The 57671-nt window shown below is 52.9% G+C and carries 41 protein-coding genes and 15 pseudogenes (2 of these 56 only partly in view); 23 read left to right on the forward strand and 33 right to left on the reverse strand.

Going from position 1 to position 57671, the window contains the following annotated elements; genetic code table 11:
• Both MW898_RS26315 and MW898_RS21645 read left to right on the forward strand, forming a co-directional pair.
• A protein-coding gene (locus MW898_RS26315; RefSeq protein WP_368409218.1) for a DUF2264 C-terminal domain-containing protein crosses the window boundary here: on the forward strand, positions 1 to 51 show its 3' end. Its footprint begins 156 nt before the window's first position; the window shows 51 of its 207 coding nt (coding positions 157-207); the start codon falls outside the window, past its left edge; its stop codon occupies positions 49 to 51.
• Between the two features lie 32 nt (positions 52 to 83).
• Positions 84 to 518: pseudogene (locus tag MW898_RS21645) on the forward strand (DUF2264 C-terminal domain-containing protein); the annotation flags it as partial.
• A gap of 228 nt (positions 519 to 746) precedes the next feature.
• Here the strand turns inward: MW898_RS21645 and MW898_RS21650 are convergent.
• The 6 genes and pseudogenes from MW898_RS21650 to MW898_RS21675 form a co-directional block, all read right to left on the reverse strand.
• A complete protein-coding gene (locus MW898_RS21650) occupies positions 747 to 2069 on the reverse strand; it encodes an ABC transporter substrate-binding protein (RefSeq protein ID WP_248910368.1) in 1323 nt (440 codons plus the stop codon).
• Positions 2070 to 2135: 66 nt separating this feature from the next.
• Positions 2136 to 3284 carry an ABC transporter ATP-binding protein gene (locus MW898_RS21655; protein ID WP_248910369.1) on the reverse strand — a complete coding sequence of 383 codons (1149 nt, stop codon included), beginning with the start codon at positions 3282 to 3284 and terminating at the stop codon, positions 2136 to 2138.
• 706 nt (positions 3285 to 3990) lie between these two features.
• Positions 3991 to 5094, reverse strand: a complete 1104-nt coding sequence (locus MW898_RS21660) for an enolase C-terminal domain-like protein (protein WP_248910370.1) — start codon at positions 5092 to 5094, stop codon at positions 3991 to 3993.
• Positions 5095 to 5205: 111 nt separating this feature from the next.
• Positions 5206 to 6108, reverse strand: a complete 903-nt coding sequence (locus tag MW898_RS21665; protein WP_248910371.1) for a dihydrodipicolinate synthase family protein — start codon at positions 6106 to 6108, stop codon at positions 5206 to 5208.
• 1558 nt (positions 6109 to 7666) lie between these two features.
• Positions 7667 to 8142 (reverse strand): annotated as a pseudogene (locus MW898_RS26320) (Gfo/Idh/MocA family protein); the annotation flags it as partial.
• Between the two features lie 1031 nt (positions 8143 to 9173).
• A pseudogene (locus MW898_RS21675) lies at positions 9174 to 9549 on the reverse strand (SDR family NAD(P)-dependent oxidoreductase); the annotation flags it as partial.
• Between the two features lie 343 nt (positions 9550 to 9892).
• On the opposite strand from MW898_RS21675, the gene MW898_RS21680 reads away from it, so the two are divergent.
• The 3 genes from MW898_RS21680 (at position 9893) to MW898_RS21690 (ending at position 11620) form a co-directional block, all read left to right on the forward strand.
• Positions 9893 to 10162, forward strand: a complete 270-nt coding sequence (locus tag MW898_RS21680) for a hypothetical protein (RefSeq protein WP_248910373.1) — start codon at positions 9893 to 9895, stop codon at positions 10160 to 10162.
• 179 nt (positions 10163 to 10341) lie between these two features.
• On the forward strand, positions 10342 to 10494 hold the full coding sequence (locus MW898_RS21685) for a sulfatase-like hydrolase/transferase (protein WP_248910581.1): 153 nt from the start codon (positions 10342 to 10344) through the stop codon (positions 10492 to 10494).
• 223 nt (positions 10495 to 10717) lie between these two features.
• Positions 10718 to 11620: a sulfatase-like hydrolase/transferase gene (locus MW898_RS21690; protein WP_248910374.1), complete on the forward strand. Its 903-nt coding sequence runs from the start codon at positions 10718 to 10720 to the stop codon at positions 11618 to 11620.
• A gap of 387 nt (positions 11621 to 12007) precedes the next feature.
• Here MW898_RS21690 and MW898_RS21695 read toward each other — a convergent pair whose 3' ends face one another.
• Positions 12008 to 14728 carry an alpha-L-rhamnosidase gene (locus MW898_RS21695; protein WP_248910375.1) on the reverse strand — a complete coding sequence of 907 codons (2721 nt, stop codon included), beginning with the start codon at positions 14726 to 14728 and terminating at the stop codon, positions 12008 to 12010.
• A 515-nt stretch (positions 14729 to 15243) separates the two neighbouring features.
• Between MW898_RS21695 and MW898_RS21700 the strand changes: the two are divergent.
• A pseudogene (locus MW898_RS21700) lies at positions 15244 to 16390 on the forward strand (ABC transporter ATP-binding protein).
• Positions 16391 to 16463: 73 nt separating this feature from the next.
• Here MW898_RS21700 and MW898_RS21705 read toward each other — a convergent pair.
• Positions 16464 to 17348: pseudogene (locus MW898_RS21705) on the reverse strand (IS1595 family transposase).
• Between the two features lie 161 nt (positions 17349 to 17509).
• Positions 17510 to 17881 (reverse strand): annotated as a pseudogene (locus MW898_RS21710) (ISH3 family transposase); the annotation flags it as partial.
• A 480-nt stretch (positions 17882 to 18361) separates the two neighbouring features.
• On the opposite strand from MW898_RS21710, the gene MW898_RS21715 reads away from it, so the two are divergent.
• Complete coding sequence (locus tag MW898_RS21715; RefSeq protein ID WP_248910376.1) at positions 18362 to 19519, forward strand: BNR-4 repeat-containing protein; 1158 nt, start codon at positions 18362 to 18364, stop codon at positions 19517 to 19519.
• A 49-nt stretch (positions 19520 to 19568) separates the two neighbouring features.
• Here MW898_RS21715 and MW898_RS21720 read toward each other — a convergent pair.
• From MW898_RS21720 to MW898_RS21730, 3 genes and pseudogenes are all read right to left on the reverse strand, one after another.
• A pseudogene (locus MW898_RS21720) lies at positions 19569 to 19661 on the reverse strand (IS5/IS1182 family transposase); the annotation flags it as partial.
• A gap of 8 nt (positions 19662 to 19669) precedes the next feature.
• Positions 19670 to 20188, reverse strand: coding sequence for a transposase (locus MW898_RS21725; RefSeq protein WP_248910377.1), 519 nt, complete (start codon positions 20186 to 20188; stop codon positions 19670 to 19672).
• Positions 20189 to 20408: 220 nt separating this feature from the next.
• A complete protein-coding gene (locus tag MW898_RS21730; RefSeq protein ID WP_248910378.1) occupies positions 20409 to 20690 on the reverse strand; it encodes a hypothetical protein in 282 nt (93 codons plus the stop codon).
• Positions 20691 to 20943: 253 nt separating this feature from the next.
• On the opposite strand from MW898_RS21730, the gene MW898_RS21735 reads away from it, so the two are divergent.
• Together MW898_RS21735 and MW898_RS21740 are read left to right on the forward strand one after the other, a co-directional pair.
• Positions 20944 to 21630 carry a hypothetical protein gene (locus MW898_RS21735; RefSeq protein WP_248910379.1) on the forward strand — a complete coding sequence of 229 codons (687 nt, stop codon included), beginning with the start codon at positions 20944 to 20946 and terminating at the stop codon, positions 21628 to 21630.
• A complete protein-coding gene (locus MW898_RS21740) occupies positions 21627 to 22070 on the forward strand; it encodes a hypothetical protein (protein WP_248910380.1) in 444 nt (147 codons plus the stop codon). Before MW898_RS21735 ends, MW898_RS21740 begins: the two co-directional genes overlap by 4 nt.
• 444 nt (positions 22071 to 22514) lie before the next feature.
• On the opposite strand, the gene MW898_RS21745 is transcribed toward MW898_RS21740, so the two are convergent.
• The 3 genes from MW898_RS21745 to MW898_RS21755 all read right to left on the reverse strand — a co-directional run bounded on the left by MW898_RS21745 (position 22515) and on the right by MW898_RS21755 (position 23307).
• A complete protein-coding gene (locus tag MW898_RS21745; protein ID WP_248910381.1) occupies positions 22515 to 22733 on the reverse strand; it encodes a hypothetical protein in 219 nt (72 codons plus the stop codon).
• Positions 22734 to 22736: 3 nt separating this feature from the next.
• On the reverse strand, positions 22737 to 22916 hold the full coding sequence (locus tag MW898_RS21750; RefSeq protein WP_248910382.1) for a hypothetical protein: 180 nt from the start codon (positions 22914 to 22916) through the stop codon (positions 22737 to 22739).
• A gap of 175 nt (positions 22917 to 23091) precedes the next feature.
• Complete coding sequence (locus MW898_RS21755; RefSeq protein ID WP_248910383.1) at positions 23092 to 23307, reverse strand: hypothetical protein; 216 nt, start codon at positions 23305 to 23307, stop codon at positions 23092 to 23094.
• A gap of 689 nt (positions 23308 to 23996) precedes the next feature.
• Between MW898_RS21755 and MW898_RS21760 the strand changes: the two genes are divergently transcribed.
• A complete protein-coding gene (locus MW898_RS21760; protein WP_248910384.1) occupies positions 23997 to 24779 on the forward strand; it encodes an SDR family NAD(P)-dependent oxidoreductase in 783 nt (260 codons plus the stop codon).
• A gap of 48 nt (positions 24780 to 24827) precedes the next feature.
• On the opposite strand, the gene MW898_RS21765 is transcribed toward MW898_RS21760, so the two are convergent.
• From MW898_RS21765 to MW898_RS21790, 6 genes and pseudogenes are all read right to left on the reverse strand, one after another.
• A complete protein-coding gene (locus tag MW898_RS21765; RefSeq protein ID WP_248910385.1) occupies positions 24828 to 25058 on the reverse strand; it encodes a hypothetical protein in 231 nt (76 codons plus the stop codon).
• A 75-nt stretch (positions 25059 to 25133) separates the two neighbouring features.
• Positions 25134 to 25652 (reverse strand): annotated as a pseudogene (locus MW898_RS26325) (alcohol dehydrogenase catalytic domain-containing protein); the annotation flags it as partial.
• A pseudogene (locus MW898_RS26330) lies at positions 25556 to 26150 on the reverse strand (NAD(P)-dependent oxidoreductase). The pseudogenes MW898_RS26325 and MW898_RS26330, both read right to left, overlap by 97 nt.
• Before the next feature lie 180 nt (positions 26151 to 26330).
• Entirely contained in the window at positions 26331 to 26468 is a 138-nt protein-coding gene (locus MW898_RS21780; protein ID WP_248910387.1) for a hypothetical protein, read from the reverse strand.
• Between the two features lie 80 nt (positions 26469 to 26548).
• On the reverse strand, positions 26549 to 27331 hold the full coding sequence (locus MW898_RS21785; RefSeq protein ID WP_248910388.1) for a sugar phosphate isomerase/epimerase family protein: 783 nt from the start codon (positions 27329 to 27331) through the stop codon (positions 26549 to 26551).
• 1360 nt (positions 27332 to 28691) lie between these two features.
• Positions 28692 to 29488 (reverse strand): annotated as a pseudogene (locus MW898_RS21790) (IS5 family transposase).
• Positions 29489 to 29912: 424 nt separating this feature from the next.
• On the opposite strand from MW898_RS21790, the gene MW898_RS21795 reads away from it, so the two are divergent.
• Positions 29913 to 31874: an ABC transporter substrate-binding protein gene (locus MW898_RS21795; protein ID WP_248910389.1), complete on the forward strand. Its 1962-nt coding sequence runs from the start codon at positions 29913 to 29915 to the stop codon at positions 31872 to 31874.
• A complete protein-coding gene (locus MW898_RS21800) occupies positions 31874 to 32431 on the forward strand; it encodes a sulfatase-like hydrolase/transferase (protein WP_248910390.1) in 558 nt (185 codons plus the stop codon). Before MW898_RS21795 ends, MW898_RS21800 begins: the two co-directional genes overlap by 1 nt.
• Here MW898_RS21800 and MW898_RS26335 read toward each other — a convergent pair.
• From MW898_RS26335 to MW898_RS21810, 3 genes and pseudogenes are all read right to left on the reverse strand, one after another.
• Positions 32391 to 32888 (reverse strand): BNR-4 repeat-containing protein, encoded by a 498-nt coding sequence (locus tag MW898_RS26335; protein WP_368409219.1) that lies wholly within the window; start codon positions 32886 to 32888, stop codon positions 32391 to 32393. The genes MW898_RS21800 and MW898_RS26335 overlap by 41 nt on opposite strands.
• Positions 32889 to 33071: 183 nt before the next feature.
• Positions 33072 to 33704: pseudogene (locus tag MW898_RS21805) on the reverse strand (transposase); the annotation flags it as partial.
• 403 nt (positions 33705 to 34107) lie between these two features.
• Entirely contained in the window at positions 34108 to 34410 is a 303-nt protein-coding gene (locus tag MW898_RS21810) for an L-rhamnose mutarotase (protein WP_248910391.1), read from the reverse strand.
• 148 nt (positions 34411 to 34558) lie between these two features.
• Here MW898_RS21810 and MW898_RS21815 point away from each other — a divergent pair, with 148 nt between their 5' ends.
• Positions 34559 to 35086, forward strand: a complete 528-nt coding sequence (locus MW898_RS21815; RefSeq protein WP_248910392.1) for a hypothetical protein — start codon at positions 34559 to 34561, stop codon at positions 35084 to 35086.
• Here MW898_RS21815 and MW898_RS21820 read toward each other — a convergent pair.
• From MW898_RS21820 to MW898_RS21840, 5 genes and pseudogenes are all read right to left on the reverse strand, one after another.
• Positions 35083 to 35268, reverse strand: a complete 186-nt coding sequence (locus tag MW898_RS21820) for a hypothetical protein (protein ID WP_248910393.1) — start codon at positions 35266 to 35268, stop codon at positions 35083 to 35085. The two genes, MW898_RS21815 and MW898_RS21820, sit on opposite strands and share 4 nt — an antisense overlap.
• Entirely contained in the window at positions 35255 to 38428 is a 3174-nt protein-coding gene (locus tag MW898_RS21825) for a glycosyl hydrolase (protein WP_248910394.1), read from the reverse strand. Before MW898_RS21825 ends, MW898_RS21820 begins: the two co-directional genes overlap by 14 nt.
• A 145-nt stretch (positions 38429 to 38573) precedes the next feature.
• Positions 38574 to 38831: a hypothetical protein gene (locus tag MW898_RS21830; RefSeq protein ID WP_248910395.1), complete on the reverse strand. Its 258-nt coding sequence runs from the start codon at positions 38829 to 38831 to the stop codon at positions 38574 to 38576.
• Positions 38832 to 38936: pseudogene (locus MW898_RS26095) on the reverse strand (hypothetical protein); the annotation flags it as partial.
• 42 nt (positions 38937 to 38978) lie between these two features.
• Positions 38979 to 39761: a transposase gene (locus tag MW898_RS21840; RefSeq protein WP_248910396.1), complete on the reverse strand. Its 783-nt coding sequence runs from the start codon at positions 39759 to 39761 to the stop codon at positions 38979 to 38981.
• 417 nt (positions 39762 to 40178) lie between these two features.
• Here MW898_RS21840 and MW898_RS21845 point away from each other — a divergent pair, with 417 nt between their 5' ends.
• Entirely contained in the window at positions 40179 to 41423 is a 1245-nt protein-coding gene (locus MW898_RS21845; protein ID WP_248910397.1) for a BNR-4 repeat-containing protein, read from the forward strand.
• 112 nt (positions 41424 to 41535) lie between these two features.
• Here the strand turns inward: MW898_RS21845 and MW898_RS21850 are convergent.
• Positions 41536 to 41637, reverse strand: a pseudogene (locus MW898_RS21850) (IS6 family transposase); the annotation flags it as partial.
• A 570-nt stretch (positions 41638 to 42207) separates the two neighbouring features.
• Between MW898_RS21850 and MW898_RS21855 the strand changes: the two are divergent.
• Both MW898_RS21855 and MW898_RS21860 read left to right on the forward strand, forming a co-directional pair.
• A complete protein-coding gene (locus MW898_RS21855) occupies positions 42208 to 43086 on the forward strand; it encodes an amidohydrolase family protein (protein WP_248910583.1) in 879 nt (292 codons plus the stop codon).
• Between the two features lie 478 nt (positions 43087 to 43564).
• Positions 43565 to 44404 carry a fumarylacetoacetate hydrolase family protein gene (locus MW898_RS21860; protein WP_248910398.1) on the forward strand — a complete coding sequence of 280 codons (840 nt, stop codon included), beginning with the start codon at positions 43565 to 43567 and terminating at the stop codon, positions 44402 to 44404.
• Positions 44405 to 45070: 666 nt separating this feature from the next.
• Here MW898_RS21860 and MW898_RS21865 read toward each other — a convergent pair.
• A complete protein-coding gene (locus tag MW898_RS21865) occupies positions 45071 to 47023 on the reverse strand; it encodes an ABC transporter substrate-binding protein (RefSeq protein WP_248910399.1) in 1953 nt (650 codons plus the stop codon).
• Between the two features lie 383 nt (positions 47024 to 47406).
• Here MW898_RS21865 and MW898_RS21870 point away from each other — a divergent pair, with 383 nt between their 5' ends.
• Positions 47407 to 48684, forward strand: a complete 1278-nt coding sequence (locus MW898_RS21870) for a sulfatase-like hydrolase/transferase (RefSeq protein ID WP_248910400.1) — start codon at positions 47407 to 47409, stop codon at positions 48682 to 48684.
• Positions 48685 to 48779: 95 nt separating this feature from the next.
• Here the strand turns inward: MW898_RS21870 and MW898_RS21875 are convergent, their stop codons facing one another.
• Positions 48780 to 50189, reverse strand: coding sequence for a sulfatase family protein (locus tag MW898_RS21875; protein WP_248910401.1), 1410 nt, complete (start codon positions 50187 to 50189; stop codon positions 48780 to 48782).
• A 398-nt stretch (positions 50190 to 50587) separates the two neighbouring features.
• Between MW898_RS21875 and MW898_RS21880 the strand changes: the two genes are divergently transcribed.
• Together MW898_RS21880 and MW898_RS21885 are read left to right on the forward strand one after the other, a co-directional pair.
• Positions 50588 to 51787, forward strand: coding sequence for a glycoside hydrolase family 88 protein (locus tag MW898_RS21880; protein ID WP_248910402.1), 1200 nt, complete (start codon positions 50588 to 50590; stop codon positions 51785 to 51787).
• Positions 51788 to 51998: 211 nt separating this feature from the next.
• A pseudogene (locus MW898_RS21885) lies at positions 51999 to 52394 on the forward strand (zinc ribbon domain-containing protein); the annotation flags it as partial.
• Between the two features lie 56 nt (positions 52395 to 52450).
• Here the strand turns inward: MW898_RS21885 and MW898_RS21890 are convergent.
• Entirely contained in the window at positions 52451 to 53290 is an 840-nt protein-coding gene (locus MW898_RS21890; protein WP_264556874.1) for an NAD-dependent epimerase/dehydratase family protein, read from the reverse strand.
• 289 nt (positions 53291 to 53579) lie between these two features.
• Here MW898_RS21890 and MW898_RS21895 point away from each other — a divergent pair, with 289 nt between their 5' ends.
• The 4 genes and pseudogenes from MW898_RS21895 to MW898_RS21910 all read left to right on the forward strand — a co-directional run.
• Positions 53580 to 54518 carry a dihydrodipicolinate synthase family protein gene (locus tag MW898_RS21895; protein WP_248910404.1) on the forward strand — a complete coding sequence of 313 codons (939 nt, stop codon included), beginning with the start codon at positions 53580 to 53582 and terminating at the stop codon, positions 54516 to 54518.
• A 981-nt stretch (positions 54519 to 55499) separates the two neighbouring features.
• A pseudogene (locus tag MW898_RS26340) lies at positions 55500 to 56947 on the forward strand (aldehyde dehydrogenase family protein).
• A 368-nt stretch (positions 56948 to 57315) separates the two neighbouring features.
• Positions 57316 to 57591 carry a hypothetical protein gene (locus tag MW898_RS21905; RefSeq protein WP_248910405.1) on the forward strand — a complete coding sequence of 92 codons (276 nt, stop codon included), beginning with the start codon at positions 57316 to 57318 and terminating at the stop codon, positions 57589 to 57591.
• A protein-coding gene (locus MW898_RS21910; RefSeq protein WP_248910406.1) for a TolB-like translocation protein crosses the window boundary here: on the forward strand, positions 57563 to 57671 show its 5' portion. The gene runs 245 nt beyond the window's last position; 109 of the gene's 354 nt are visible here — the first part of the coding sequence; the start codon lies at positions 57563 to 57565; its stop codon lies off the right edge, out of view. Before MW898_RS21905 ends, MW898_RS21910 begins: the two co-directional genes overlap by 29 nt.

Below are 57671 nucleotides of genomic sequence, written 5' to 3' on the forward strand. Positions count from 1 at the left end.
TACATACGGTCGCGTGAAAATGTCGTCGAATCGAGTGTGGAGAACCAATAGCTTACTCCCATTGATGTCTCTGGGACGACGTCGAGGTCGAGAGCTGGCTCGTTCCGATGACCCCGTGGCATGTTCGGGTGCATAGACTCGACACGAACCGCTCTCTATCCAGTTCAGAAGGCGGATACGGAATCTCCCTCAACGACGACCTACTCTCCCAAACAGAGGACGATGGGAAAGCGCTTGTGTGTCATTCGGCCGGTATCAGCGGTCTCGTCGACGTTGCGGCGAACCGTACCGGTGATAGCGTCGAACCCACCCCGAATACGGATCTCCGTAATCAGCGGACGATTGTGCCTCTCTTATCTGGTCAGCACGACCCGGGCGAACACTGGATCGCTACTGCCGTATTCGGATCGACGAACCCAACGGACGAACGCTGGTCTGATCCACCTCGATATCGACGCGGCGATGGTATCACCATCACCGCTGCCGATGGAGAAAAGCAGATCGAGATTGATCGCTAATCGGTCCGCTCAGTCACCGGTGTGTCCGCTCCCGTAGAGGACGGTTCCTGCGAGGTATAGTCCCCTGACCTCCTTTATCAAACTGGAACGGATGCTCTGGTAGAATATAGTACGATTTGGTTGGTTACAGATCGGCCGATGAGCTATCGGGGCTGAACGCGATACGGCAGAAAGGAGGTCCAATGGATGTTTGTTGTACGCCGTGCTTCGTGAGGGATGTGAGCGATCTTAGCCGAGGACCTCGTTGTTAATTACTTTCTGTGCATCTTCGAGGGCTTGTCTCGGGGCCTTATTTTTCAATTGGGCAGCCTGCAGCTGAGGGACAATTTTATTAATTATGTTTGTGGTTTTTGGCCCGTAGTACAGCAATCTTGCATGCTTCAACTGCTCTGCGTGGTCTTTCATGACAGGTTTCTCGTCGTAAACAGGATGGTCCTCGTCTTCAGCGAGATACGAGAGACCCGTGCCGGCGTTGACGAAGTGATCGACACCCTTGCCGTGTGCGAGGTACTTTTCGAGTTCCCATGCGGTTTGCTCATCGGACGGCTGGTTTGACATGCTGAACACCTTAGAAGTGTAGACACCGCCAGACGGACCACCCTTCGTTCTCGACGGAATGAGCGTCGTTCCAGCAATGTCCTCGTTGTCGTTGCGTTCCGAGTCGGCGTAAACCCACGGCCCACCCATCGTTGTCGCAGTGTTGCCAGCACCGAACGTCCTAGAGTAATTCTGCAACTCAACTTCTGTGCTGTATTTGAGGAGGCCCTCGTTGTGGAGGTTGATTGTGTATTCGAGGGCCTCTACATTGGCATCGTTGGCGACCACACACTCTGTGTAGTCGTCATTCATGATTCCGGGACCCTTCTGGTTGGCGAAGTTCCAGAACATCCGTGCGGCCGACTTACCGAACGGGAGGAAGTAAGGGACATCTACACCATTCTTTTTTAGGTCTGTGAGAGCATTCCGAAGTTCGTCCCACGTCGATGGAGGTTCATCCCAGCCAGCATCAGCATACATCTGGGTGTTGTAGTACATGACTAAAGTACCAACACCAGTCGGCAGACCGTAAACTGTGTCCTCGTCGGGTTGGAAGACGGTATCCGAGAAGTCACCGATGTAGTCGGCCAATTTCATCTCGTCGTCTTGATTGACGAGCGGCTTCAGGTTCTTCAGTTGCTTCTCTCTGGCGAGCTCGGCGTAGGTGCGCGTGGTGAGCATCATTACGTCGGACTCTTCGCCTGCGGCGATCTGGGCTTTTACTTTTTGATTGTATTGGTCGACGCTGCCCGGGATCCCGTTGTATTTTACCGAGGTGTTCGGATGATCCGCCTCGAACTCAGCGTTCATATCCTCGATGAAGGGGTAGTTTGCGACCTGGTTCCACCAGGACCAACTGACATTACCTTGAGTTGAATCATCCCCACCGTTGCGCTTCTCGCCACCAATACAGCCTGCAAGGCCTGCTAATGCAACCCCACCTGCACCCGTCATCATTTGCCGCCGTGTAAAACCACTACGTTTCTGGCCGTTACCTGTGTCTTGGTCTGCCATACGTCATCGATTAGCAACACGAGGGATCACATAAATCTATCCCTTCGTCCAACAGAGAGCGGGTCACTACGACGGACTGCCGACTAATGGCTTGCCCTCTGACGGTGGTTCAGAGTTGTGGATCGACTTACCAGTATCACTCTCGAAGACGTGGAGATTTTCTCCAGGGAATACGATGTTGAGTGTGTCACCCGGATTAACAAGGATGTCGGTTGTAAGGCTTGCTATGCAGGTTTCATCGTCGATGTCGAAGTAGACGAGCGTGCGTTCCCCGAGCGGTTCGACCACAGAAACTTCAACTTGGAATGCATTCTTGTCTGTACTGTCCGTCATCTCGATGCTCTCGGGCCGAATCCCAAGAATCAGAGGTTGGTTTACGTCACTGAGTTTTTCTGCAAGCTCATTGGAGAGAGAATATTGGAACCCGTCGTGCTTCAGCGTCGGTTGCCCATCCGAGTTCGAGTAGGTAACGTCGAAGAAGTTCATACTTGGTGACCCGATAAAGCCCGCCACAAATTGATTCTGGGGCTGGTAGTAACACTCGAGCGGTGTACCCAGTTGCTGTAGTTTCCCGTGGTTCAGTATCGCGATTTTGTTCCCCATCGTCATTGCTTCGGTCTGGTCGTGGGTAACGTAAATCGTGCTGATACCGAGTTTCTGCTGTAGGTCCTGTAGTTCCGTTCGCATCTGGGTCCGCAATTTCGCATCCAAGTTCGACAGTGGTTCGTCCATGAGGAACGCTTCTGGTTCCCGGACGATCGCTCGTCCGAGTGCGACACGCTGTTGTTGGCCGCCTGAAAGGGACCCAGGCTTCTTCCCCAGGAGCTCCTCAATGCCGAGCATCGCGGCAGCATCTTGAACCCGACGGCTGATCTCGTCACCAGAAAGGTCTGTCGTCATCTTAAGGCCGAACGACATGTTTTCCTGGGCCGTCATATGCGGATACAGAGCATAATTCTGGAATACCATCGCAATACTGCGGCTTTTTGGTTTCGCATCGGTAATATCCTGATCCCCGATTGTGATGGTCCCGTCTATCACGGTTTCCAGTCCCGCGATGCATCTAAGCGTGGTCGATTTTCCACAGCCGGACGGACCGACGAGCACGAGGAAATCCCCGTCGGGAATCGTCAGGTCAAGGTCTCTGACTGCGACTATTTGCTCTCCACTTTTACCAAAGACTTTAGTGAGATTATTGATCTCAATCTTCGCCATGTATAGTGAACATTGATTCGGGTAGATAAAACCATCTGCTTTGAGTGGTCACGGTCTGCAATTCCCGAGGAACCCTCTCGTCCAAATGAAGGTAGAGTCCGGCTCTCAACGTTTCCCGCCATCGATGATCTGAACAATCAGAATCGTCCTCAATACAAGCGACCACGACGACACAATCGGGGACGCAAGCCAACTACGCGAAAAACCAGCACCGAGGAGTGAATTCACGTTCCGTTCTTTTTTCTGTATCCGATAGTGGTACCAGCGGGCCGTCCCCCTACCAGATGGTGAGTACAGTTGACGTTGCCGCAACGCTCTGTTTGTCTGCCGGCGTTGACGGATTACCGAACGCACGGGATGTTGCGAATGTCTTCCGGTAATAACGGAGAATGTGGTTAACGATTGTAAAATCATCCAGCGAGTCTGTGTGTGCAATGTTGGTTCCTCCAGCTACAACGAGACTACAAGTGATGACTTTTTCGCGTAGGAATCCAAGTTGATAATTGCCTCTCTGATTGCTATCCCTAGTGTACGCCTGTTAGTTATCATCCAATTTACCGAATTATGTTTCATATTAAGCGCAGCTCTCTCGTATAAGAGACACCTTAGACCACCTGGCAGGTATCGAGGTGCGCTTGTTCTCCCAGCCCTAATGACGGTACTCATCTAACATCCCTTTACGAAGGTTTGCGAACTCCATGCTCGGTTACTCCGAGTCCACGAACCGGTTGAGGATTGACTTATTTAATTCAATCCCAAATCCCGGCTTTGTGGGAACAGTAATCGTTCCGTTACTGGGCACCAGCTCGCCGTCAGCCGCCGGTCGTACCGGTTGGACTTCGGTCCCTCGGCCTAACATATACTCAACATATGGCGTGTCGTGGCGGGCAAGTGCGTAGTGACAGCTGTAGATGTTCGACCTGTGGGGGATTACAGGAATTCCCATCGGTTTCGCGATGTGGCCGACCCGATTCATTTCGGTCATTCCCCCAATCCACTGGATATCGGGTTGAACCAGGTCTGCTGCCCCTTGGTTTACGAGCTGGTGAAAACTCCGATGACCGAATTCGACGTTGCCGACGGCGATTTGAATCGGCTTCACCTCATTGCGAATGTCTCGATATTGCTGGATTGTATGGCCCGCTGGCAGTGGATCTTCAACCCACTTCAGATCGTACTTCTGAAGCCGGTCAGCGGCTCGAACTGTGTACTCTTTGTTCCATTCCATGAAGCAGTCGATCATGATTTTCGCCGTCTCCCCGAAGTACTCCCGGGCTCTGGCGACCTTCCTTTCAAGTTCGTCAAGGCCTCGACGTCCATCTTTGGGGAGCGCTGTAGTCGGGATTTTCACCCCAATAAATCCCTCGTCTGACAAGGACTCCATGGTATTTGGGAACACTGTGACGTAACACGGCAATTCCTCCCGGACTGCCCCACCGAGGAGGTCGTAGACCGGACGGCCAGTCGCGCGTCCTTTTAAATCCCAGAGGGACAGATCAATCCCACTCAAAGCCATATACGAAAGCCCGCCGCGAGCCGTCGGTAGCGCGTCGTACATTTCCTGCCAGAGGTGCTCGATCCGCGCTGGATCGCTTCCTTCGAGAATAGGCCTGAAGTAGTCATCAATGAGTTTACAGGCGCTTTCCCCACCACCGCGGTTCACGGCCACCCCGCGGTCGCCGGTATCCGTTCGGATCTCGACACAGAACGTTTCGTTCTGTGGCCGAGACTCTCCTGTGGGATTGCCGCCGGCCTGTTTCGTGATCGAGTCGTAGTCTAGCGTCCAGAGATCGACATCGGTAATCACCATACGGGTAGATGCGAAGCCTACAATAAATAGGTACCTTACACCGCTGTTAGAACTCCTCCTGTGGCGACTACGGTGGCAGCGCAATCCGGAATGACGCGACGGACACCTGCATTAGTTGAGGTGATCTTCGAGCATCGCATAATACTCGTCAACGAGATCATCGAAATACGCGTCAGGCGCTACTGTCGGCTCGCGGCACAGGTCGGTCCCGAGCATTCCGCGCCGCTTCATCATCTGCTTCTCGTAGTGGATGAACATTTGTCCGGATTGTGTGATATGGTTCAACATCGGGAGAATCTCGTTATGGAGTTCCATCGCTCGCTCTCGGTCTCCATCCTGATAACTTTGATAGATGTCAAGGTAGTAGTTGGACATCCCACCGCCGGGCATGACGCCGACCGCGCCGCGATCCATCGCTTCGATGAGCTGTTGGCCCGCGTTTCCGACAAGAAGATCGACTTCACCGTCTGTTTGCTCAAGTAACTCCGTCATGTATGGTCCGGGTGGATTACACTCGATCTTGTACGACGTGACGTTGTCCACTCGATTGTACAACTCGACGAATGTGTCGGGGCTGATCGTTGTCTCGACTTCGTCAGGGGCGTACTGGATCAAGATCGGTACATCGACCCCGTCGGCTACCGCTTCCATATGTCTTAGAAGCGACTCCCTGTCAGTCTCACCAGTGTATGGTGGTAATAGCATCAACCCGTCGACGCCGACGTCTTCGAAGTACTGCGCCCACTCTACAGCGACAGGTGTTGACTGTTCCGTCACGGACGCCCAAATCGGGCAGTCAACCTCGCGGCCGACCTCGACGGCTGTTTCGATCAACTCCTTTCGCTCATCATCCGATAGTTTATAGAACTCACTCGCGAATCCAAAGAGAATCTGGGCGTGACAACCGCCCTCGGCAAGGGTACGGATTTGCCTGCGGAAGCTATCGAAGTCGATTGCGCCCTGGTCGGTGAATGGAACGACGAGTATTGGACAGACTCCCTCTATCTCACTCATATTAAACACTCACCCGTCATAGAACCAGACTGTGAGGTCCACTCGGATCTCGTAACATCGGACCTTTTCCGGTACTTGTTCGGTTCGCCGCGAACAGCGGGGAACTGGTGGCCCCCGTCGTTGCATTCGGAGATTTTTCTAAGCCGCTCAATCTGCAAGTCCTGCATAAGAGGTCAATTGTGGTTACGGTATTTATTCCTTCCCCACCGTCCAACGACGGGGTTTTGGGATTCGACTTTACCCATTTGACGAGTAGCACGTCAACATCCTCCATGAGCAGGTCGATGGGTCTGTATTTCTGCTGAGTGCCCACAACAGATGGTTTTGTAGGGCTTAACGGAAGGAACGATTGAGGGCGTTCCGACACGAGCTTTTTCGTGAACTTACCGTTCATAGAGCGTTGTCTGCAATCCTGGCCTCAGGAGGCTGCGGGCCAGTATCAGCAGGTGACAATGCGTATATCGCAAGCTAAGTTCTGCGAGTCAGCCAATCGAGAGCGTTCTCTCCGGACCCTGTGGCATTGTGCTAATGGACTCGCAGTTGCAATACGTCTCTTATTTACCACATCGCGATCTGTGAGGTCTCAATCACATTGTGCGAACCGCGGTTGGTCAATCGCTCACGCTGGAACAATATCCGTCATAACCGGATAACTATCTGACGCAGATCCTAGAACTGATTTGGCCGGAGATGGCCGAGTGAAGGGTATTTTGTTTAATATCGCGTTTTTTGTGAGCCGTTCCCACTGCGGTCTTCTAGTCCGTCCGATCGATTCTTGTCTCTTAGATATGACGATTGAAACAACCCCAAATTATAGTGATATGGTTGTAATGAGAAGCGGTACACAATTTACTTGGATGTAAGTCGCGTATATCCGGACGTCATATTATCCGGTTCGTGGTTGCCGTTCACCGGTCAATTCGCACCCTATTAAGCTCCCGACAATGGCGGATAAGGGTCCGGAATAACCGGGATGGGCACTTATTCCGAAATACCGCCAACTGTACGCTGCTACTTCGCAGTAAATGCAAGTTTAATGTAATTCGACTAGCAGTATTTTCAGTAAAATCGTTGTGGATAGCGGGCTCACCATGACGGCCAGACAACTATTATTTTGAGCGTCATATCATCCGCTAGGCTTTGACCATCCAACGATCATCGATTACGACGGTGATACCGTTCATGACCTCAGTCTCGTCGGTTTGTGGCTCGCTGTTGTCCATTACTTCTTGGATAGCTTCTTAGCCTCCGATCTCCATGAAACTGAAGACGTGGTCATCCAACTCAAAGACGCTGTAGTTCTGCGTCGGAACTCTCGTCGGCTACCGTTTCAGTTCCGTCATGAAGACTTCCGAAAACTGCATGGAGAAGCGCTCAAAATCATTCTCAAGACTGCACTGTGGCTCATCAACAATCTACGCTACAAAAGCGACAATTTTTTAGCTGGTTTCTAACTGAAGTCCGGTACAACGCTGTAAGTCTCGTAGCAGAAAATTGGACCGGATTGAACTACCAAAGAACAATAACGACTCTGTTTCCGTCGATGTCGGAAGATTGGGTCGATGAGGGTCCAATATTTCTCTGTAAATCGAAACGAGTGATTCACAACTAATTCGGTATCTGTTCACTCACAGAAGAAGATCATCTCCTCGCTATCTGAGACGCTCGAAGCGATCGGTTTCTCACACTAGATGATATCTGAATCTGCAGTAGATTGTGCAGCAGCCAAGACGTGTTCGTGGTGGAGATATAATAGGGTACAGACGGAGACGATGTCTAACTCCTCTTCCCGCAGCATCTCTTCATGGTCGGTGTACGTGTGTTCTGCAGGGATATCCCACGCCTCAGCAAAGGTTTAAAGTTTATCTTCGTCCACATTCACAATCGCACATAGTTCAGTTTTCTCTGCGGCTTCATATCCTCCCGTGTGGCTAGCTTCGAACTTCTTTTCACCAATGTCTTTCCGTCATCCATCCCAAGAATACCTAATCCTGCGATGCCACTTGCTCCGATTATTCCTGCTTTAAACGTCATTGATTGGTCCCTCGCTGAAGGTGTCGCTAGTGTCGAACTCTTGCGGACGTCTCCGTGTGCCATACTAACGGACACACGTTCAACGTCATAAAGTCTTCCTCCACTACGAATATCGGTTTGGTAGGGGTGGCAAATACAGGTCCTCAACTCTGGAATTACAGTTGCGGTGTGAGTAGAATGCGTGTTTAATTGATTTGAGATTCGATTTTGTGCATTGAATAGTCCGGTAATATCGGATTGACTCTCACACGGTGACGGGTACTATCTGTCCCATCACGGATTGTGGTCTACTCCCTCAGAATTACAACCATAGGTCTGTAATTTTCAATAGTGAAAAATGTGAATATAGTGTAGACCGGATTCGAACAGACTGTTGTATTGCAAGTAAAAATGGACATTGTTTCACTCAATTCCTCAATAACAAATTTTGTGGCTGGTCGTTTCAAAGCCTGATGCTGGTGTCTCGTTAGCACGATAGCTGTGTCAATGAGTGCGCACAATCGAACAATGAATTCCGACGATGCCGAGAAACTTATCCGATTCGTGGGACGAATTTGGTCCACTCTCATTTGAAACGGTCCATCAAATGCACTGCCCAGAACAACTTGAAGGTATTCGACATTGGAAGGGAGCGAAACTAAAAAGACTGGACTAGTACACTAATGAGTATATCTTGGAAAACTCACTTCGTATTCAATCCCATCAAGCAGTATGACGGCTGTCCAAATTCATGGACCTGACTCCGTACTCGCCACATTAATCGAGGTGCTTAAGGAAAATTCCAACTGCCACCACAATTATCAACATACCAGAATTGACTCCTTATTATGAATGGATTTTCGTCTCAATTAAACGACAGTGAAGAGTTCGAAAATTTTGTACTAAGACGGATCTGTAATCGGATTATTTGATGAGGGCTTGTATTTATATGTTTACGAGCTCCGATTCAACCAACCACAAACATCCGGTAGTATCGGAATACATGGAGCGGCGGACTACAAATTATATTTTTCCTGTTCGTCCCTCTCTACTCATCTCTTGAGGTAGCCGCCATCTATTGCGATAGACTCTCCAGTTCCCTTCCGAAGAAAGTAAGAGTACCGTACCGTGACCAATTTCCTCCGGTTGACCGATGCGGTCGAGAATATGAACATCAAGTGTCTCAGTTAGAATATCATTGGGCGACTTTTCCGCTTGTTCAGCATGTTCCTCGAGCCACGTATCAACCATTGGTGTTTCGACTGTTCCTGGTTTGAGTGTATTTACTGTAATCCCGTATTCACTCAACTCTTTTGCCAATACGGTCGTGAATGCGAGGATAGCCGCTTTCGAAGCGCCATAGGCATCCTGACCGGGAAACGGAAGTTCGGCCCCAACAGACGAGAAGTTAACGATACTACCTCGAACACCATGGTCAATCATCTGTCATAACGTCAACTGTCACTTTCGACCGTTTATTGTCGGATTAGAAAATAAAACATTTTTGAACCCAAAAATCACACAGGAATCAATTGGTGTAACCCACCCTCACCAGACACAATTCAATACAGATTGATCCCTCGATCCATGACAATCATCGTAGTAGTAATTACCTTGGAGCGTACACCAGCCGTATGAAATATGCAGACGCTGTCGCGCAGGGGACGCGACTGACTGTCAGAAATCCATTGCGGTCGTACTCGTGAGTCTTGGGTGTACCGTCTCACTTATCCCGTTCATCTCTGGGTTAATATTCGCTGGGTTCTTCGGTATGATTGTCAGCCTTTGGACGATTTCGTTTATGTTCGCGTTCGTCGCCGTAGGTGGTTCTCGGTTGTGTTCTGTTGTTCTTGAGCGTCAAGAATCGCTCGGTATCAGTTACTTTTGGGAAGGTATCCAAGCGGGCAAACGTCATGTGCTCGCGATTGAAACCGAAACGTTCACCATCGGATTTGTCTCACTCCTGTCAGTCTCTATTCCGGGGACGAACCTAATCACGTTAAGCTTTGCTTTGGTTGGCGTCTACATCCTGATTGGCTAGTTTCTCTTAGTGAGCTTTACGCTCTCTCTGTGGGCACCAACCGCCGACTCCGTCAACCTCCGTGCATCGGTTGGACATGGCGCCACTCTCATTCTTGAAAAACCAATTGCCGCAGGCTGAGTTGTCACGACCTCGGCCGCCACCTCGGCTGTTATGATAGAGCTGTACGAACGCCCAACATCGACAGTCTTGCTGAGGACGGCATCCTTCTTGAGAACCACTTCTGTACGGCGCCACAGTGCTGTCCGAGTCGGGGGAGTCTCCATACCGGCCGGCACCAGCACGTCAACGGGCTGATGGGACCTCAACGAAGACGAGGCGACAATAGCTGACCACCTTTCGACAGCCGGATACTCGACGCATCACTTCGGCGTTCAGCACTTCTGCCAGAATGCGTCTCACAGGTATGACCGAGTACGTGACCAGATGCTTGCTGATGAACTCGCTGGAATGGTTGAGACTGATCTGCCAAAGATGCCGATAACGGCCCATTCTTTGCATCTATCGGCTTCGAGGAGCCCCACCTCAGGCCGGGCGTGGACGTCCCGTCCACGTTTGCCTAACCCATCCCTTGACGACGATCTGTTCGACTCCTACGACCCCGATGATGTTAACCCGTTCCCATACCTCCCAGACCGATCTAGAGTTCGAGAGTCCATTGCGAATCTGAACGCGCTAATCACTCATTCACTCGACAAAGCTGTCGGACAGATTCTCGACCAACTGGATGAAACTGGCCTTGCCGAGAACACACTTGTGATTTTCGCCGCAGACCACGGACTCGCAGTGCCGAGAGCCAAAGGGACGGGTTTTGACCCCGGACTGGAGGTGGCGTTCGTGGCCCGCTTCCCAGGCGTTCTAGATGGCGGTGAACGGTATAGCAGTCTGACCAGCCACGTTGATGTGCTACCGACGGTGCTTGACTTACTCAACTTACCCATCTCGGACAACCTTGACGGGCGGAGTTTTCGGAATCTCTTCGGAGCGGATGGATACACGCCCCGTAAATACGTTCGAGCTGAGATGACCCGGAATGAGCGTTACGTGCCTATGAGGGTGGTCCGTACGAAGGAATTCAAGTACATTCGCAACTTTTGGAAACAACATCGAATCCATCTCCCGGCCGATATATTCTGCAGTCCTGCCGGCCGCGAGTTCCATGAGGAGTTCTATGTCACTGATCGATCGCGGGAGGAACTGTACGACCTGCGGGAAGACTCATACGAGCAGAAAAACCTCGCGGCCAGTCGTGTTCCGCTCTCTCCGCCTGTATTGGATGGAATGTTCGATTCATCAGGAGCAGGTGCGAAACCAGACCCAGACTTTACTGACGAACTCCAGCGACTCAGACAACACGTTTACGACTGGATGAACGAAACCGACGATCCGCTCCTTGATGATCCTGTTTCACGGCCCGGCGTTAACGTCTGGGACGATACCGAAGTAACACGAACGTAGCTCTCGTGTGGCACGGTAGGGGACGATGATATTGGGATTCACTCAGTGTGGTAATTTTCGCCTCGCTGGAAACAAACTCGTATGGAGGACGGGCGCAATCTTTGGATTAGTGGATGGCAAGCTCTGGCAACAAGAAACTGGTCAATGATTTCGCCAATCAGCCGATCGAGACCGTGGACATCACGAGTCGTACTCTTCACGACCGACCACAAGCTGGCCATGTTGCGAGCTACGCGTCCCGACTACGAACTCACGTCCGGAATTGCCTTCATCGTCCAATTCCAAGGACTATTCGAGGGTAGAAGACGATACGATGAACAGTTAACCCCGTCTGTAGTGCATGCGATTGGGACTAGGCATTATTCTCTAGCCTGTACCTGTTCTGGGTCACGAGTCGAACCGCTTGTCTACAGGCGTGCTGTCCGAGTGGAACGTGTAGGACCCGGCGCTGACCTCGAATACGGCGTAGTCGTTCTCGTGACGAAGATACGTAACACCAGTAGCATCCTCAGCGGGACAGGTATCGCCCTCGTAGACTGCTGATTGGTGATTGGCTAAAACCCAGACCTCACCCGTAGTGTTTCCAGGAATCGTAACTTCGAGTACGAACTCATCAGTATACTGCTCCCACGCCACCGCAATCTTCCCACGGATAGTTTCCGTTTCGGCACTCGCATGTTCCAGTTCTGTCGGGACCACGGGTTTGATCAGTACCCGTTCAAAGCCGGGCGTTGCTGGCTGAATCCCGACCAGCTTCGTGTAGAACCACTCGCCGACCTCCATCCAGAGACGGTGGTTGAACGAGTTCATGCCAGAGCCGATCTGAGTATCGCTGTCCCAGCGCTCCCACAGGGTAGTAGCACCGTTACGTGCCATGTACACCCAACCAGGTCTCTCTGGCTGAGACACGAGGTGATATACCAGATCCTCGTATCCGTACTCCATCAGGGCTGACATCAGGAGTCCCTGTGTGCTGATTGTTCCAGTTCCGATTTTATTATCATACTCATTCCTAATCGTCGATGCGAGTTCGTCGGCAACTGCTTGCTCGGCTCCCTTCGGAACGAGTCCACCGTGCATCGCCATCGCAAACGTACCCATGTCACCGCTGCCGTAGGTATTGGTTGTCTCGTCGTAGAAGTGATTATTAAAGGCAGTCTTGATCGTGCTCGCACGGTTTTCGTACATCCGAGCCTCGTTATACTTGCCGAGGGCAGCGGCCGCGTTCGCAACTGTCTTTGTCGTCTGGTAGTGAGCGAAGGTGTTCAGCATCGCTGGGTCGTTTTCAATCTCCTCCGTTGTTGGCGCGAGCCAATCACCAAAGGTATTGTACTTCGCTGGAACAATGTGTTCTCGATCCTCTTCGGTCGCCCGGGACTGCCAGTGGTCGACGTATTGTGTCATCATCGGGTAGTTGTCTGCCAATACTCGTTTATCGCCTGTGTGCTCGTACATATGCCAGACACACTGCACCGTAGACTTCGACCAGTTCGGGTCCTCCTCGCTGACCTGGTCTGGTATCGTCACGGCTACCATTCCCTTCGAGCGCATATCGTAGCGGTGGTCGCGCATCCACTTTTCGTAGAATCGGTGTGTTTTCTCAGTTTCGTACTCGTAATATTCCGTCGACGCCCCGCGGAAAATCTCCGTCCAACCGTGTCGTTCGTCTCGATTTGGGCAATCCGTTGGAATACTGTGGGTGTTCGTCCTGAGCCCCCAGGTTACCATATGGTGAACGTCATTCAGGTCATCGTTCGACGCAGAAAACCGTCCATTGGCCTCACGTTCGGTTCTGACGACTTTCGCAGCGATGTCGTCAGGCGAGAGTTCACCGGGGTAGTTGAATACTCGCACATGCCGGAAGCCGTGGTAGGTGAAGCGCGGCTCGTAGGTCTCGACATCGTCACCCTTCGCAATGTAGGTGTCCGTCGCGTCGGCGTCTCTGAGATCCTCCATATTGAGGTTCCCGGTGTCGTGTGAGAGTTCTCCGTCGTCAACGAGAACCTCAGCGTGTTCGATGGTGATATCCTGTCCCTCGCGCGCGCCGTCCATTGTCAGCTCCACCCATCCCGCTATCGTCTGGCCGAAGTCCACCACCCAGTCGCCGTCGTTCTGAGAGATGTCGACCGGCCGGATCGAATTCGTCACTTTGATCGGCGGGAGTCGCTGCGGGTGCCAATCGAAATTACTGCTGGGCCCTTGGACTGCAGTCACCGTCGACCAACTGCCGTCATCAAAGTTTGGACTTGCCCATCCGGGTTGTTCCACTTGAGCATCATACGTCTCTCCATCGTAGATATCATTCTTCGTAATTGGGCTTCCATCTGCGGTCCAAGATGTATCCGTCACGACTGTGTCGGTACTGCCGTCGTTGTACTCAACGTTTAACTGGAGGATTCCACGTGGTGATCCTAACCCCGTCCAATCGTGGATCGATTTATCGTAAAAACCCCGTCCGAGCCAGAGTCCAACCGAATTTGATTGCCCGCTGAAAAGCTGGTCAGTCACGTCATACGACGAATAGAGCGTCTGTTCCTCGTAATCAGTAACCCCGGGATTGAGTACTTCGGTACCAACCTTTGCTCCATTGAGGTATAATTCACCCCACCCTATCGTGGATACGTGTGCACGAGCGGATTCGATCTGTTTGTTTTCAAGAGTGAATTCAGTCCGGAGGAGTGGACTGTGACCGCGTTCTTGACCCCTGGGGATGGGATCGTACGTTATCCACCGTCCTTCCCACGCACTGTCACTGTTTGCAAGTGCAGTCGTAAATGAATGGACGGCACTCCACGCGCTCGATGCACCCTTTTCAGTCCATATCTGAACTTTCCAGACGTATGCGGTCTCCGGTTCCAATGGTGACCCGTTGTACACGATGGCCGTTGTTCGATTCGAGCGTACCTTACCCGTATCCCAGACGTCTCCAGTATTTCTACTCAGTACTGACGACGATGACGCAACAAGAATTCGGTATGCACATTGAGTTGTTGCTTGTTCCGTCGACTGAATCTGCCATGAAAATCGTGGTGCGACCGCTGGGTTGATATTCTTCGGCTCACGTTCATATTCAGTGAGGAGATGCACTGGTGTGGCTGACCCTGTCATGTTACTGATTGCTGAAGACGAACGGAATCTTGAACGATAGTATTTTCTATTTTTTGTTACACGAACCATTTCTCCGCGACTCGGCCGCTACAATACTCCGGCTTGTGTCACCGACTCCGTTTAACGTAGGCATCGCACGTCCCGAGTTGGCTCCGCTCATTTGTTTGAGAGGCCGCCGAAAGTCAAACGATATCCACCATTCTCATTGTGCTTTATGAGTGTGTAACTCTGTACTCGATTCGACCGATCGTCAGGTGTTTCGGGGCGATTGGCACATCCCTATACTCAACTGATGGCCATATTGGACCAGCGTATCGGGGGCATAGTTTCTGCTTATTCGTCTTTCAGTCTCGATAGCGAACGCGTCACACAGGAGGTGCTTTGTCCGCTTCTGAAGCGTGTTTCGCTTGTGTGACCCCCGCTTCAAGTGGGATTGTAGTTCGGTGTGGGGGCTCTCCTGCTTCAGAGACAATAGAAACTACTTTGTTGTTGCATCTCAATGGCCATGTTATCACATAGGTCGATTGCAGATTGAGTCAATCAAAAAAGTTTGGAGAAGAGTGAGGCGAGCATATCGTTGCCGTCAACGACTTAGATATCTACATCGAGGATGGTGAGTTTCTCATTTTCGTCGGTCCTTCTAGGTGCGGGAAGTCGACGACACTCCGATGTATTGCGAGTCTTGAACAACCCACAGACGGTGAAATTGTACTTGATGGGACCGCTGTAACACAACGAAAACCGAAAGACAGGAACATGGCTTTTGGGCTTCGGATGACCACAGAGCTGTCCAACGAACAGATCGATACCAGAGTGGTTGATGCAGCACAGTTGATGGGCATTGAGAATCTATTGGATAAGAAACCGGGAGAGCTTTCCGGCGGTCAGCAACAGCGAGTCGCGTTAGGTCGAGCAATTGTTCAAGACCCGGAAGTGTTTCTCATGGACGAACCCCTCTCGAATCTTGACGCAAAACTTCGAACGCAGATGCGGACGGAGTTGCAGGACCTTGTCCAGGATCTCAACGTCACGACTATCTACGTCACCCACGACCAAACCGAGGCGATGACCATGGATGATCGTATTGCAATTCTCGACGACGGCGAATTACAACAAATCGGTACGCCTGATCAGTGTTACCAACAACCATCAAACCAATTTGTAGCTAGCTTTATTGGATCCCCCAGTATGAACTTCTTCGACGTAGAGCTCACAGACGACACACTCGTCAGCGAGGATTTTGAGATTCACCTCCCCGAGCGACTTCAGGTTGAACTTGACACCAGAGGTCCCGAGTTCACACTCGGGATACGTCCGGAAGAGATTCTCAGTGAAGCGAACGCTGAATCGTCCGAGGGAACGTTTGAAGCCAACATCAACGTCGTGGAACCACTAGGAGATATCACCTGTCTGCACACCGATATCAGTGGCACTGAGACGACGGTAAGTGTGGACAAGAACACAAAAATCGAAGTAGGGGATCGGATACGGGTATCGTTCCCATCCGATCAAATTCACGTCTTCGATAAGAGCACAGGTGAATCGATAATCAATCGTGGTGAACCACGAGATGTTGACCACATCACAGAATCACAGTTAGGCGTAGAATCATCACGGCCTAAAAACACAACTGAATTTAGGAACTGCCCCAAAGGACCATGACTCTGACGTCCGCCAGTAGAATCTTCCAGCAGATTGTTTGGGAATCGCTCTTGTGGCGGAGATTGTTGGTGACTCATAGTGCTGTTTCGAGGATGGTTTTGAGCGCGTCTTCTCCCGGTTTTCGGAAGACTTGACGACGGAGCTGGAACGCTCGGAGATACGGCGTGAGCTTATCCTTGGAAACGCCTCGATGGGGCGAGAGTCAGGATCGCGCCAGCGATCCGTGGCTCTCGCAGGTATTGACGTGAACGTCTCCATTGGCGTATTCACCGTCGCCGTGGACGACGTATTCGCGGTCGAAAGCGTCGTCTTCGTCAAGCGGTTCGTAGGCTCGAAAGCCGTCGGTGTAGACGGTTAGCGACTCCTCTGTGCGGTCAGCAAGCAGGAGTCGAATCGTCGATTCGTCCGCGGCTTTCGCTGGGAGTACGTAGCGGTTGCCGGTACCGCGATCAGCCAAAATGAAGACGGGTGGCTTGTCCTGCTCGTAGGTGCCACGTCCGCGCGTGGACAGGCCACGCGAGCGCGACGCTCGGTCGCGCTCGCGGCCTTTGAGTCCGGCTTTCACGTAGAGTTCGTCGATCTCAACTGGACCTTCGAGTTGTGGTCGAGGCGCGTCCAGTGCCCGCAGGAAGCGCTGGACGCGCCGGTACACCGTCTTGTAGGAGACATCGATTTCGACGTCTAACTGCCGAAGACTGGTGTTGAAGCGGATGTAGGTGTAGACGGCGAGAAACCACTTTCTGAGTTCGACCGCCGAGTGTTCAAAGACGGTGCCGGTCTGATCGTTGAACGTGCGGTCGCAATTCTTACAGCGGTATCGCTGGAACACCCGATAGCTGCCATACCGAATCACGGATTCGCCACGGCAGCGTGGGCAATAGACGCCGTCACGCCAGCGAATCTGTGCCAGCAGATTCGCGGCGCGACGCTCCGAGACGAACGTCTTCAATGGGAACATGCTTCGTCGGGTGGCGCGGACGCGCCACCCTTGCCCGCTACGACTTCCAGCTACTGCTGCAGCCTGACCAACAATCCTCTATCCATGAGCGTAGTCTCTCTTTCTCAGACACCGTTTTCTGGACCGCTAGTGAGGTATGTGAAGCGTTCTATGACACCCTAATGAAGCGGGTTGTCCATGAAGTCGATGCAGACGGTTCTCGACCGATCGCGGTCGAGAACCGGCATCGCCAGCGTCGCGAGAATATCGCTGACGGCGTCCAACATCGACTCTTTGTTGAGCGTGTGGAGCCAGTCCATGACGGGTTCTCTGTTGGGCGTGTCCTCCGTGTCGGTCGTGACGCCGTTAACGGAGGTTGTTCCAACGGTTGCTCGGAGAACGATTTCCATGATATCGACGGAATCGAGGGGCGATCCCTCGATTCCTGACGATGGCACTAACTCAAGCACCTCTAGAGCAAGAGTCTTGAGTTGGCTGTTCGTAATGAACATATCCAGATCTGTAAGCTCCTGTTTGAGTCTTGGAACGTTCATCAGGTGCGTATCCAGACAACGGATGAATCAGTCACCTGATTCACCTACTTCCTTCACGATGACGTATCAGTTAGGAGGCTTCTGAGCCAGAGTGGACAACTAGCGAGTTTGCAGACCCGAAGCATTAATGAAATATTATTTACATATAAATTTGACTAAGATAATGCTTATTAATGGGTGGTTTCATGGTTGTAATGCGTCATGGAGCCAGACAAATCAGCGGACAAGTCATTCAATCCTGGATTGACACGACGTACAGCACTAAAACTAACTGGAGGAACGATCGTGGGCGGTTTCACCACAGGAGCCGCCTCAGCTGCCTCGTCACAACAAAATCAAAGCAACACCGGACGTAATTACATTACCAATACAGCAGGCAGTCCAGCCTTGGGTAGCCATCGGCAGCATGCTGTTCACTATAATGACACAACCTACTTCGGATATCACGGGGGGTGCCAAGATAATCTGGATCCCTTTGTCATGAGTTATGACCATAAAACTGGCACTGCTAACGGGCCGGTCAAGGTCGGTGACAATCCCCTCGCACCACACGACGACAATCACGGCTCACCAGCAATGATCGTCGATGACGCTGGGTATATCCACGTCGTGTATGGTGGCCACGGACAGCACGCGGGCAAGCAAGCACACGCCGTCACGCAAACCCCGGAGGATATCTCGTCATGGGAGATATTAGACAACATAGACCACGAGACGACATATCCTCAATTTATTAAGAAAAACGACGGCACGCTCTACCTGTTCTACCGGGACGGGATTCACCAGCATGACTGGGAATACGTCACGTCCACGGACAACGGTCGAACGTTTAGCGACCCGACTGTCATCGCGTCTGCTGGCGAAAAACGAACCGGCGGCTACGGGGAAGACTCCGTATACCTTGACTCGTGGTACCTCAGGTTCAGGAAAGGCCGAAACGACTCCATTCACATGACGGGGATGTATCATGCTCATGGACCGTGGAAAACCGAAAGTAACCTTCCACACATTCACCCCTACAATCGATTCAATCGTTATTATATGCAGATGACTTCGGAGGGAACATGGAAAAACGCCGCACGCGAGACTATCGATTTACCGTTCGATAAGACCGAAGCCGACGAGAAAATGCTCGTCTATGATACTGGTATGGATTTCGCCTTGCCGCCGGCGAAGATGGCCTATCATGATGTAGGTAACAGTAACAGTTCCCGAGGTGTCTTTCAGGTTCCTCATCTCGTCTTTACCACCAAGCACGGGCGCTCGGGATTCACGTTTGCCCGGTGGGACGGCGATTCGTGGGAGATTCACGAGGAGGATGTCCCGTACGGGCCGATGTTCATGAAATCACCTCAAGATATTCGGATCTACAACTCCGGCAGGTACGGGAGCGATGCGGAACCTGGTATCGGTGTATATCAATCCACAGACCGTGGACAGACGTGGCAGAAAATAGAAGATATGCCGGATAGTAAAGGTAATCTGCGTAGACAGGAGGTCATACAGAACTATCACGATGATGCGAAGGTATATGCATATACACCAAGCAGTGAGAAGAACAGTGTTCCAGTTTATATGTACGGCGAGTCAGGATTCGTGACGTCAGACAACAACCCGTCATGTCCACCTAATAACTGACTCAGCTTTGAACGTTGGGCTCTGTAGTTTCGGTACACGGCGGCGGATTTCATGGATATCGGACGCTGCGGCGAAGGTTGTAGACGGTGGCTTTGAGCAGCATTTCACGGAACTCGAGCCACCAGCTTCGCGCACGCACGGCAGGAGTGGTTAGCGTAACTTTTGCACATCGGGGAGGAACGTGTCGATCCACTTGTTTGCGAACCCAAGACGGTTCGAAATGTCTAGGAATGTGTCAGCAACGAACCGTCTGAAGTGATCTTGGCCCTCGAAGATTTCTGGCGAAATCTTCCGCTTGAGGGTCTTCCAGAGCGGTTCGATTGCATTGAAGTTCGGCGAGTATGGGGGAAGGAAGACGAACTCGATACCGAGTTCGTCGGCCCGTTGTTGGGTGAGATGGGCGTGGTGACCGCCATCGTTGTCAGCGATGAGCTGAATCCGGCCGACCGGATCCAGCTCGCGGATCGCCTCTAACGCTGCACAGATACTCTCTTTTGTCGTCCGTTCTCGGAAAATAAGCGTACTCTTCCCGAGTAATGCGTAGAAGCCGAGCGTTTTCCAGGGAACCGTGACCAGCGGTTTATCGATTTCGACGGTTCGGTCGTACGACCACATCCGCTGTGAGTTCTCGAACGGCTGTGGCCATGAAGCCGAGAACAATCGTCTCACTGCGGGTGGTCTGCAAGTGATTGGTGACGGTGGGTCTCTCTTCGAACGCCTGAATGCGGCGCTTGAAGAGTTGGTCCTCAGCATCGGCTGATTGACGTGGATCCAGTGGTCAAGGTTTTGCGTACTGCATACCGTCTGCACGGAGAATTTGCGCCAAGTGCGCCCGATCGTAGCTAACGCCGTAGCACTCCTACAACAGCGCGTGAACCTCCTGTGGTGTCTACGGTTGGCCCGCTTCAAGCAGGGCGAAAGAATTCGTCGAATTGCTCAGATGAGAGCTTCGCGGACAGCCCGCCCGCGAAGCTTGGTCGGGGCTCTTCGATCCCTCGTTCGTTCCATACGTGAAGCCACCGTTCACCGTTTGGATGAGACACGCTGACACGTTCATTTCGTTGGTATCACCGAGATACACGTTCTTGATGAAACAGAGTCGCCAGAGGAGACCCGTCTTGCCAGCCTTCCATGTGTCGTCAATCGCTGTATCGAGGTCCTCCTCCGACAAATACTTCGCTGGTTTGGTTTAACGACCAGTCTTCGTTACGACCTAAACACTCTCTGAACATTCAAACGTTACGCCGACTACTCAAGTCGCCGACTCCACGGCGTCCAGATCGCCGGTTCTACTCTCTCGATGAACTTCCTCTCCCTGCTGTTCGGTGTCAACACCGTCGACGAGCTCAAATCCGGGTCCATTGATATATTCGTTTGATCAATACCGTGAGATATTTGTACGGTCTGTCACTCTATTTGTGTAGATGATGTCAAACCACCAAACGCAACCGGACTTCCGAGAATCGCTGGCCGCGTTTGTGTGGGTTCTATACAGTGACCTAGCGACGGTCATCACTGTGAGTGTGCTGTTCGTCCTTGGTTCACTTCCCGTCGTGACAACTGGTGCGAGTCTCATGGCTCTTTCAGAGGCACTGACGACCGTGGTTACCGGGGAGAATCGTGGCGGACCGACATCGGAACGTGAACGAGTGTCGCTGTTCGTGTCGTCATTTCGGGAGAGCCTCGTTCGCGGACTTCCCTATACAACGGCGATACTGGTTGTTGCGCTGGTGACGAGCGTCTACGGAGTTGCGTTCGTATCTGCCCAGACTCCAACGTTGTTCCTCGGCAGCCTTATTGGACTGTACGCGGTCGTCATCGTTCCGGTGTGGTTGCTTCGAGCGGCGAGCGTGACGGTTCGGTCACCTGCCACGCCGGGGTTTCGAGCGTCAATGAAAGAGGGGATCTCCATCGCACTCGAACGGCCTTACTTTTCAGTGCTCCAGCTAACGATAGTGGGGCTGCTGGGGTTGCTGTCGACGTTCTTTCCGGCCCTCGCGGTGGTCTTCGCCCCTGGGGCAATTACTGTCCTTGAAGTAATCTCTTACGAAGAACTCGCCGGTAGAGGGGCCACCGATATCGCAACCGCGTACCGCGGAGTGGACGCATGACCGGACGAAGTCTCTATGTCGGAGCTGCCCTGCTGGTGGGTATCTCGGCGGTCGTTCTCGGAGCATATCCCATCTGGATACTGCCAATTATCGTCGGCGTCTTGATCCCAAACATCGATACAATTAGAGAACGGTTTCATAGGTCTTGGCTCTTTCATACGTTTCTGGCCCCAACGCTCGCGTACAAAGTAGTGATAAATCCAGTCATTCCGTGGTCCGGACTCCTCGTCGAGCTAGTTCACTTTACAGCCCTCGGAATGATGATTCACTTCGTGTTCGACTACATCTATCCACAGCGGAAACAGTCCTCGGGGTCCGAATGGCCCATTCGCCCGTCTCTCGGTTCTGAACCTTGGGGGATAATGTTGCTTGGAATAGCTTGGTTCGTCCAGTGGTTCCTCTACCTCGCGCCGGCATTCCTCCCGTGGCTATTCTCCTGATGGTACAGTTTCCGTCAGTCGACGACAGCCCATCGTGCCACGGCGGTGGCCCAGTACCGCTGTTTGCTACGTGGAGGTAGGGCGACAGCTGACGCCAAAGAAGCCGGATACTCGAGTACTGTATATGGTTTCTGTATCCCTCACTAAGTGTGAGTCCAGGCAACTAATCAGAGAACTGAGGGTGCCAGCTGTTCAAAGATCACTTCTATCTTATGGCAGTGAATTTTAAATACAACTTGAATGCGAGGGGAGAAACAGCAGACGCAAGTATATCATCGAACACACTCATGGCTAAGGAGGAGAACGCTGAATTCGAATTTCGGTCCTCTATGATTGGGTTCTGACAGATCCCCGTTAAACGGGCGCAGTTCGACAATATAATAGAACTTGCTCAAGTTGGAGAGTACGGTAACCATTTAGTTGGACCGAGTAACCTTAACCAGACTAGCTCTCAGGATGCTGAAGCAACCAGTCGCTCATAGTATCGAGGCGAAGGAAGGCGACGCCAGCAGAGAGAGCTTCCTCATAAGAAACCGTCGGCGTGACGAATTCGATAGTCAGGACGCCTTCGAACTCAGCTTTTTCGAAGGTGCCGACGAGGCTCCGCATGTCAAAGTACGCCTCCGCCAACGCACCTCGTTCTCGTTCGCCGGGCTCCGACACTGCCTACAAATGAACGTGATTCACAAGAGACGCAAATTCGGCGGTGGCGAGCACCTGCTCTCTGTCGTGGTCGAACCGCGGTTGCCAGTTGAGGCCGACGGTGGAGGTATCGACTGCCTGTAAAAGCGTCTGTGCACCGTCGGCATAGTCCGTCATGGAGTCCGCGTGGCGTCCAACGGTCACCGAGAGACCCCCACTCGCAGGCCACGCTAGCTATCTGCCGAAGTTCCGCAACGATGCGGTCCCACTCGCTGTCGGTATAGTACCGGTAGCTGCAGTCCACCGCCCAAATACTAATCGTGTCCGCGCCCAGCGCCGCCGTCACATCGAGGGCTTGAGTCGGTTTCCTGTTGATTGTCTAGCTGCCGAAATGGAGGTACGAGCCAAAGACCGTCGCGTCGATATCACTAGCAGCTGCCGTGACTGTAATTCTATGACACAAATTTCGTGCCCCGCCACCAATATGGTCGCCGCCCCATATCTCTACGCCATCGACTGCGAGCGACGAGCAGAGCGCAAGCACCGATTCGACTGGCAAGTCCTCCGCGGAAATGGTCGCGACACCGAGCCGCATCGTAATACGCGTTGGGTACGCATCGATGTGACCACTTCCCTCATATCATGTGTAAGTGGTGGCGAGATCTCATCCGATATAGCCATATTCATTTTCAAAAATCCGACTATGCCGGATATAAGAACTCGCCGCTGGCGGGCACTGGCCAGTTAATAGACGCTGTAGAGACCATGATGAACAGAAAATCACTTTACTGGTCAATTTCTAACCAGAGTCTGGCGAAGCACTGTGCATCCCATAGCCGGACGAATAAGTTGAGCTGAAGCCTATCAAAGACATTCGAAATGCCTTGGTCACGAACTTGTCGAATATCTAGATATATTTGATTGGACCCAACACGAACCGTATTAGTGGACCGATCTAAGGAATAACAGGAGTACATTTGTTATACTTTTTTGGATGGCTAATGACCAGCCTCAGTTCACACACCAAAGAGTAGAAAATAACAAGACACAGTTATGATGCTGATGATCGTCAGGTTACTCATATTACATCCGTCATAACCGGAAAGTTCTCGAATTCGTTTTATACACACTTGTCACCTCTTCTATCAGAAATCTACCACTTCCGGTATAAACGGAATTGTGTTCTCTCATTTAAGGGTGTTTGTTGAGATATCTGTAGCGGACTTCGATGAAATTAAACGGGCTATTCAATGCTTTCTTAACTCCGCCTGCCGTTACCCAACTATGAGTGATACTCGCCTCGTAGGAGCACATATCGTCGTAACTGGTGGCGCAAGCGGCATCGGCCAAGGGGTCGCCCGTCGAATCGCGACAGCCGGCGGAAACGTATCAGTGTTCGACCTTGATGAAGAAGGTGCAGCAGAGACGGTTGAAAGAGTCGAAGACGCTGGATCAGAGGCGATCGCTGTGAAGGTAAATATAGCTAACAAAACCGACCTTGAAAACGGCGTGGAGCAAGCAATCGACGCTCTGGGCCCCATAGACGGCCTCGTCAACGCTGGCGGCGTACAGGTCATGAAGCCCTTTTTAAAACTCACCGAAGATGATATCGACCATCATCTTTCGGTTAATATCCGAGGGACCTTCCTCGCGAGTCAGGTGGTCGGGTCACACATGGTCGAGGAGGAGCGAGATGGCGCCATTGTGAATATCGGCTCAACCGCCGGCGCGGGATCTCCCAATTATGGGCAGTCAGCGTACGCCGCCTCGAAAGGGGCGATAGATTCGCTGACGACTGCGATAGCGATAGACCTTGCTGAGTACAACATCCGCTGTAACGTCGTCCATCCTGGAGCAACGAAAACGCCGATGCTTGACCGGCTTGCCGACTGTGAGATCGGCGAACAGAGTCGGAAGGGGAAATCGCTCGCGGAAAGACACTTGGTCGGGCGTATTGGTGAACCGGCCGACATCGCCCATCTCTGTGTTCTTCTTCTCTCTGGCGAGGGCGAGTGGATAACTGCACAGGGCTTTGTTGTCGACGGTGGTGTTGTTCACGGGAAATGAACCTGTCAGGGTGGCAAATGCGACGAAACCTGAAAACCAAAATAGGATCTAATTAACAACCTCGTCGGCGAACAGCCGCATATTGTCCAGGTTCGAGTAGTCGATGAAGATGAGCTGGAATCGCTCGAACCCCGGATCAACCATGTTTTGTATTTGACTGGCGATTTCCGAGGGAGTCCCGATAAAGTAGCCACCTGCCGTCCGGGCCTCCTCGATGAACCGAATATCGTAGTCCTGATTGGGGGCTGCACTCGGGATGAGAAAGATACGCTCGGCCATCTCTTCGAGTCGCTACTGGGAATCAGTGACGAGACAGTGCCCCAGCTAGGAATACTTCACATACTCGGGTGAGCGGCCAGCCTCTTCGATATAGCTCCCAAGATAGTCGCCTTTCTGCGACCCAGAGACTACGACGTTTGCGCCGACTGAGTTAGCTACGATGGCTGTGAGCACGACAATAGGGCCAGACACCTCGACCAGCACGTTGTCGTCAGATGTGAGACGGGGCAGGTCCAGAACGGCACATGTAGCAATGCTCGTTGGTTCAGCGATCGAAGCTTCTCGCAGTGGTACGCTTTCTGGTACCGCATGGTACCGCTCCGCCACAGTCGTATACTTCGCGTAGTCACCGTCACTATGCATAACAGTAATTGAAAAATTCTGACAGATGTTCTCCTGTCTGTTCTTACATTGGAAACAGTGGTCACAGTCGTGGATCGGTTCCTTAACGGCTTTCTGGTCCACCTCGAACTCGGTTACCTCCTTTCCCACATCGACTACGAGGCCAGAATACTCGTGACCGATGGTTCTTGGGACCTGAATCCACTCGTATCCGCCTTCATAGCTGAAGACGCCAGCATCGCTGCCACACAGGCCCGCCGAGTGGACCCTAACCAGTACCTTATCCGGGTCCGGCGACGGCTTTTCTCTCTCTTGTACCTCGGCTTCTCTGGAGGTTCTTCGTGATACACGTCGAGCACCGCAGAAAGGCGACCGGAGCGCAACTCTTCGAGGAGAGCCTCTTCCTCGACGATCTCTGCGCGGGCGGTATTAACGAGTAGCGTACCATCGGATATCGTCGAGAGCCGTATCGAGGTCCACGAACGTCGCAAACGGGTAGTCTTCCAGAACCGATTTATTTACGTACGGATCATAGACACGGACGTTCGGTTCGAACGGGACCAAGTGCTCGATCAATTTGTGGCCGATGGTTCCGAGACCGACGAGACCGATCGTCGCGTCATACAAGGTATTGATCTCGTGATCGGTCCTGTTCCATTCTCCCGAGTGCATACTGGTGTCCAACGCTGAAATCGCGCGCCACTCCGCGAGTAGTGCGGCGATAGTGTGTTCGGCTGTATGGTCAGCCATAACGTCGTTCGCGCTTGCGACCGGAATTCTGTCCTCGTAGACATCTTGGGAGGCAATCTCCGCAACGGTGCCGCCCGTATGCGACAACAATCTAAGGTCATCGGCTTCAGAGAGGACGTTCTCTGTCACTTTCGGACTTCCCCAGCCAGTGATCAGCACGTCGACCCCTTGGATCCGTTCCTAAAGTTCTGCTGACGTGTGGTTTTCAGCGGTTTCGTTCCAGGTTACTGCTCCCAGGGACATGAGTCGGTCACGAACCTCCGGGGAAAAGAAGTCGGTACGAAGACTGGTGTCGGGCATCGCTACGTGGACATGCATAGTGATTTTTCTCGGATCCATTCCAATAAACTTACGGCGATACGGTGAGATCCGTCGTTCACGTTATGTATGCAAATGAATCACGGGACTATTCCCGCGAGGTACTCGTGTTCCGCTCGGACAGAGGTCTCGTAGTCTGTCGTTGGGTCGACGAACTCAACTTCGAGGTACCCGTCGAAACCGCTTCGATCAAACACCGACAGAAGTGCCGGTAGATCGAAGTACGCGTCCGAAAGGAGGCATCGTCGTTGACCACCCTGTTCCCGTGTAGCCTGGAGGTGAATGTTATTACACATGGGGGCCAGGAGCTCCGCTTCTGCGAGGAGGTCCTCGCCATCGAGATGAAACAGCGGTTGCCAGTTGAGTCCAACTGCGGGTGAGTCGACCGTCTCAAGAAGACGTCGTGCACCCTCTCCTCGATTGGTTACCGTCCCTTCGTGTTTCTCGACAGTCACACCTAGTTTTCGATCGGCCGCTTGTTGACCGGCGAGGGACAGGTCGTTGACAATATTGTCCCAGTGAGTTGACGTGTGGTCGCCGTACTCTTGATCGCCGGGCCACACGCGAATGAGATCGGCGTTCAACACCACTGCCACTTCAAGTTCGGCCGCGAGTTTATCACGGAACCCTGTGGTCCCCGGTCGGAGATATGACCCGTAAACCGGGATCTCCAGACCGAGGTCGCTCGCTCGACTGGCTATGTTTCGACAAGTATCAAGGTCGGGATCGTCGCCGCTACTGTCGACACCGACGTGTTTCCGCCCCCATATTTCCACGCCATCGTATCCCGTCTTGGCGGCCAGTTCGAGTACGGTTTCGACTGGCCAATCCTTGTTAGTGATGGTGCATAAGCCGATATCCATAAACGAAGAATGATTGGTAGATACTTGAAGTTATACTTTCTGTTCGCTGTAACGCTGTACAATCTCTGGATCGTGGTGTGTCTGCTGCTCTCGGAGCAACGGCAGGTGAAAACGCGGCCAGCAGTGTCAACGGCGACGTTTCGGGTCTTTCTCGGGTCAGTGGCATACGGGTAGGCCTCTCGGGCGGCAGATCTGAACTGGCGCCTGGGTGAGTTCGCCCTTCCGCACTGGCGAGACTGACGGTCGCCGTGCATTTCTTGTCTCGTCGCTCATTGCCTACGCAAATCACTGCGTGACCAACTGGGTCAAGCCAGATTTCAGCAATTTCATCGTACCTCAGCGAATACGCTGCGAATTGAGTCGGCAACTGCTGTTTACGGACGGACAGATCAAATTAACCTGCCGGCATTACCGGTTGGTTATCTGTTTCAAAGAGTTCTCTGGCAAAGACTACATTCGGACGCCAATACAAATTATATACCTAATATTATAATTGGGGACGCATTATTTTCAGAGACACCTATTTTACTACGGTGTGGGACTGACAATTGCACATATGGGAGTTACTAAAGACCGATAATACCGGCTAGTCTCAAAATAACTGGGATATTCATCGACTCTGGACACTGTATCGCCACCGATTAGAAGAAATACCCGTAGAGAAGCGCTCATGATGGAGATTGTGAGACGATAATACCGGCGAATACTGGAACGCCTGCTCAGAGATTCCTCGTAATCATTTAAACTGGTGTGCTGGACACATTGCTAACTTAGTAGCCGAAGCGCGGTACAACATGTTTCCGACCATCCACTGACGGCCGGGATCGTCCGACTGTCCCGGAGCTTGCGGATACCTTTGCAACCTATGAATCGCTCAGGGTAGCAGTACCCGTCCTGGGGCCTGAAAAAACATCACGTCTGTCTACAGGATTACCACGGGTAGTCGTTCAGTGATCGATCGCGCTCACTCCTCTGAGAAAGTGAAGACTGGTTTGATGACTTGCGAGTCGAGAAACGCTTCGAAAGCGGACTTCGGGTCGTCCCGGGAAAAGGATGTATCGATGATCCTTCGGTCTATCTCTATTTGGGCTTCACGCTTCCGATATATAAATATATGTGTACGATGACAATTGATTTGCGTGCGGGCATCCGCTGTCAGTGAGATCCACTCTGTGCTGGCCCATTCCAGACTCAACATTCGATGAAACTTAGATTGACTCACCGAAGGACTCCACCAAAGAGTTTGCTACGTCTCTTCCGTGGATGCAGTTTGTGTTGCCAACCTCTGGTGTGAGTATCTATTCGTCGTTGCTAATTACGACTGGGATAGGAATATCCGGCCTTGTTTAGACGCGTGAATTCACGGTCGTGAGTGGCTGACGCTGAGTTCGATGTTTCTGACAGCGCATTTCAGGACGAGCTCGCGGAACTAACCGAACTAGGTTCGAGCGCGAACGATTTCGACGTATTTGCGGCGCAACGCGAAAAATATGGATTCGGCGTTCGAGCGTTGATGGTAGATCGTATCATCTTGCAAGAGATTGTTTGCGATGCCGTGCCAGCCAAATTCGCGGTGTCGAATCACCGGTTTGACGCCTTCTGAACGCAATCTTTGGCGAAGGAGCCACCAGTTGTAGCCTTTGTCAGCGGTAAGAATGTTCAGTTTCTCGAGGTTGCGTTTAACCATCTGCCAGCCGATCTTGGAATCGTGCGGTTGTTTCATCGAGCAATGTATATCCAGGATCGTGCCGGTCTTGCAATCACTGAGGATCGTCGTTTTCACCGTCTTAAACGTGTAGTTCGTCCGTTTTGCGTAGTGTTGGCTGGCAGCGATCCGATCCATGCCGGTTGCGTCGATCGCTTGCACATCGCCGGTGACGTGCAACTCCGCCGACAACCGCAGCAGGACGCGCCAGATCCGCATATTCGAGTCCTGTCTGCGCGCACACACGGTGAAGCACGTCTAACAACCGCCGATACGGATGATCGAGATACTCTCGGAGGCCGTTGATCGCCACGATCACCCAGTCTGCGTAGCCGCCGTCACCCGCTTGGAACGCTGGATCTGGCTCGCCGCCGACGGCTTTTTGAGCAAGCGACACAACCCGATCAGTGAGCGGGCGAGTTTGCTGACACAAACTCATCTTCCCGCTTCACTCCCTAGTAAGTTAGACATTTAGCCATTCTTACTAGCGTCTAAATACGGCTGAATATCCACTTCAGAGACGGTGGTGAGGAAAATACTCGCAAGGATTATTTTGAGTAGCATGGTTTGTCGAGGTGGGGGGACTTTTCATAGGAGGCGAGATTACGAAGTTCAAGAGCGGAGCGATTCGTAGCGAGTAGTGTTCGTGATACGCGCAAACCTGGTAGAAATATATCAGAAGTAGACAACAGGCAGTGAATCAAGTGCGAAATGATTGTACCGCGGTTTAGACTCTGCTACGGCTGAAATTGACTGAATCAGATAGCAGATGGATACGTCCCGCTGCGCTGGCGCCGAATTGTACGGGTCACTTGTTCTGCAATTCCTATCAAACAGAGAAAGTTATTTAAGGAATTAAACTGTGGACTCTATCGTATGCCAAGTAGACACAATGAGGAGACGTCAGCGACGCGGCGTCGACTGCTTGCGACGTTAGGCACGATGGGTGTAGCGGGGATAGCTGGGTGTGGAAGCGGAAGCAACACACCGACCGCGAGTCCTGAAGGGAAAACCTCAGGAAGCAGTGACGGTGGCGGTGGAACGGCGACATCGGGAGATGAGATGGTCGATCACTTCCCCGTGGCCCCCGAGGGTGAACCCGTCGAACCGATTTACGACATCGCGTTTGGGATGCTTCCTGGAGATGTTAATATGCTTCCGGGGCCCGTCGGTGGCCTCGCGTCCTGGCAAACATACACTCGAATGACGACCGCGCCTCCGTGGGCAAATCGCCAGCGGTTCGATGCGGAGACGTACTGGCACCTCGTCACGGAGGACAAACTGGAGGACGACAACAAGACACGGATCACCAAGTTCAACGACGAGTTCACGTGGCACGACGGCAAGCCAGTCACTGCCGAGGATCAGTTCCTCCTCGCTAAGATACAACGCAAAGAAAACGAACTAGCCCCCGATACGGAACCGCAACAGACCGTCGAGATGATCGACGAACAGACTCTCAAGCGAACTTTCACGACGAAAGCGCGTGAAGATTTCTACTTCATGACTGAGGGGAGGAAGTCTGCCTCACCATCGTGGGACCGTGATCTGGTACGTCCGTGGTACGAGAAAATTATGGATGCGACGACAGAGTCTGAACTAAACTCCATCACCGAGGAGGCCAACAAACCAGAGAACAAACTCCCACTCTCGGATCGTATCGGCACCAGTATCTGGCAGGTCGATACGGTGAATGAGCAGTCTGCCATCTACACGAAATACGAGGATCACCCCTACGCCGACCAGCAGAACATCGAGAAACTCCGAATCAACTTCGTCTCGGGGGAGTCCCAGAGTCGCCTCGCGATCAAGAACGACCAAATCGACGGGGCTAAAGGGAAACCAGAAGGGACTCCGCTGCCCGATGGCATGACAGAATATTCGTGGCCAGATTCCGGAGGCAATAAATACCGGTTGAACTGGACCGACAAACACCTCGGCAAGCGAAAGGTCCGTCAAGCGCTGGCTTACCTCGTGGACCACAACGCCGTCGTCACTAACCGGCAAGGTAATGGATTTCCGCCGGAATTGCATAACGGGATGACCGGTATCGGCCAAGACACCTGGTTGTCGGACAGTCATGTGGAGAGTCTGAACAACTACGGTGCGAGCGGCCAGCCTCAGAAGGCGGCGGAACTGCTGCGGTCTGCGGGCTACTCGAAGAACAGCGACGGTATCTGGGCGGACAAAGACGGCGACACTATCTCGTGGCGGATGGTCGACATCGTGTTCTGGAAGACTATCGGACCGACGATCCGCAGCCAGCTCAAGAAATTCGGGATCGAGATCGAGTATAACCTCATGGAGAACGTCGGCGACTTCGTGACATTGAGTAATGAGGGACCGAACTTCGGAGAGGGCTGGGACCTCATCATCTGGCACCAGAACGGTGGTGGAGCGGGTGCCAATCATCCGGCAGGCTACTACCGGAGCGCATGGCACAGTTACATAATTCACAAAGGGCTGGACGAGAGTGGTAAACCGACGGAATTCGGATTCGCAGGCCACCCCAACGAGTACGAGATCCCGACGAAAGTCGGCGACATGGAGGCCAATGGCGAGACCGAAACACTCAATCTCTGGGACAAATACGAGGCTGTCGCCGCACCCAAGACGAGTAACGACGAGTTGCTCGGTCACGCCGAAGACCTCTCCTGGTGGTGGAACTACGAGATCCCCGCGCTCCAGACTATTGAGTACCAGATTGGCTGGGCGGGCGATTCGCAGAACTACAACCATATTGACTACACCCACGATGATAATCCCAATAGATGGTTTGTTCTCAACTATAACAGCATTGGCCTCGATAGAGGATGGTACCACAGTAAAGTCAAGTAATGATGTCGTTGATATTTCAGCAGAATACGGTTGTCTCCGGCATCAGGACATTAACCCCACAGACGGAATGGTTCCGGAATTGTACCAGTAACGATATCAATCTACCCGACCAGCATCGCGGGATGGCGACAGCCCCTGCGGGCAACACTGACGTTCATACGCCGACGCTCGAACGGCTCGCCGAAGAGGGCGCCCACTGTCCCAACGCCTATGCGAACGTCCCCGCCTGTACGCCCAACCGCGGGGGCTTCCTCACCAGCCAGTATCCCCACGGCTACGGCGCCCTCGCGAACGATCTCTCGATGCGATCTGACGTCGAGACGATCGGCGAGACCTTTCAGGACGTGGGGTACAACACAGCCTACGTCGGGAAGTGGCACCTCGACGGCATCCCACGGGACAAGTTCACGCCGCCGGGGCCGCGTCGCCACGGGTTCGACCACTGGGCAGTCTACAACTGCCATGTAGACTTCTTCGGCGGTCACTACTACCGAGACACCTCGGAGAAAGAGCACTTCAACGACTACGAACCTCAGAGACTCGGACGCTATAACTAATAAAAATATGTCCTTTAGGCCCAATACCGAGTCCTGGCGACCAATGTGGATCCCAGTTGTCGATCTGAATGCCGGTATTGCTCTGTGTCCACTCACCTTCGGGCAGGTCTCGAACAGCAACAACTAAATCACCCTCGTAGGTCCAGTATGCAACGTATTGACGGCCGTTGTAGGTTTTCAACTGAGGGCAGAATGGGCTTGTATTTGCCCCTGCCTGTCCTTCTCCTCGATTGCTTAATTTCTGGCGACTGAGTGGACCAAAGACCGGTCCTAGTTCTGTACCGATTTGAGCCTCTTGATTGCTGCCGGCTGCATTACTCACTCCGAGTCCAGTCGTCAGGGTCATGCCCCCTATGCCAGATAGAAACGTCCGACGGTTAGTCGACAATTTTGAAGACGGTGTGTGGTTGTTTTCTGATTCATTGGTGCGCCGAGGGTTATCACGGTCTGAAGTCATTGATTGTGTTCGAAGATATTTATTTTCCTATACGACAGTGTAGGTCGGGTGCTGTCACGATTTTCTTATGCAGATAGCTCTATCATCTGCTAATAAGTCGCAGGACTGTGACCGGTTAGCAGACGAAGCTATGCGGATAAATATGGACATTACTATTTAATGATTTGGTAGATCTCATACATATCAGTAGGTTTTAACTAAGACACACCTCGGTTGCGTAGTGGTAGCGAGCGTCTCCTGCAAGGTCGGGCGTTGGCTGTGAATTTTTTGCGCATCTTCGATCAGGTGCTCCAACAGCGGAGGTGGCGAGTATTCGAGGGACTCACCAAGATCGTCAAGGATGAGCTGGGCGTGCGATCGGAAGGTCGCTGCCCAGCGCCCTAGTGGGAATGACTGCCTCATCTTCGGCACATTCTGTCACCAGTGCCAGCAATTCACGGCTCACTAACAGCGACAACAGTGCTGCATACACTAGGATTTTCACGATGTGCTCTTTCGTCGTATTGAACTCATCCAGTTCATACTCGTCTTGAGTTGCCGAAACAACTATTCTACAGTCCATCGATACCGATAGATTGTCGCTAGATCCTTCGGAAGAAACTCCTCACACGGTAGATTCGTGATGCATAGGTGGTAGTCGTCGGTGTCGTCATCGCGGGTGCTGACGACACGGAACTGTTTGGTGTCTAGCGAACGCGTTCCGTTGTACTTCCCTCGCTTGAATGCGGCCTCAACTTCTACATCGATGTCCTTCTGGTAAAGATCGTGGACAACATCGTGGATCTGCTCGCCTTCCAAGGGAATGGCATCCCCACGCCCATTGAAATAAACTCTCCAAAAAATCCCCGGCATTGCCGGATGATTGTTGATAGATTGAATTGGATCCAGAGAGCCTGCGAGAAAATTAGTAGTGCCTTGCTTTACAGTACCAAATTTGCAATATAATTCTGAACCAGCGGCTCATAATTGAATAGAGCCTCAGAAAGGACCATTCCGTGACCCTTCAAGTGGCTACGATTTTTGAAATCTATGTCCGATATTGTCGGAAATCTATTGATTGAACTGTTGAGGCTATGCCGATCCAATAACACCGAATTTCGATATTCTATTTGCAAAATGAACATCAGTGTCGATTTCTAGTCATAGCCCTCTGATTAAATACTCCCTATGGATTCAGGAATCTCCGGCAAGGTCAGAAAAGTGTTCGCAATAAAACCGATTATACCATTCGGTACCCTTCGTCCATCCACGTATCGTCTTCGTCGATGACGATTGAACCCATCATCTCGGCCCAGTCAGCCTGCTCATCGCTTTCTTCCATAACCGTTCTAATCGCCTCCGGGGTCTTCGACTTCCATATAACCGAAGACGTGTCCATCTTTTCAAAGACGCTGTAGGTCTTTAGTCCCGCGCCAGAATCTACGTACGCCGATTCGAGCGCCTCGGGCACAGCTTCGTGTTCTTCTCGATACGCCTGTCGTTGTCCTTCCTTAATACGGAGGTGAAATGCAATTCGCTCCATCTTTGGTAGGAATTGATAGTGTGGTTCTTAGTTCTACGGATATGAAGTAGCGTAGTACTCGCGACACTTCGCGAATACTCGATATCCAGACCCACCGGTCAAAGGCACGTTCGAGAACGACGTCTGCGACGATTCAACGTTCCTGTGGGTGATCAAGCAGTTCGTAACGCCGACCGGAGAGGAACTCCCTAACCCGTTACAGGAGTACCGAATTGAGGATGTCGTGGCGTTTACTGAACGGTTCCGCGAAGCAGTCATGGACGCGTTCGACGGGGCGACAGAGAACATCCTTCGCACGATCCGTCACGAGAATCCTTTCGATGGCCGCCACGACGTGGCGGCCATCGATTTCACGCACGTTCCCTATCACGTCTGGCCGTGGGTGGACAAAGACGAAGAGATCCCGAAACCAGATTATCCGCCGACGGTCAGCGGATATTACGATGATTGCGAGGTCAAGTACGGCTACACGTTCCCGACGATCGTGATCGTCGGGAACGATGTACCGATCATCCTGGGCATTGAGCCAGTCAAGGAACGTTCGGAATGGGAACCAGCCACCGCACCGGCTGATTCGAAAACCGAAGTGGTCGATCGATTCCCGGGCAGCGCCCAGCAGTACGTCGCTCTCGACGATGTACTGCTGGATCATCGATTCGACAAGGCTGCTTTTTAGCTATGGATTACCATCCTGGTCGCCGTCTTCGTCGACAGCGCCATCGTCATCGCCGTCTCGGTTGTTACCGTCGCTGTCGTCGTCATCATCTTTGTCTTCATCATCCTCGTCGACATGCCCATCATTGTCATTGTCGGTATCATCGCCGTCATCGTCATCACCCGGTCCCTAGTAGATGTCATCGGCATCGTCAGTCTCTTCTGGTTCGTCTGAGCTACCATTCGAGTTTTGACTACTGTTCCGGATCTCTGTTTGTCCGTATGGGATGAATTTGACTGGTCCGAGCAAGCCATATGATTGGCGCGACCGGTCACCATACCTATCAGGCTGTGCGACACGCAGCCGGTTGTTCAATGTCGTAGCTACCTCAACTTCAATCTCATTTATACCCGACTCGAGATATGGACCGATATCGGCGACTGGGTTGACCTGGTCGACAGCCGTCAATTGTTGACCGTTGACCGTGACTTGGAAAGTGTCAAATACGTCTCCTAGATCCAAGTATGCGCCATACCCACCGGTCCAGCCGTCATCGAGTTCGATAGTAGTACTGTAGCGACCGACTCCCGAGATATCCTGAAGTTCGGAGATGTTTTTCCAAGGTTTTAGCGTATCGAGTTCTATCTCGTGCTCTACTATATTCGTTTCAGTCACAGAATCACCAGGTTGCCAGTCTTCTACTGTGAGATCCCAGTTGGACAGTGTTCGCATATCCGGTACATTACCAATCTTTGTCTCGACAGTCGTCCCATTAGACAATTTTGTGGTGTACGTTCCGGATTGAGTGTCCTGAATGGCCAATTCACCATCTACCGCCACGACCTCGTCGGCTTGGGTATCCGTTGCGTGAATCTCCAACCTTTCTGAGCCTTCATACCAACCCTGAGGGGCAATTGCGAGAATTGCCGATTCATCTGGTGCAAGCGTTATGGGAGTCTTTATCTGGCCGTTGCTCTTCTCATAGCTGGCGATTCGAGTGATATCACCGGTCCATGGGTTCAGGGAATAAGGGACTCCTTTCGACGAATTTCCGGTGAACGAGACCGTCTGGTTAACGGTATTTGAGTCAGACCCGTTGTACAGGAAGTAATAGTTGACATCCTCTCCGGCGCGACGGGCGTTCAGCAGCGGGGCTGGTTCGGCGTGCTCAACGGCTGGTTGAATACCTTGACTCGTGAGTGCCTCCAACACATCCTCTTCGCTTTCGACTTGCTGTACCGAAGATTGATCCAGTATTTCATCAACGACGGCTCTCAGTTGCTCATTTTCGCCAGGTTCGGGGTTGCCGGGAACATGATCGGGAGCCTGACCCACCATGACAACCGGTAGTCCGTCCGCAGCGGACGAAAGGATGTTTTCAGCCACATCCAGCGGCATCGTATTCTTTTGATCGATCTCTCGCGGAGCGATAACGAAGGCCTTGTAAGCTGGTCCCTCCGGAGTCAACCGTCCATTTGATACTATTGCGTTCGGATGATCCAGTACCCCGGGGCTGAGGAACTGATATGTATATCCAGCGCGGCTGAGATTCTTATCGTCGAAGAACGCACCAGTGCTTACATCATCCTGCTGTTGATAGATAGCTATGTCTGCCTTCGATGTGGCGTTCTGTAACACTTCCTGTGAGCGTCCCATATATCCAGAGACAGTATTAATATGCTTCCATGTCGGCTGGCGCGGACCTCGCGCCATAGCAACCGTGCCAAAGGCATGCCAGCCCGGCCATGAGGCACTTGGGGCATCAGCGTAGCTGAAGCCGTGAAGCACCGATTGATTCACTCCTGCTGTGTAAATTTCAGAGACCGTTGAAAGCACCTGCCCCCATGTTCTCCGATAGGAGGCACCCAGGAAACCCACTTCATCAACTTCCTCCCATCCTTCTGGGTAACGTTCTTTTGGGAATGAACCACCGGTTTCGTCCGAAAGTTTTTGATTTCCAGCTATATCGCGGCCGCCTGCCAGAGCCCGGTAACTATCAAGATGTCGGAAACCCAATGTTTCTCCCTCTGGAACGTCAGTCTCCGAGGCAGTAGTAATGGACGGCATTGGCATTTCCATAGAATAGGGTTGATTTCGGAATTCTAATCCGATAGAGTGAACCCACTCTTGCAGCATCTCAACATGGTTTTCAAGATACAATTCGCCGAGAGTTTCTTCAAAGTCATTACGGAGTTGTGAGCGGATGCCCTTACCGTAGGTGTACACTGCGGAGCCAGTCTCATCTCCCTTGAGTATTAGTGGCAGATATTCGTTGAGTGAGTAGCCCATCCGATCTTCGAATTCGGCAGGCAATCTAGGCGTCCAAAAAGTAGTGGCGTCCAGTTCGAGCGAATCCTCAAACATCGTGCCACCAACTTCGGGTAGGAGTCCACGTACAATAGAAGTCAATAAGTTATTCTCCCAATAATCGATTATCGCTTGTGTCCCTGCTTTGCCATAGTGGTCAACAACGTATAACGATGGATGTGTAAACTGAGCTGTTCCACGCTTCCAATAGGCAATGAGGAGCCACTCGCCATCATCTGGCGCAGTCCAAGTGAGTTCACCATTCTTAATTTCTGTGGTCAGGTCGATGAGCGAGTCTTGCTGTAGCTCCACTGGTGACCCATCTGTAGCCTCATCAATGACTCGTGCGGCTTGGACTGAGACGAGTGTAGGGGTCACTGATGGATTTGGGTTAGCTTGACCAGCTCCGCTGGGATCCGATGCTGGCTGAGGAACTGCTCCGCTGAATGTCTCGCCACCGTTCACTCTGGTCTGTCCATGGGCCAACTCTTTGGTCGCGGCTTCATTATCTGGTTCAATTGTAGGCAAACTAGCGGGCCAAAATGGAGTGATTGTCAAATCGATTGTAATATCGCGGGCTTTAGCCGCTTGGAGTGCTGTCTCAACGCCTTGATTCCAGGCCGGTGAACCCCAGTCAAACTTTTCTGCGTTGTTGTTTGCCCCAATTTGAGCGAAGTTGACATAGGCAATTTCTGCCCCGCCAAATCCGGCGTCCGCTATAGAGTTAACTTCATCCGTAATCTCTTCGGGCTCTACATTTCCTGAAGGCCACCACCAACGGAATTTTGGCCGGACGTCAGCATTTGGGTCTCCAAACGCTTTTGAAGGATTGCGATCAATCTGAGAATCTCCATTGTGTTCGAAACTAGATGCGGCGGTGATGCCTGAGCCGAGTCCTACGAACCCAGCAAGACCACCGGTTGCCGCTAGATAATCACGCCGGTTCAGACGAAGTAAATCCCTCCCTGACCGGGCAGTTGTTCCGCTCTCATCATCGCTCCTATTGTGCGTGTAATTCATCTTTCCCTTCTCGTCGCTTGCGTGGTCAGGCGACATTGCAAATTACGGAATGGATTAGTATATTGTAATAGACTGGAATGTTGCAATAATTGCACGCATCAGTGGTAATGCCTGTGTTACGATTTGAGAGGGGTGTTCAGACCCGACCTATAATTCACACCACATACTCACCCCTGCACGTTCATAAGCTCCCCTCTGAATGAAGGAAGAGACATTCGATCTCTTCCACCAGTCCGTCGTGATTACGGTCTGGCTGGTCGCGTATCCACGAGAACATGTTGTAGATGGCCTCTTTGAGATCGTGTTCGAGCTGTGCTCGGAGTGACGAGGCTTTCGAGACGAGTCGCTCCGAGACGCTCGATTCGGGGCCAAGATGAAGGAGACTGTAGGTCAGCATCTGAAGGTGCCAGTGACGACTGGCACTGTCAGAATCACGCACCTCGCAGCCTCCAAGGCCAAGATTCTGCTTCGAGTCCTCGAAGAGCGTCTCGATTCGCCATCGATACGAATAGCTCCGAACGATGTGTGCCGAGGGAGCGTCGATCTTGTTCGTCGCAAGGTACTTGACTGGGTTGTTTCGTCCCCATTAGTGACTTTCTCGGCGATTACCAGCCGTATCTCGCCTAACTTCGAGACTGGCAGTGTCTTCGTCCAGATTTTGTACGTCTCCTCGTCGATTGTTCGGTCGGCTTTGTCGATGCGCTCTTCCAGCGCATCGACGCGCATCTCCTCGTTGTCGTAGGTCACCTGCCGATCGCTCCGCAGCGGTCCAACCCAGTTTCACCGTAGATTCGACGTGTTTGATCAGGTTCGAGTCGTGAGCGAGCCACGAGTCCAAGAGGTAGGTGTCCGCAGGTACACTTACCTCTTCTTCGAGTTCGGTGATCATCTCTCGGGAAAGATCGTACTTCGTCTCGTCATCGTCGTTTTGGTCCTCGTCGTCAGCTTTCTCGTACTGGCGAAACACGAGTGGATACGACGTTTTGTCGTCAGTGTAGAACGAATAGACGAGGTTCTGTCCCCAGCCAGGTTTGCCTTCGGTGCGATCATAGAACTCCCCAATACCGAGAAGTTCCTTCCCGGTTCGCTGAAACACCGAATCGTCGATGACGATGTAGACGTCCTGTGACCAGCGCGTCTCACCGTGGTTTTGCAGTTTCTCTAATCGCTCGTGGTTGAGTTGATCCTCGTCCCAGTCGTACTCGGTGATGAACTCGTTGAGCGCTCGATCGCCCTGGGCAGGAAGCACTTCACGCACGATCCCGGTTGCGGTCTTGCTGCGGGCCGCAGCAAGACCTGTCAAGTACGTTTTGCGTGGTGAGTCTGGTGATACGACAGCGAGTCGAACTCGTCGAGCACGCACGTACATGACAGGAAGTCCGTGATCGGCATCATCCGTCTTTGCGCCCGCCTACGTCACGCTCCTATATTAACGTGCAAAGATGAGTACATAACTGAATGCCTATCCCTCTGTGTTATGCCAGAAGATAGCAACCCAGAAGATGGAATAACGGGATTAGGAAATGTGTTAGAAGGTTTATATTCACAGAAGGGAAGAGAGCAGAAAATGTGAGGCAATGTCTCGGAGCTTCGATACCATATACGCTCGGAGTGGCACTATCGCGAATGCCAGCATCGGCCCAGTTGGGCTTGTGACGAATGAAGCTACTACTGCGGCTGTATACGATAATCAGAACCCACAGGCTGTGTATGTAGAATCGGAGAACACTACGTTCACCACCTCTCGAGGAGTCAGTGGGAAATCCATATGCGACCTGGTACGATCATGACACGAAGGTGTTCGGCACACAAACCGAGATTGGACACAACCCCCTTAGTGAAGACTGATCTTCCCGGACCTCCGACACTGACAATCGATAAAGGTGGAACACTGTATGTGTTCTATGGATGTCACAATACCGTTATTCGATACGCCCAGAGTTCGAACCCCTATGAAACATCTGAGTGGGACGATATGAGTGGCCTCACATCTGTTCCGGTAGGAGCATATCCGTCCCCGGTAACATATGATGGCGATATTTACGTCCTCTACCGAACTGGAGACACTCATAAAAACTCGTACCCTGCACACGAACACGGCACAATCATCCGGTCAACAGACCAGCGGGATACGTGGACGGATCTAGGGCCAGTCATCGATACTTCAGGTCACCCCAGTTCGGGTAACGATGCCTGTGTCTTTGATTTTGATGAGCATAATGGGAAGTTGCATATGTCCTGGGTAATCGCTCGTGGGGACCCGCATGGTCTGCCCCGTGCTCATGCCTTCCATGCATATTTTGATCCTGATGACGAGTCCGTGTATGGCGTCGATGGGACAGAGTTTGGCTCAACTATTACGTGGGACGAAATGTCGGATTCCGTCGTACAAGCGTTTCAGGGACAAAATGTAAACAATACTAAGCACGCGTTCAAAGACGATACTGTCTATGTGTCGTTCACGCACCACAATCCCGATACGAACCTAGTCGAATGGAGGCTTGCAACATGGGATGGTTCCGAATGGGACGTTGAACAGGTCGGTGATGCTGTTACGAAGGCTCTGACCAACAACGGTCAAGTCCGAATTAACGATACTGGGAACCGAGAGGTACACCCGATCGCTCATGGTGGTGAAGTCGATGAGAATGAGGAAGTACCTGTTGAGCCCAGAGGAGGGAACGTGGAGGTTTATACTAGGCAAGACGGTAATTGGACCCACCGACTCGTCGCTCCCACAACAAACTTCACGACGTGGGGACGACTCTCACTCGTACGTGATGGTCCCGACGAATTCCCTGCACTATTCTGTGAGAAAAGTTCGAGCTTTGCAATCCCCAATATTCGCTTGTTTGCCAAAGGAGCTGTCGGACAAAACGCCACTGCTTTGAAAGCGAGTCTGCAAACAGGGTACACTCCGCCCCTTGACCTGACGAGAGAAAAAGGAGACCACGAAGGCGCGGTTCAGGTACATGATGGTTCCGGCGACGACAATGCCTATGGTCCTGCCGTACGGAACGGCGAGGCGTGAATATCTCTTATAAATGGCGGGACTATCGAATTCAATGGAAGAAGAACCTAAGGGGGTGTTAGACTCTCAGTCCAAGTAAGAACTTCCGCAACAAGGTACGTCTATCGAGGGTTTAGTTCGAACGAGCTCGGCTGTAGGAGTGCTTGAACCGGCGCAGCCAGCGGCGTGTACTGGCTGGACTCCACCAGAACGAATGAAAGCGGTCGATCTGCATCCGCTGCCTCTACCGCAAGTTGTCGGAAAGAGGATCCGAGATGTCGAGAAGTTCGAACGAGGAAGTCCCATGAACGTCTGGACCGAGACTGTGTGAGCACTAGAGCACAGGCTGTCTGGGTACTCGACCCGTACGCGTCCTCCTGATAGGCAAGGGGTCAGCCGTTGAATACGTCATTGGTCTCGGCTGCCCGGTCGCAGTAGTTAGAAGCGGTATCGAAGGCGATGATACCCCGATGTTGGTGTGCCCGGCTAGGTTCTCGAAGCCGGATCAGTCGTCTATTCCCCACATTTTCTCGAGAGGTAGCCATCGGTGTCAGCAACCACGGTAGTCGACGTATCGGGTCATCTCTCCATGGTGGACAGTCAGCGCGTGGTTGTCCCACTTTGCCGACTACAGATACGGGCGAGGACCGATCTGGCGCCTCCCAACTCCCTAGACCTTCCGGTAGATCTGTAGGGTACTAGCGGCCCCCGATACAGGCCTTTTGTGTTGAATTGAGATGGACTCGAACTGCAGACTGCCGTAGAGAAACATTGATATCATTCTCTTCTCTTATCTCCGAGTATGGTGTTTGACACGCATACGCACGCTTGGGGAGCGCCCTCTCCCGATCACCCGTGGACCAATGGACCACTCGTCGAAGAGTCCGTGAATCATTTCTCGACCGACATCGTATACACCGCTGACGAGTTGCTCACTGATATGGACCGGGCAGGCGTCGACGAAGCGGTCATCGTGGGCTATCCGATCACTGACTGGACAGACAACTGGTACACTATGAACGCCGCCGAAGAAAATGACCGCCTGAGTGGGATCGCGATGATCGACCAGTTTGCCGACGGCGCGGCGGACACCCTCCAGGAAGTCATGGCTCACGACGGGACGTTGGGGTTTCGTCTCGGGGCGCTCTGCCCGTATGACGAGATGTGGGAGCGGTTCGATTACGACGAAACGTGGCTCCGCGATGCTATAGATGAAACGGAATTCTGGGAAGCCGCCATCGAGACGGACGCAGTCGTTCAGATCCTGTCGCACACGAGTCAATTAGATCAGGCACTCCAGCTCGTCGAAGCGTATCCGGAGTTACGATACACCTTCGATCATTTCGCTCACGCGGACGCGAGCGTCGACCCCGCAGAGAGCTTCGCCGAATTCGAACCGCTGAGCGAGTACGAGAACGTTACGGTGAAGATCTCGGAGATTGCGCACACATCCAATGAGGAGCATCCCTACGAGGATGCGTTCGACCACGTCAGGTGGCTCCTCGATACGTTCGGACGCGAGCGCGTCCTGTGGGGGTCCGACTTTCCGAACGTAAGTCATCCGGAGTTCGGCGGGATGGAGTATGCTGAAACCTACGAGTGGTTAGACGAAGTGCCGTTTCTCTCTGATGCCGACAGGCGCTGGTTGTGCAACGACGCGGCCCGAACCTTTTTCGATCTCTAAGGACCTCATGTGTGTCCAGTCCGGCACTCCACCGTCGTACCGTCTCTCGCGATCTCCCACGACAGTCTCACCGACACGTGCGTTTCGAAGATCTGCTTTAACCCTCGATCTGTCACGTTGTCCCTTATCTTTGTCTACTGCTGTCGGAGCCCGCCAGACCACAGTGTTCGCGAACTCTCTAGGATGCAGACTGACGGGGGACACCAGAGGGGACCTCGGCTCGGTCCCCCCTTAGGGCGTCGCGTCTGACACCCAATGATGGTATTTCCCCGTCGTCCAGCCCGAACACTCCCTCGTCAACCTGTGACATATCACCAGATTCGGATATTACCGTCAAACGATAATCCATATTCTGGAAAAAAGGCTGGGATTACAGTATTAGTATCGTAATGCATGTCGGCCAGACGGTCGACGCATACCGGTATTACCGTGGATCAAGGAAGATAGATTGAAGGCGTAGCATTCGTCTAGTGCATCTATGCGTATTGGTCGCTTCGAGAAGATAGGAAGTACGCGTATTGGGGTCTTCGAAGACGGAGTCGTTCGGGACGTGACGGCTGAGTTCGACGACTTTCGGGATGCAGTTTCGCGTCCAGCAGACGCGACTGATGTTGACGGAGAGAGCTACAGTACAGAAGAGATTACGCATCTCCCGCCGACAACGGACAACAATACCGTGTTCTGTGCGGCGCTCAACTACGAGGCTCATGCCGAGGAGTCCGATATCGAGGTGCCCGAGTGGCCGCTCGTGTTCCTGAAACTCCCCCGGACGCTCGTGGGGCAAGGTGAACCGATCTCGTATCACACACGCGTTACCAAAGAGATTGACTACGAAGCGGAACTCGCGGCTGTGATCGGCGAGCCCGCACGGCACGTCTCTCCCGACGAGGCACTTGAGTACGTCGCAGGATACACGATCCTCAACGATACCTCCGTACGTGACCTCCAGCTGGGACTCCAGGTCGGTGACGACGAGATGCTCGACTGGTTCTCCGGCAAGGCGATGCAGCGGACGACGCCAGTCGGTCCGTACGTCGCGGTGAACGAAATCAACGATCCGCAAGACCTCGATATCACTTCCCGCGTCGACGGCGAGACCATGCAGGACGACAACACCGGGATGATGATCCGCTCTGTTGCGGATCTGGTGTCGTTTGTCTCCTCGCGCGTCCGTCTCGAACCCGGCGACATCCTGGCGACCGGGACCCCCGAGGGTGTTGGTACCTTCCAGGACATCCAGCTCAATCCCGGTGAAACCGTCGAGATCGAGGTCGAGGACATCGGGACCCTCGTCAATACCGTCGAAGAAGCAGAGTAGCAGAGCTTGCTTGCCTCTGCGCCATCGGAATCCCTGGCGTGTTCCTCGCTTCTGAACGGTGGGTAGAGAGGGCCATAGAGTTGTGTACCGGAAGAGTGTGGGAATGAAACAGGACACAATACGTCGATTCGGTTACGACGGCGACGACATCGGCGAACGCCGAACAGCGACACACTCGCGGCCGCTGCTACGTGACCACGTTCACCGAGCAACTACGGCAGATAGATCTCTACTGCACCCTCGCTTCCAGCCAGACTACCAGTTCGGCGAACCGTTCACAATGTGGGGTCACGACGGTGAGAGCACGGCTACTGGGACGGTGACCGTGGTGATGACTACTACCGCTTCGGGTATGGATTGCCAGATGCGTACTCTACCGTGTCTCTCAGTTGATTCCAGCAGTTCAGGCCGAAGCGACAGTAATTGACCCTGGAAAATCCGATGTTGTCAGCAGAATCGCCCGAGATCCGTCGGCCTGCACCAATGTATATAGTGTGATAGAACCCATTTTCCAGCGAGAAGCGTCGATGTGTGAAACCTGAGTCCGGGAGCCTGGGGCCATCTCCTTGAATCGATCAGACTGGGTTCTGATCCGAACCTCCCCCTCTACAGATTCAATAGACGAGATGCCTCGAGTCGAAAACAACCCTACTGCCGAAGGAACAGCTACTTGACGTTGCTGTGGTACCATCCTCGGTCGAGGCCAATGGTGACACTTGTGAGAGTATGCCACGAGTTCTTCGTACCGTCGTGGGTGTAGTCTACAGGATTGAAGTCCTGCGAATCACCGACCCACTCGTCTCTGTACTCAATAGTCTGGAGCGCGGGGATCTCGTAGTTCCACCACCAGGAGAGGTCTTCGGCGTGACCGAGCAACTCGTCGTTACTCGTCTTGGGTGCGGCGACAGCCTCGTATTTGTCCCAGAGATTGAGCGTTTCGGTCTTGCCATTGGCCTCCATGTCGCCGACTTTCGTCGGAATCTCGTACTCGTTAGGGTGGCCTGCGAATCCGAATTCCGTCGGTTTACCACTCTCGTCCAGCCCTTCGTGGATCAGGTAGCTGTGCCAACCACTCCGGTAGTACCCACCGGGGTGATTGGCGGCCACTCCACCACCGTTCTGGTGCCAGATGATGAGGTCCCAGCCCTCTCCGAAGTCCGGTCCCTCATTACTCAATGTCACGAAGTCGCCGACGTTCTCCATGAGGTTATACTCGATCTCGATCCCGAATTTCTTGAGCTGGCTGCGGATCGTCGGTCCGATAGTCTTCCAGAACACGATGTCGACCATCCGCCACGAGATAGTGTCGCCGTCTTTGTCCGCCCAGATACCGTCGCTGTTCTTCGAGTAGCCCGCAGACCGCAGCAGTTCCGCCGCCTTCTGAGGCTGGCCGCTCGCACCGTAGTTGTTCAGCTGATCTACGTGGCTGTCCGATAACCAGGTGCTTCGGCCAGGGGCGGTCATCCCGTTCTGGAGCGCCGGCGGATATCCACCGTTTCGGTTAGTGACGACGGCGTTGTAGTCCACGAGGTAAGCCAGCGCCCGGCGGACCGCTCGCTTGCCGAGGTGTTTGTCGGTCCAGTTGAGCCGATATTTGTTGCCCGAGATACTCGGCTTTGAAAATTGGGTCATGCCATCGGGCAGCGGAGTCCCTTCTGGTTTTCCATTGATCCCATCGAGTTGATCGTTCTTGATCGCGAGACGAGCCTGGGACTCACCCGGAACGAAGTTGATTCGGAGTTTCTCGATGTTCTGCTGGTCGGAGTAGGGGTGATCCTCGTATTTCGTGTAGATGGCAGACTGTTCGTTCACCGTGTTAATCTCCCACATACTGTGGCCGATACGGTCCGAGACAGAGACTTTATTCTCTGGTTTGTTGGCCTCCCCGGTGATGGACTCCACCTCGGACTCGGTCGTCGCATCCATGATTTTCTCGTGCCACGGCCGGAGCAGATCGCGGTCCCATATCGGGAAAGCACTGTCTCTCCCCTCGGTCTTGAAGTAGAAGTCTTCACGTCGCTCGCTCGAGAAAACCCGCTTGAGGGTCTGTTCGTCGACCATCTCGACGGTCTGCTGGGGACTCGAATTGGGATCTAGTTCGGCCATTTTATGCTGAATCTCCTCGAGCAGGAGCATATCCTCAGCAGTGACCGGCTTGCCGTCGTGCCACGTGAACTCGTCGTTGAACTTGGTGATCCGTGTCTTGTTGTCGTCCTCGAATTTGTCCTCCGTGACGAGGTGCCAGTACGTCTCCGTATCGGACCGCTGGCGATTTGCCCACGGAGGTGCAGTCGTCACCCGAGTGTATCTCCAATGATGGCGGCTACCCATAGGATAAGGAAGCAAATTGGGCTCCCCGGGAAGCGTACCGGTTTTGATGTCGTAAACCGGGTCGACGGGGTCGCCCTCGGGAGCCACAGGGAAGTGATCGACCATATCATCCGGTGTCGCCGTTCCACCGCCACCGTCACTGCTTCCTGAGGTTTTCCCTCCAGGACTCGCGGTCGGTGTGTTGCTTCCGCTTCCACACCCAGCTATCCCCGCTACACCCATCGTGCCTAACGTCGCAAGCAGTCGACGCCGCGTCGCTGACGTCTCCTCATTGTGTCTACTTGGCATACGAAAGACTCGATCACCCCCCCAACATAAATATTTTTCCCTGAAGAATATATGACGGAACCACGGAAGTTCAGATTTGATGACCCAACCAATAATTTCAATTAACGAATAGCGGAGGGACGCTCTGTGGAGCCACAGGAGCACGGTCGGATGATGGGGCGCTGAAACCGACTGAACGAAAACATGGGTTTTCGAACATCAGCGGGAGGCAGAGTCCGACGACCTTCCGAAGTGAATAAAGATCGGAACGGGTGGGATTTGTCCGTGTCTCTCCGAGAGCGTCCCCCTCCACAAGGAACGGCGTTCGAATCAGCATTTATCCCGCTCACGGTCCCATTGACAGGAGGGAGATATTTAAATATAGTGAAAGCATCGTCCAGAACATGCCAGCAGAGCCGGATAGACCGAATGTCGTACTCATTACCAGCCACGATCTCGGGCTGCATCTCGGCTGTTATGGTGTCGGTACCGGCAAGACACCGAACCTCGATGGACTCGCCGCGTCTGGTCTCCAGTTTAACAATGCTGTTGCGACCTCACCCGTCTGTTCTCCCTCACGAGGGAGTCTACTCACGGGACGCTACCCACAGTCGAACGGTCTAATAGGACTTACGCATTCACCGTGGTGGTGGCGTCTCGACGAGGAGGAAGAGACGCTCCCGGAGTTACTCGGCGAGGCAGGCTACGAGACGCACCTGGCGGATTTCCAGCACGTCGCTCCTGACGTCAAACGACTCGGGTTCGACTACCGCCACTCTGCGGATCATAAGGCGGACGAAACGGCTGGGGCAGCTCGTGAAATCTTTGCCGATGTCGGGAGCGACCCAATTTACGTACAGTTCGGGTTCAGCGAGACCCACCGGCCGTTCGACCGCGAGCCCGCAGACGAGGACGGAATTCACGTTCCCGACTATCTCGAGGGGACGACAGAGATCCGCGAGGACCTCGCGCGTTTCCAGGCGGAGATCAACTACCTCGATCAGCAGGTCGGCGAATTGCTCCGCCACCTCGAGGAGCACGGAGAGCGCGAGAACACGATAGTCGTCTTCGCCGTCGACCACGGTATTCCGTATCCTGGCGCGAAGTGGTGGTGTCGCGATCCGGGCACCGAGATCAGCCTTCTGGTCGACGGCCCCGACTTCGAGTCGGCCCCACCCGTCGAACCGGTAATCAGTAACGTCGACGTCCTCCCGACGCTGTTCGACGCGCTCGATCTTTCTCCTCCAGACCGAGTAGAAGGCATGAGTTTCTACGACTATCTCACAGGCGAGACAGAGAACGCACCCCGAGAGGCTGCGTTTACACAGTTCACTACTGGTGGTGACGAATCTCGCGGCGTCGTTACTGAACAGTACATCCTCATCAGGAACTTCGGGGGGCGGAACATCGAGTACCCGACCGATGCCGATCCGACGAGCCGAGGGAGCGCCGACGGGCCAAGCGCCGGGGCTCGACCCTACGCGCAGCTATACGACCGGGTAGATGATCCACACAACCTGAGTGACATCGGCGACGCTCACCCGGAGATAGTGTCCTCTCTCTCAGACAGCGTACAAACGTGGATGGCGCGTGTCAACGACCCACTGCTCCGAGGCGGCGTCCGCTATCCGTACCATGAGCGCGCCGTGAAAGATCTATTAGGTTCCGACTCAGTACGGTAGGCGTGCTGTCCCCGACGGACAGCATCTATCGCGAGCCTGTTTTCGGAGGTTCCTGGCATCCATAACGCGTTCGTCCCGATACAGATAGGGACCGATCAGTCGATTGCGTCGGGCACCTCACCGGTCTCCATGTATGTCTGCAGGTCCTTGAGGTGGAACCCAGGGACGAGAGGTGCACCGGAAGGATGCCGTTCACCGAACAGGTCGTCGGTTCGACGACACCACGCCAAGAGGTGCCGGCGGTGGTCGTCGAGGACATCGTCGTAGTCGGCGACTACAGATAGGTCAACCAGTTCTCCCCGGTCATCCTCCATATCGAACAGCTGCTCACGCTGACGACCGCGCTTGTAGACGATGTATTTGTAGCGGTTGGTCCGGACCATTCGACCCTCGATCGGGTCGAACGTCTCCGTCACGAGGACGTCGCGCCAGTCCGCCGGATCCTTGCCCGTTACGAGTGGACGGACGCTGTCCCCCTGTAAATCAGCTGGTGGTGAGATATCAGTGTAATCACACAACGTCGGTAATAGATCGAGGCCAGTCGAGACGAGGTGGTCGTCATTACGGCTGTCGTCCGCATCAATTCGTCCTCTGTCCTCTTCTGACGGACCCGGTGGAATGCGTTCACCAGGTGGGTTGACAATGAACGGAACCCGGGCTTGTTCCTCGTAGAGAAGCCACTTCTGGTTGATCTGGTGAGCACCGTTCCCGTCCCCGTGGTCACTGAGAAACACGACAAGCGTCTCCTCGGCCGCACCCTCTGCGTCGAGTCCGTCGAGGAGTCGGCCGATCCGGGCGTCGACGCGCTCAACCAGCTGATAGTAGGCGTTTCGGTACCGTCGCCATTCCTCAGGGCTCGCGTCGACCATCGCGCCCAGCGTCTCGTGTCGGTCCGCCATCTCTGGCCGGAGCGTCTCGGGTTCGAACGGTGGGATCGCGTAATTTGACGGAAGGGGCGGACACTCCTCGAGAGGAGGCTCCTCGAGCGAGCCCCACGGGAGGTTCTGACCGCGAGCGTACTCACAGATGTTGTGTGGGTCGTCGAACGAAGCGACCAACAGGAATGACGTTTCGGGGTTACGGTCGCGAGACAGGAACTCGAGACATGGGTCGACCACGCGGTCGTCGTCCTGATCGCTCAGACATTCAAATCCATGCCCGGCGGCGACTCCGGAGTCGGGTAGGTGCCACTTGCCAGCGTACCCGCACTCGTAGCCGGCCTCCTCAAACAGTCGACCGATAGTGTCGCTCCGGTAGTCCTCGGGAATCGCGTCGCCGTTGTCAATGATACCGGTCTCGTGGGGCATCCGACCGGTCAGCATAGCCCCACGTGAAGGGGTACAGACCGGCGCGGCGCAATACGACTCTGAAAACCGTATGCCTGTAGCCGCGATCCGATCTATCGCCGGCGTATCGAGATAATCGTTGCCCGCACAACTCGTCGCGCCTGCGAACTGCTGGTCGGTACAGATCAATAGTACATTCGGCTGTTCCGAGGTGGCCATAGAGGGGAATCTACCACTAATATCAAAAAACTTCCCCCGGAAAAGCGGAGGGCGTCCCACGTTGTATCAATGTCGTGCCCCAACGCTGTCGGCCGTTTTGGGTATTTACTCCCGCATTGGTGAGGGGAATTCTATGAACTCGTTCTGACGTCCGTTTCACAGCAGCAAGCAGTCTCTGAAACAGTGAAATCGGCACTGCATATATGAGCAGATTCCTCTGAATTACTGTCTCGTGCCGAAGATGCTGGAGGAGAGACGAGAACAAGCCCGGACGTAGCTAGCCCATCCGACGCTCCATACGAGAGCTATTGAACTGTTATATTTCACAATCTCCGATACTGCACTGCGGTAGTTATAAGTAATAGGCAGCGAATTTCATATTGTGTGACTATAGAAATATGGCTCAATCACCATCCATATGGGAAGATATTCTCGAACGGTACGAGAGTTGCCCAAACGTCGACAGTGAATATTTCGAGACAGCAAAACAATTCTGTCTTCGACGCATAAAGGAAAATACCGAGCCGTTCGTCGATCACTTCCCGAGCGCATCGAGTGAGGACCTCTCTTATGAGGCGTCTGCTCTCGAAGGATGGACGCCTGCGTTCTGGTCGGGTATATTGTGGCTGGCCTACGAAACGACGGACGAAAACGTGTATCGATCGGTCGCTGAGTCACAGCTCCCGAAATTTGCGAATCGGCTGGAAACGGCAGACGTCATCAGCCATGACCTTGGATTTCTCTATACGTTGTCCGCCATCGCGTCGTCGATGCTAACGGACAACTCGGCGAGCGAGCAAATGGCACTCGATGCCGCTGACCGACTCACGGAGCGGTACTGGCCGGATCCAGGCATCATCCAAGCCTGGGGTGACCCAGAGGACCCTGATGCTACCGACTGGGGAGAGTGGGCTCACGGTCGGATTATCGCTGACACGATGATGAACCTGCCGCTCCTATTCATGGCGAGTATAGAGACCGGCGACGACCAATACCACGAAATCGCGACCAACCACGCCGAGAATGCGGCAAGATACCTCGTTCGTGACGACGGATCCACGTTTCATACGTACAAGTTCGACGTGACGACCGGGACTCCCCTCGGCGGCGAGACCTTTCAGGGATTCGCAGACGACTCGTGTTGGTCACGAGGGCAAGCCTGGGTCTTCTACGGCTTCGCACTCGCGGCTAGGTATACCGACGAGGAGGCATTCCTGCAGACAGCCGTCGACGTCGCGGATTTCTATCTTGAACACCTTCCCGAGGATCACGTTCCGCGATGGGACTTTCGCGCACCAGAAGCGGACAATGTCCGGGACAGTTCCGCCGCCGCAATCGCAGCGTGTGGACTGTTCGAACTTTCCTCCCACTTCGATGTCGGAACCACTCAGCGGACCGTGTATGAAAGCGCCGCAGAAACAACACTCGAATCGCTAACCGAGTCCTATACCACGGAATCATATGACTCCAACGGAATCCTGAAAGCGGCCGCGTACAACAAGCCGAAGGGTGACTACGACGAATGCTGCATCTGGGGTGATTACTTCTACTACGAGGGACTCGTGCGTGCCACCTCCGACTGGGAATCCTATTGGTAGAGCCCAACTGGTCGTACATCCCACAAACCCCATCTCGAATAATACCATAACCCATTTGTCATTTTAGTATTTCTCTGGCTGTAGTGGACCATGGACCAAACGACATAGCAGGATTTCCAAGAGTCACTCACTACCTGAATCAAGGAGAGAGCCCCGCCCTTTTGGGCGTTGACGAGACGTGCCGCGTCTCGTTCGCACATCAGAACGCTCAGCGTTCAGAGCGTTCGTGAATCGACTGGCGTGTGCCGTCGAAGAATACGGTATCTCGGTGGAGGTGAGGTCTGAGGCGTGGACGAGTCAGACGTGTCCGAACTGCGGCTCGACAGAGGACATGATCAGCCATCGGGATACACTGACGTACTCGTGCGGTTTCGAGGGACACGCCGACCTCACAGCGTCAGAGACGTTCTTGAGACGTCATCAGAAATCGACGATTTCTGATTGGCGAACGAGACACGTCGTGTCTCGTCACCGGCAGACGACGAGAACACAGTCGATGACACGGTCTGTATGCCTCAAGTGGGGCGACCTTGATTGACCAGAGTCACCATGCTCAATTCTCAACGAATCATATACGAACCCGCAAGTTGCCTCCGTGGGTCAGTAACCGATACCTCAGCGCGAAGAAACCTCGCCGTTCACGGCGAAGAAGATGTCATTGCATTATTCTGTCGGACTATCCAATTTTTCTCCGTCATCCTGCGGATGGTACCCGATTTGAGAACGTGCGTGTTCAAGTCCATACCACCGACGTTGATTATTACTCACGCCGCTGAAAATGCCGAACTCTACACTGGAATCCTGAAGACAGCATTCGATTTGATGGGCAAAGTCACGACGAGACTGCCACATCCCCTTCATCCGTGCAACGGTTTCTTCATATTCAGGCCCCCCACGTTCTATCTCACCCTCGTCAACTGCACGCTCGGCATCTCCATGTGGATGGTCATACTCTGGCATTCGAACGCTGCACACCCGCAGCGCGTAGAACCGCTTTGGATAGTCATAAGCTTCGACGTAGTATCGACCCATATCCTCACCATATGCCTTCGACATCCCATAGAACGAGTCTGGACGCACTGGGTCACGATGATTGATGACCAGGCTATGGCCAGGATAGTAAATATCCGGAGCGAATTCATCTTCATACCCACCCATGACGTGGTTCGTCGAGAGGAAGACGAATGACTCGATTTCCGCCTCACGAGCGGCTTCGAGGGCATTGTACATCCCAATAATATTTGGTTCAAAGATGTCCTCCCACGTTCCATCTGTATATGGATAGGCCGCCATGTGGATCATTGCGTCCTGGTCCTTAGCAGCCTCGCGGAGTGCATTATAGTCCGACACATCACCGATGACGGTGTCGTAACCTCCGTAGGGATGATCGCTGGGCCTGTCGGAGCGGTTGAAGTAGGTAAAATCGTAGGCGTCGTCTTCGTGCAGGTGGTCGATGACAGCGGTACCGCACCGGCCATAGGTACCAGTCATTAGGACGTCCATGTGAGTATTCCCTTGGTACGTCGTATTAAATTGATTGGGTTGTACACTGACCAGCCACCGAATGGCCATATCGATAATGTTTATTCCCTACCTCCATTTCGCAGGCTTCAGAGTCAGCAAGTTCGGTTCTGCTGCTATTCGCGTATACTACTCTCGATCGCCGAATTTTTACTTAGAAGTACTAAGTCAGCGCAATTCAGAAGAATAACTCCCCCTAACGAGGGCTTGACACTGGTGTAGAATTGTAGCTTACGGTGGGTTTAATATTGTCCGCTCAGTCTTGCCATCAATGTCATTAGCAGAAAACAGAGTACGTGATAGTCTACGTGGTGTCGCAGTGGGCCTATTGACGCCCTTCGATGAGGATCTCGAAATTGAACATCAAAAACTCGAATCGAATGCAAAATCGCTCTTAAATTCCGGTATTGATTTATTCCTCGCGGCTGCAAATATCAGTGAGTACCATTCGCTCACTATGCAAGAACGGGTCGACGTTACGGAGACAACTGTTGAGACACTCCCAGATGATGCATGTGTTCTTGCTGGGGTCGGTGGCTCGACACGGTCTGCAATAGAATTGATCGGAGCCTATGACCGCATCGACGTAGATGCAATGATGGTCATGCCTCCTGATCACACGTACGTACACGAACGGGGGCTTCTTCGATATTACGAAAAGCTTGATGAGGCGACAGAGTCGCCACTTGTCCCGTATATTCGCGGCTTCAATCCATCTGTCCGGTTCCTCCGAGATCTTTCACGAATAAACGGCGTTACCGGGGTCAAGTACGCTCTTGAAGATCCCGTGAAACTCGGTGAGGCTACCTCCCTTGCAGAAGACGATGTCGTCTGGATTAATGGGTTGGCGGAACCGTATGCAGTTAGCTTCTGGGAAGAGGGAATCGAGGGGTTTTCTGCCGGTGTGAGTAACTTTCGACCTGAGGTTGGTCTAGCGCTCTTTGACGCGCTTACCAACGGGGATTGGGAGCTGGCTCGCCAGTTCCGCAATCTAACCCTCCCGTATCAGAATTTCCGTGGTGAGACAGGAGAAAATAACAATCTCCCTGGTGCAATAAGCGTCTCTGCAGTGAAGAAGGGCTTCGACCTGGCCGGACTATACGGTGGTTCAGTTCGCGAACCGATTCAACCCCTGTCACCGGCGGACGAACGCCGAGCAGAGGAGTTGTACAATCAACTTTCCGATGACATCGATCGCGTCATCAATTAATTAAGCGACCTGAACGAGAGCCTTGAGAAAACAATCCAGACAAAGGCTCTAATATTTCGTCAGAAAACGCGAACAAAGCAACCGGTAGTACCGATAGCTCCTTTTTTATTGAATACTGGACCGATCCTTATCCAGTGCAAAGTGGCTGCGATGGCTTTTGCAATCGGCTATTCGTAATGGTTGTAAGCGACGTATAGTGGTCCGATTTCTGCATTGTGACGGACATTCATCGTGGACTGTTTCACGCGACGACAGTTTCGTTCATCGCGTGACTGTTCCATCCCTCTCCAAACCCAGTACGCATATTGCCCTCGAACATTCTATTCGAGACCTGCTGGAACATCCGACATCTAATAACATCACAGGCCACTGCAACCTCGATGTTTTAGAGAACTTCTTTCACAAATTGGCGGTCAACATGAAATTACGCACTGTTTCTCAGATTGTGCATCATATTTGCCTAGGATTGAACGCAATCGGATTGACCTTAGACAGTGTTGTTCGCCAGGCGGGAACAGATATTCTTCGGGTATCAACTCACCTGTAGGAATAGAGATTTCCTGATGTTACTCACGAACCGTGCTTTTGACGGCTTACAACGGGGACATCCAATGATTATAAGTAGTACAGTTTAGAGCTTCCTGGACCAATAGTATCTAAGATTGTCCCTCCTTAGGCATTTATTGCCGCTGCATATACCCAAATTTACAGTTGTGAGTTTGTAAAGTTCGCGTGTCGTGAACTCACAGACTAGATTGGTGAATAGGCAGACCATATGGGAGGTGAATTGGTAGAAGGAATAATAGAGAATTCACAACCATCGATCGTGGTCATCGGCGAGGAGACACTACATCGTAGAAGTGTAGAGTCATTTGTTGAAGGGGCGTTTGTCCAAACGTTGGCCTGAGGAGGTGGACCACACAACAGTGAGATTTGGACAGAAAGGGAGAGTACTTATGGATGCAACCGAATTTTTGCTTGATGTCAAAAACCTACAATAACTTTGTCGGTGGCGAGTGGATCGATTCTTAGTCCGGTGAAACATTTGAAGTAACGAATCCCGCAGCGAAGGACGAAGTCGTCAGCATCCACCGGGCTTCGTCAAAGGCGGATGTCGATGTCGCACTTGAAACTGCAGTCAATGCTCAAGACGATTGGTAAGCAACACCTAGTCCCGCACGTGTGAGATACTCAGTGAAACCGGGAACAAACTCACCGAACGAAAAGATGGGGTAATCGAGATACTAGTCCGTGAGAAAGGAAAGACGTTTTCTGAAGCTTCAGGGGAAGTACAGCGAGCAATCGATATTTTTCCGCTACTATGGTTCGAGAGTGCGAAATATCGGGTGTAATGAAGGCGTCCAGTGGCATTGATACAGACCTTTACACGAAGCGTAAGGCATTAGGAACGGTTTCGCTCATTACGCCGTAGAACTACCCGATTGCAATCCCAGTTTGGAAACTTGCACCAGCACTTGCCACCGGTAATACCGTTGTACTCAAGCCAGCGTCTGAAGTCCCGACAATCGCCTCCATGGTCTTCGAATGCCTTGAAGAGACTGGACTTCTCCCGGTGTAGCGAACATCATTACGGGCTCAGGAAGTAAGGTTGGTAGCCCACTTATCGAGAGCGAGCGCGTAGATGGCGTCTCTTTCACTGGCAGCACGGCAGTTGGAACAACGGTTGCCGAGACGGCTGCGGTAGGTCTGAAACGAATCCAGTGCGAGATGGGAGGGAAAAATCCGACCGTTATTATGCCGAGTGCCGATATCGGGACCGCTGCTAAAATCGTCGGTGTTGGGGCCTTTGGAACGACTGGCCAGTCGTGTACAGCGACCTCACGAGCTATTGTCCACGAAGCGGTCTATGACGAATTTGTCAATTCCACCACCGAGTACGCAGAATCGATTGTTGTCAGGGACGGATTAGAGCATCCCGACATGGGACTGCACATTTCAGAGAGTGGACTCCGGTCAATCCTCGAATACATTGATATTGGATTGGCTGAAGGGTGGACGCTCAAAACAGGGGCCATCATATCACCGATAGCGACTACAACAACGGCTACTTCGTCGAACCAACTGTGTTCTCTGGAGTCGAAAATGATGCCCGGACTGCATAGGAGGAGATCTTCGGACCAATATTAGCTGTCGTGAAAGCGGAATCGTTCGAAGATGCGCTCTCACTTGCAAATGACGTTGATTACGGTCTTTCGGCGAGTATTATCCCACAGTATTTGACCGAAGAAAAACGATTCGTCAACGAGGTTGAGGCGGGTGACGCAAAAATTAATAAAAAGACGACGGGGCTTGAAGTTCATGTACCCTTCGGAGGGTACAAAGACTCATCAACCAATGCCTATCGAGAGCAGGGTGACGCAGGCCTTGATTTCTTCTCGTCTGTCAAAACTATCTATGAGAATTACTGAAAGGTAAAGTTCTCCTAATCACCGTCAGGAGAATTTTGTGTTGAGTTCAATCACGTTTGCAGCACTTTAGACGAAGTTTGCGAGTTCACTGTGTAGGCGGTCTTCAGTAAATCATCTTGATAGATCAGTGATACTGACTGCTCCAAGAATTATCTCTGAAAACACGGGCAATACAGGCAGGATACAGTTCAATCGTCCCGGATGAGAGAGTCTCTCGAAACGACGGGGCGCCAGACGACGACGAGCTTTTTGTCACTGATACAGAGACTGGTGAGACAGAGCTACTCGTCTCCATTGCGAAAATCGTCGACGAACTCGACATCGACTGTTCGAATCACGGGCCCGACTACTACTACGGCTGGCACACGATGTGGAGTCCCGACGCAGACCGCCTCCTGTTCCATCTCCGGTACTGGCCAGAAACCGGTGACTGGACCCGCTGGGTGTCAAACCTGATCTCGGTGCGGGCGGACGGGGCGGATATCCAACTTGTGCCGTCTGAATCCTGGCAACGCGGCGGTCACTATCATCGCTGGGCGCCAGACGAGAAGCGTGTCACGAGGAATCTCTCCCCTGCCGAGGGCGAACCAATTCGATTCGTCTCTTTCCGCCCGGATGGGAACGACCGCCGCATTGCTTACTGACGACGTTGTCGACTCTGGCCACCCATTACTCCATCCGGACGGCCGGTCGCTTATCACTGATGCCTATCCTTGGGAATCGA

The organism is Halocatena marina, from assembly GCF_023276375.1.
GTDB lineage: Archaea > Halobacteriota > Halobacteria > Halobacteriales > Haloarculaceae > Halocatena > Halocatena marina.

Coding starts and splice junctions, on each gene's coding strand:
- MW898_RS21650 (WP_248910368.1), bottom strand. CDS start 2,069: ATGGCAGACCAAGACACAGGTAACGGCCAGAAACGTAGTGGTTTTACA.
- MW898_RS21655 (WP_248910369.1), bottom strand. CDS start 3,284: ATGGCGAAGATTGAGATCAATAATCTCACTAAAGTCTTTGGTAAAAGT.
- MW898_RS21660 (WP_248910370.1), bottom strand. CDS start 5,094: ATGGTGATTACCGATGTCGATCTCTGGACGCTAGACTACGACTCGATC.
- MW898_RS21665 (WP_248910371.1), bottom strand. CDS start 6,108: ATGAGTGAGATAGAGGGAGTCTGTCCAATACTCGTCGTTCCATTCACC.
- MW898_RS21680 (WP_248910373.1), top strand. CDS start 9,893: ATGATTGTCAGCCTTTGGACGATTTCGTTTATGTTCGCGTTCGTCGCC.
- MW898_RS21695 (WP_248910375.1), bottom strand. CDS start 14,728: ATGACAGGGTCAGCCACACCAGTGCATCTCCTCACTGAATATGAACGT.
- MW898_RS21715 (WP_248910376.1), top strand. CDS start 18,362: ATGAGTTATGACCATAAAACTGGCACTGCTAACGGGCCGGTCAAGGTC.
- MW898_RS21735 (WP_248910379.1), top strand. CDS start 20,944: ATGATGTCAAACCACCAAACGCAACCGGACTTCCGAGAATCGCTGGCC.
- MW898_RS21740 (WP_248910380.1), top strand. CDS start 21,627: ATGACCGGACGAAGTCTCTATGTCGGAGCTGCCCTGCTGGTGGGTATC.
- MW898_RS21755 (WP_248910383.1), bottom strand. CDS start 23,307: ATGCGGCTCGGTGTCGCGACCATTTCCGCGGAGGACTTGCCAGTCGAA.
- MW898_RS21760 (WP_248910384.1), top strand. CDS start 23,997: ATGAGTGATACTCGCCTCGTAGGAGCACATATCGTCGTAACTGGTGGC.
- MW898_RS21765 (WP_248910385.1), bottom strand. CDS start 25,058: ATGGCCGAGCGTATCTTTCTCATCCCGAGTGCAGCCCCCAATCAGGAC.
- MW898_RS21780 (WP_248910387.1), bottom strand. CDS start 26,468: ATGCATGTCCACGTAGCGATGCCCGACACCAGTCTTCGTACCGACTTC.
- MW898_RS21785 (WP_248910388.1), bottom strand. CDS start 27,331: ATGGATATCGGCTTATGCACCATCACTAACAAGGATTGGCCAGTCGAA.
- MW898_RS21795 (WP_248910389.1), top strand. CDS start 29,913: ATGCCAAGTAGACACAATGAGGAGACGTCAGCGACGCGGCGTCGACTG.
- MW898_RS21800 (WP_248910390.1), top strand. CDS start 31,874: ATGATGTCGTTGATATTTCAGCAGAATACGGTTGTCTCCGGCATCAGG.
- MW898_RS26335 (WP_368409219.1), bottom strand. CDS start 32,888: ATGACTTCAGACCGTGATAACCCTCGGCGCACCAATGAATCAGAAAAC.
- MW898_RS21810 (WP_248910391.1), bottom strand. CDS start 34,410: ATGGAGCGAATTGCATTTCACCTCCGTATTAAGGAAGGACAACGACAG.
- MW898_RS21820 (WP_248910393.1), bottom strand. CDS start 35,268: ATGACATCTACTAGGGACCGGGTGATGACGATGACGGCGATGATACCG.
- MW898_RS21825 (WP_248910394.1), bottom strand. CDS start 38,428: ATGTCGCCTGACCACGCAAGCGACGAGAAGGGAAAGATGAATTACACG.
- MW898_RS21840 (WP_248910396.1), bottom strand. CDS start 39,761: ATGTACGTGCGTGCTCGACGAGTTCGACTCGCTGTCGTATCACCAGAC.
- MW898_RS21845 (WP_248910397.1), top strand. CDS start 40,179: ATGACACGAAGGTGTTCGGCACACAAACCGAGATTGGACACAACCCCC.
- MW898_RS21860 (WP_248910398.1), top strand. CDS start 43,565: ATGCGTATTGGTCGCTTCGAGAAGATAGGAAGTACGCGTATTGGGGTC.
- MW898_RS21865 (WP_248910399.1), bottom strand. CDS start 47,023: ATGCCAAGTAGACACAATGAGGAGACGTCAGCGACGCGGCGTCGACTG.
- MW898_RS21870 (WP_248910400.1), top strand. CDS start 47,407: ATGCCAGCAGAGCCGGATAGACCGAATGTCGTACTCATTACCAGCCAC.
- MW898_RS21875 (WP_248910401.1), bottom strand. CDS start 50,189: ATGGCCACCTCGGAACAGCCGAATGTACTATTGATCTGTACCGACCAG.
- MW898_RS21880 (WP_248910402.1), top strand. CDS start 50,588: ATGGCTCAATCACCATCCATATGGGAAGATATTCTCGAACGGTACGAG.
- MW898_RS21890 (WP_264556874.1), bottom strand. CDS start 53,290: ATGGACGTCCTAATGACTGGTACCTATGGCCGGTGCGGTACCGCTGTC.
- MW898_RS21895 (WP_248910404.1), top strand. CDS start 53,580: ATGTCATTAGCAGAAAACAGAGTACGTGATAGTCTACGTGGTGTCGCA.
- MW898_RS21905 (WP_248910405.1), top strand. CDS start 57,316: ATGTGGAGTCCCGACGCAGACCGCCTCCTGTTCCATCTCCGGTACTGG.